Below are 55,158 nucleotides of genomic sequence, written 5' to 3'. Positions count from 1 at the left end.
TCGGACCGGGCACGCGCCCCTGACGGGCCGCGCGGCAGGCACCGCGATCAGTCCGGCCGCTCCCGGCGGAGCACGGCGTGGGCGGCGCCCAGCCGCTGGACCTCGTCGCGGTCGGAGCGGTCGCCCGACACGTCGTCCGCCCACGCGAGCAGTCGGCGCGGGTGCGCGTCAGAGCCGTCCGTGACGACGGGCGGGCTGCCGAGCGCGACCTGGCCGCCGGTGCCGTCGACGGTGACGAAGGCGCCTTCGCCGATGGTGCGGCCGCCGACGCTGATCGAGGCACCGGCGGAGTCGACGACGAGGCCGGTGACGCCGACCACGGCCGGCTTTCCCATCGACCGCGCCACGACGGCCGCGTGGCTGGCCGCCCCGCCCCTCGCGGTGACGATCCCCGCGGCCGCGGCGAGGCCGCGCATGTCGTCGGGGGACGTCTCGGGGCGCGCGAGGACGACCGGGCCGTCGGCTGCCATGCGCACCGCCGCCTCGGTCGTGGTCGCGATCCTGCCGACCGCGACACCGGGGCAGGCACCCGTTCCCCGGGCGAGGACGTCGGCCCGCGCCGGGTCCGCGATGCGCGGTGTGCGGGCGTGCCGGAGCTGCCGCGGCGAGACCCGCAGCAGCGCCTCCTCACGCGTGATCACGTGCTCGTCGGCGAGGTCGACCGCGACACGCACGGCGGCGGCCCCCACGAACCGGCCCGGGCGCGCCTGCAGCAGCCACAGCTCCCCCGCCTGGAAGGTGAACTCGACGTAGCACGCGTCCCGGTAGTGGCCCTCCACCCGGTCCAGGGCGTCGACCAGCGCGCCCCACACCACCGCTTCCCGCGAGCCGAGTTCCCGCAGGGGCAGGACCGGCGTCCGGCCCGAGACGACGTCCTCCCCCTGGCATCCGAACAGGACGTCGCCGAAGGGCGTGTCCTCCCCGGTGTTGGGGTCCCGGCTGAACGCGACCCCGGTGCCGCTGCGGTCGTCGCGGTTCCCGAACACCATCGCCTGCACGACCACGGCGGTGCCCAGATCGTGGCCGATGCCGTGGATCTCGCGGTAGGCCCGCGCGCGCGGCGTGTCCCAGGAGGAGAAGACGGCCTCGACGGCCAGCTCCAGCTGCCCGGCCGCGTCGTCCGGGACCGCGCGTCCGCCTCGCCTCCCGGCGGCCCTTTCGAACTCGGCGATCGCACCGGCCAGCCGCGCCTCCTCGTCGTCGGCGCCCCGCCCCGCGGCCGTCCCGGGGCCGGTGGACGCGTCGGCGGCACCGGTTCCGGAGAGCGCGGCGGCGAGGGTGGAGAGGAACCGCAGCCGCGAGTCCACGGCGAAGCGCGCGTCACCGGTCTCGGCCGCCAGCCCTGCGGTGGCCTCGGCCGTGAGGCCGAGGTTGAGGACCGTGCTCATCATCCCGGGCATCGACACCCTGGCTCCGGAGCGGACCGAGACGGCCAGCGGCGTGCGCGCGCCGCCGAACCTCCGCCCGGTCGCGGCCTCCAGGCCTCCCATGGCGGCCGCCAGCTCCTCGCGGAGCCCGTCGGGAAGACGGCCCCCGTCCAGGAACGCCCGGCACGCGTCGGTGGTGACCACGAACCCGGGCGGCACCGGGAGCCCGAGGCGGTGCAGGGCCACGAGCCCGTGCGCCTTGGCGCCCAGGGCCTCCTCGGTCTCGTCGAGCCGCGCCGTCAGCGGACGGACCCACCTCATCGGGGAATCCCGAGCGTGGCGAGCAGGTCCTCGTGGAGCTCGGCCCACACGGTGTGGTAGGACGCGGTGCTGTCGGCGACGTACTCCAGCTCCCCGCCCCGGGCGCGATCGAGGGCGCCGGCGAGGCGGACCCGGTACCGGCCGAAGCGGGGCAGCGCGGCGGCCAGGTCGGCGCAGACGGCCTCGGCGCGCTCGTGCAGCCCGGCGAACCGGTCGAGGACGCGGGCGTCGTAGGCGGGGTCGCCGTGGTCGTTGGCGACCGCCACACCGTCGAGGGACCGCAGCTGCCAGGCCGCGCACAGGTCGAGCAGTTCGGGGTTGAGCACGAGGAAGTCCCCGTACGCGGCCGCCACGACGGGGCGGGCGCCGGCCGAGTCCAGCTCGCGGGTGACGCGTTCGGCGTCGGCGGCGCGGCCGGCGTCCGTCAGCCCCCACCCGCCGAACGGGCCGGCCAGACGCGTGACGAGGCCGTCGACCGCGAGATCGATCAGCTCGGACTCGACCGCGGCCTCGTCCAGACCGGTGGCCGCGGCGACTCGGGCGACGCCGGCGTAGCCGCCGCAGCGCAGGGTGTGGAGCACCGGCAGGTCGTCGCCGGAGCGGGGTGCGTCTGACTGGGTCATGTAGCGGCTTCCTGTGGTCTCGTGTCGTGGGTGGTGCCGGCGGTCGCGGCCGCGTGGGCGGCGCCCCGACCGTGGCCGCGGGCGACGATCGCGCCCCCTCGGACGCGCACGGCCGCTTCGGTGTCGTCGTCGACGCCGGACAGGCCGATGGCCGAGGCCGCCGCGGCCTCGTCGTCGATGACCAGCCGAAGGCTCCGCCACGTCCCGGGCGGGAACACCTGTCGCAGGCACGCGACCAGGTCGCCGACCCTGAGCCGCACGAGACCGCCGGTCTCGGCGGGGTCTCGGGTGACGACGACGACCGTGACCTGCTCGCCGGGGCGAGGCGATCGGACGGCTTCCTCGGCGGCGGCCAGGCGCCGGGCGCCCAGCACCGCCACCAGGCCGTCGGCGCCGAGGTCGACCGGGGCGCCGGTGATCCGGTCCACCAGGCCGGCGGGCGGGGCCCAGGCGTCCTGGCACGGATCGGCGGGCCCGATGTGGGGCAGGTGCGGTGGCGCCCAGGTGTCGGCGAGCTCCAGGCCCGCCAGGTGCTCGCAGGCCCGGGCCCGGTCGAAGGGGTCGCCGAAGCCCGGCGCCATCTCGGCGAGCAGACCCGAGCCGCCCAGCAGCGTCAGCGCCAGCTCGGCCAGCCGCACCCGCCGCGCTGCGGGGCCGTCCGGCGCGCAGCTCTCCAACCCGACGGCCAGCAGCAGTGCTTCCAGCCGCGCGACCTGCGCGAGCACGGCCCTGGCCGGCTCGTCGTCGATGACGCCCACCAGGGAGCGCAGCCGCAGGCGTCCGCCCGTCGCGGTGTCCCCGGCCAGGGGCAGCCGCTCCGACCACGTCCGGGCGAACGCGCCGAGCGCGTCGCCCACGGACCCCGGCCGCCGAGCGGGCTCGACCGCTTCGGCGCTCTCGACCAGATCGACGAGCACCGACAGGTACAGTGCCCGCTTGCTCGGGAAGTTCGAGTACACCGCGCCCCGGGTCAGCTCCGCCCGCTCGGCGATCCGGTCGACCCTCGCCGACGCGTAGCCGTACTCGACGAACTCCCGCCTCGCCGCCGCCAGCACCGACGCGCGCGTACGCGCCTGCTGCTGGACCCGTGTCAGTCGGGCCACCACCACTCCTTCCGTCGCCGTCCAACGAAGATACTCTAAAAATCCAGATGTTTTCACCATCCTGATGAGCCGGCCAGCAGACAGCGCGGACCGGGCGCGACATTCGACGGGGTACGATAACGATTATCGTTTTCATAATGACGAGAGGAACCCCCTATGGGAGGGAGAGCCTGATGCGCGTGGCCGTGGTCACCGGCATGCACCGGTCGGCACGACAACAGACCGTGGACGCGCTGCTCGCCACGACGCCCCGGTCTGTGGCGGTCTTCCATGACATGGAGAAGATCAGGAAGGGAGCGGTGGACCGCGTCATCCGGGACCGCTCCGGCCGGAGCGACCGCCGTGAGGTGAACCTCGTTCACGCGTGCGCGTCCTGCACCCTGCGCGAGGACCTCGTCCCGCTGCTGCTGCGGATGGCCGAGGACCGGGCCTACGACCTGTGCGTCGTGGACGCCTGGGACGGCGTCGAACCGAGACCGGTCTGCGAGGCCATCGCCGCCGAGAAGACACTCACCCTCGCGGTCGCGGCCACCGCAGTGGACGCCGGACGCCTACTGGACGACCTCGACAGCGACGACGACCTGCGCGACCGCGGCATCGGCATCGCCCAGGACGACGAGCGCACGGTCAGCGAGGTCCTGGCCCGGCAGGTGGAGTACCCGTCAGCGGTCGTCCTGCACGGTTCCTCCGGCGCGGACCACGCGTTCGCCCTCCTCGCGCAGCTCAACCCCGGCGCCGCGATCATCCCCGCGACAGAGGACCTGTCCGCGCTCGTACGAGGCGCGTTCGACACCGAGGCCGCCTTCATCCGCACCAACCCGGCCTGGGCGCAGTACGGAGACCGCGCGGACGGCCACGTGCGGACCGTGACCTGGACACGCACACGCCCGCTGCACCCACAGCGTCTGGCCGATGCCCTGGAGGGCGTCCTGGCGCTGGCCATGCGCGGCCGAGGGCGCTTCTGGCTCGCCAGCCAGTCCGACAACCTGCTGGTCTGGGACTCCCACAACGACCTGCTCACCGTGGAGAACGGCGGCCCGTGGCTGGGGGCGCTCCCCGAAGCCGCGATGGACCTGGTCCCGGCCGCCAGACGCACCTCGGCGCTACTCGACTGGACCCCGGAAACCGGTGACCGCCGACAGCACATGGCCTTCACCGGGATCGGCCTGGACGCCGACCGCTTGGTCGCGCTCCTGGACTCGTGCCTGGTCACGGCCGGGGAAAGCGACCAGGAATTCCAAGAAGACCCCTTCGCCGAGTTCTCGGAGAGATGACCATGCCCAGCGACAACCGCCGGACCGACAGGCGTTTCCCCTCGCGCAGGTTCGCCAACCCCCTGGGGGAACTCGACTACGTCGACTACAAGGACGTCGCGCTGCTCCGCACGTTCGTCTCGGAGAAGGGCAAGATCCGCAGCCGCCGTGTCACGCGCGTGACCGCACGCCAGCAGCGGCTGATAACGGCCGCGGTCAAGAACGCCCGGGAGATGGCGCTGCTGCCCTACCCCTCCAACCTCCCCCACAGCAGGTCCTGAACAAGGATCCGACACCAGGAAAGGACAGCCGTGTCACGCGTATGCCAGGTGACGGGCAAGGCGCCCGCCTTCGGTAATGCCGTCTCCCACTCCCACCGGCGAACCAAGCGCAGGTTCGACCCCAACATCCAGTCCAAGCGGTACTGGCTGCCCAGTGAGCAGCGCTTCGTCAGGCTCAAGGTGAGCGCCAAAGGCATGAGGGTCATCGACGCGCGCGGCATCGAACGTGTGGTCGCCGACATCCGTGCTCGCGGGGGGAAGATCTGAGATGGCCAAGAAGAGCAAGATCGCACGAAACGAGCAGCGCAGGAAGGTCGTCGCCCGCTACGCCGAGCGCAGGGCCGAACTGAAACGCGTCCTCAAAAGCCCGCACTCCGCCGAGGAGGACAAGGCCGCGGCCCTGGCCGAGCTGCGACGCCAGCCCCGGGACGCCAGTGCCACGCGTGTGCGCAACCGGGACTCCGTCGACGGCCGACCGCGTGGACACCTCAGGCGCTTCGGCCTGTCCCGCATCCGCTTCCGCGAGATGGCCCACCGCGGTGAACTGCCCGGCGTCACCAAGTCCAGTTGGTGATCCCGCACTGCGGAGACCCACCGGCGGCGGCTCTTCCCCCGAGGGAGCCGCCGCCGGTGCGCGTGCCGGGCGTCGCCCCCGCCCGGCCGCGGGGCCGCACCACCTGGGGCAGGTGGCGCGGCCCTTGTCCCCGGAGCGCGCCGGGTCAGCGGCCGGCGAGCCCGTCGAAGATCTCCACCAGTTCGGGACGGCCGAACGGGCCGACATGGGGAGCGGCGACGCTTCGCACGTCGGTCGGGTTGTCCGGGGTGAGGCGGTCGGCCTCACTGATGAACCGGTCCTGCAGCGCGGGCGGAACCAACCGGTCGAGGGTGAAGCGCACATACGTCCGGGGGATCCGGCCCCAGGTCCGCGCCTCGCCCCGGGCCTCGGCCAGCGGAATACCGACGGGCTCGTCCGGTTCGAGCATGTTGAACATCCGGCTCACCCCCTCGTCGTCGAAGTCACCGGCGAGGCACTCCCGGATCCCGCGGAACGCCGACGGGTCGGCCGAGCGCCAGTTGATCCGGTTCACCCCCAGGACCGCCGGGTCGCCGACCTGCACCCGGAGCACCTCGGCGAGCAGGCTGTCGCCGTTCTCCGGCGTTTCGAGGTAGGCGGCCATGTTCGGCAGGTCCACGCAGCAGTACGCCGCGACGTAGACCACCCGCTCGAGCAGGTCGGGGACGGCGTTGCCGACCCTGCTCACGGTGACGCCGCCCTGGCTGGCGCCGACGAGGATCACCGGTCCGTGGCGGCGGGCCCGGCGCACCACGTCCACGACGCGCTCGGCGTAGTCGTCGAGGGTCACCCCGGCGAGCGGCGACGGTTCGACGGCCAGCGCCCCGAGGTCCTGCGGGGCCTGGTAGGCGCGGGGGAAGAACCCCTCGTGGCCGTGTCCCGGCAGGTCGACGGCCACACTCCGGTGTCCGCGCAGGGCGAGTTCGTTGGTCAGCCCCGTCCACGAGGACGACGAGGAGTTGGTGCCGTGCACGAACACCAGGGTCGGCTGCCGCCGGTCGCCCTCGTGGTCGACGGCGGCGGTCACGGTTTCATGGTTCATCGTCATCGATGTCCTCTTTTCTTTCCTGTCGGGTTCCGCCGGTCGAGCGGCGGTGCTTGAACGGGTGGCGCGAGACGGAAGCGGTGCCGCGCGCCGGCGGTCAACGGCGCGGCCGGCGCCGCATCGGCCACAGCGGCGGGCCGTCCGCCACACGGACCGGTGCGCCGAGGTCCTCGAACCCGTACCGCTGGTAGAGGGCGCGGCTCCGAGCCGAACTCGCCTCCAGGTACGCGGCGGTCCCGTCGGCGTCGGCCCGCTCCAGCCGGTGCCGCAGCATCGCCGAGCCGAGTCCGGCGCCCTGCCGCCGGGCGACCACTCCCATGCACGCGAGGTAGAGGTGAGGTTCGCCGTCGGGGTGCCGTCGGGCGAGTTCCCGCCCCAGAGCCCGCAACCGCGCGCCGCCCGCGCCGAAGTCCGCGGGAGGGTCCCCCTCGGGCGCCTCCGCGTACTCCCCGTGGGGCGACTGGCCGGCGGCCGGCCGCAGCCACAGCGAGGCGCCCTCGCTCCGGCCGGCCAGGTACGCCTCGCCGGCGGGATGGGTGAGAAGGGAGCGGTAGAAGTGCGGCTGGAGCCGGCTTCGTTCGTCCGCCTCGGGGAAGAGCCAGCAGGCGACGGGATCGTCCATGAACGCCTCGGTGAAGACGTCCACCACCGCCTGCCGCCCCGCGCCGTCCGCCTGCCGTACCGATGCGTACGGCGTATTCAGTGACATGTGAAAACGGTAGAGGAAATGGCCTTGAAAGTAGGAATTCAAGCCCAGGAAAGTGTATGTGACCACAACGATTGCACTAGTACACTTTCGACAGACGGCGACTCCATCGACGGACCGGAGACTTCCATGCCCCCATCGACGCGGCGACCGGACCCGCCCTATCTGCGGATCGTCGCGGAGATCCGCTCCCGGATCCTCGCCGGCGACCTGCGGCCCGGGGAGCGGGCGCCGTCCGTCCGGCAGATCGCCCAGCAGTGGGGCGTCGCGGTCGCGACCGCGACCAGGGTGATGGCGACTCTCCGCGACGAGGGGCTCGTCGAAGCGAGGGTCGGTTCCGGCACGGTGGTCAGCGCACGGGCCGGCCGGCAGCGACCGGCCGTGACGCCGGGACCGCGGCGGGCCGGCGTCCCCAGGCGGGCGCTGAACCGGAAGCAGGTGCTGCGCGCCGCGATCGCGATCGCCGACGTCGAGGGGCTCGACGCCGTGTCCATGCGGCGGCTCGCGGCCGAGTTCGGCGTCGGCCCGATGTCGCTGTACCGGCACGTGGCGAACAAGGACGAACTGGTGGCGGGGATGGTCGACGAGGCCTTCGGCGGGCTGGAGCTGCCCGACCCGGGGCCGGAGGGGTGGCGGGCCAAGCTCGAACTGATCTCCCGCGGGCACTGGGCGCTGTGCCGTCGGCACCTGTGGCTGCCCAGGGCCATCTCGTTCACGCGACCGCTCCTCGTCCCCAACCTGACCGCGCACACCGAATGGACCCTGCGTGCGATCGACGGGCTCGGGTTGGCCGGGGAGACGCTGCTCCGCGAGGCGCTCACGCTGCACGCCCTCGTCACCACCGTCGCCCTGTCCATGGCGGACGAGGTCGAGGCGGAGCAGGAGACCGGTGTGACGCTCGACGGGTGGCGGCTGGCGGAGCGGAAGCGGGTCGGCGAGCTCATGGACAGCGGACGGTTTCCACTGCTGGCGGCGGTTCCGACGGAGGCGGTGGCGGACCTGGACGGACTTTTCGAGTACGGCCTCGCCCGTCATCTCGACGGCTTCGCCGCCCTGCTGGAGGGTCGGACACGATAAGCCGGGGAGCGGCGGCGCGCGAGGTCACGGCGGACGGCGACGGCGGGCGGGGCCCCGGGCTGCGGGCAGGTGTCCGTTTCCTGGCGCTCTCCCTGGTGATCGTGACCTTTCCGGGGTCTCGGAGACGGTTGAGACCCCGGAAAGGTCACGATCACCGGGAGGATCCGGGAGCGCGTTGGGGATCCGCCGCACCGGCACCGGCCCGTGCCGAGGTCTCGGCGGTGGAGTACTACCGGCCCGACGACCGTTTCGCTCCGGGCTCCAGCGCGGCCCGGATCGCTCTCGCCCGGGACCACGCGGCCGGGCAACCCAGCGGCGCCGCGCTCGCCGAGGACTTCGACGCCACCTGGCAGCGGGTGGACCGGCCGTGCCGGGCGGAGCCGGAAGGGCGGGTGGCCTGACCCCGGAGGCCGCGTCGGTCCGGGTCCTTCGGATCCGCGCTCCCGAAGTGCTCCCCCGCCCGGCCGATGGCGGGCGCGGGCCGCTCAGCGCGCTCCCGGTCCGCGAGAGGGCGCCGGGGTCAGCGCCCGGTCGCGCCGTCGGCCAGCTCGCGGAGGATGTCGGCGTGGCCTGCGTGGCGGCCGGTCTCCTCGATCATGTGGACGAGCGCCCAGCGGACGCTGGGAGCGGGGCGTCCCGGTCGCGGCCGGGGAAGCGGGGCGCCGAGGTCGGCGCACCCGTCGAGGACTTCGTTCGCGCGTTCGACCGCCTCCCGGTAGCGGGCGACGACATCGGCCGCGCTGTCCGCCGGCGCGGCCCGGAACGTCGCCTGCCAGTCGACGTCCTCCTCTCCGAGGAAGGTCGAGCGCTCGACGAAGGCCAGGTGATTGAGCAGGCCGAGCAGGTTCGTGCCCGACGGCACTCCGGCCGTTCGGACCTGCGGTTCGGGGGCGCCGTCGACCTTCGCGGCGATCGAGGCCCGGAGGTAGTCGAGGAATCCGCGCAGGGTCTCGGCCTCGCTGCTCCCGGTCCGGGGCGGCGGGGCGTCGCCGCGGCGGTCGCGGCGGAAGGCGGTGGGCACGGTGGTTCTCCTTCGTCGGGGAGCGGTTCTCGGCACCGGGTCAGGCGGTGCGGCGGATGAGCAGGACGTGGTCGGTGACCTCGGCGGTGCGCCCGCCCGGGCCGGTCGCGGTCCGGCGGGGCGCGTCGGCCCGCTCGACCGCCCACGTCTCCGGAGGCAGGTCGATGTCCGCGGCGACCTCCTGCGGGCTCGGGTACCGGACATCGGGATCCTGGTTCCACGACCACGGAGCGGTCGAGCCGTGGTCGACGACCAGCAGCCGCCCGCCCGGGCGCAGCGCGTGCGCGGCCGCGCGCAGGACGGCCGCCCGGTCCAGGTCGAAGGAGGTGTGGAGGTAGTGGGCGCTGATCAGGTCGAACCGGCCCTGCGGGAAGGACTCGTGCAGGTCGTGCCGCTCGGCGGCGACCAGGTCGTCCAGGCCGCGTGAGCGGGCGAGGCCGGCGAGCCGCTCGACCGCCACGGCCGAGATGTCGACGGCGGTGACGTGCCACCCCCGGCGGGCGAGCCACAGCGCGTCGCCGCCACCGCCGCATCCGAGGTCCACGGCGCGACCGGGCGGCAGGCCGGTGACCGTCTCGGCGAGGCGGTCGTTCGGCCGCGGGTCGGCGGCCGCCGGTCGGGCGGCGTAGACGCCGTCCCAGAACGCGGCCGCATCGGTGGTGCTCATCCGGGCTCCTTCTGTCGGGGTGCGCCCAGTCTCGCCGGAACCCCCATGATTCGGCACGAAAACTTGCCTTTCCGGCAAGACGGTCCTGTGGGCCTCGTCAACGCGGTGGTGTCGTCCGCGGGTCAGGCGCCAGGGCTTCGTTGATGATCTCGACGTTGGCGTTCCGCAAGACGGACAGAGTGGAACGCCAACGTCGAGATCATCGAGCAGGAGGACGGGCGGGCCCTCGCCGCCGTGGCGGACGAAGACGGACGCGCCGTCCACCGGGACCTGCTCGGCGGTGAAGTCCCCGAACATCCGCCGCGCGTCCCCCGCAGTCGGAGAAGCGTGTCGGGAGGCCGCCGTTCCCGGCAGCCGGGGCGGCCCCTACCCCGGGGCGGGGGCGAAGCGCTCGCGCCGGGCCAGCGCCACGTAGACGAGCGCGACCAGGACGGGGACCTCGATCAGCGGGCCGACCACTCCGGCCAGGGCCTGGCCCGAGGTGACGCCGAAGGTCGCGACGGCCACGGCGATGGCCAGCTCGAAGTTGTTGCCCGCGGCGGTGAAGGCCAGCGTCGTCGTGCGGTCGTAGCCCAGGCCGATCGCCTTGCCCAGGGCGAAGGAGCCGAACCACATGAGGGCGAAGTAGGCCAGCAGCGGAACCGCGATGCGGGCCACGTCCAGCGGCCGGCTGGTGATGGTGTGCCCCTGCAGGGCGAACAGCAGCACGATGGTGAACAGCAGCCCGTACAGCGCCCAGGGGCCGAGGCGGGGCAGCAGCGCCGACTCGTAGCGCTCCCGGCCCATGCGCCTCTCGCCGATCCGGCGGGTCAGGAACCCCGCGGCCAGGGGCACCCCGAGGAAGACGACGACGTTGAGGGCGATCCGCCAGGCCGACACGTCGAGCCCGGAGGTGTCCAGGCCCAGCCACCCCGGCAGCAGGTCGAGGTAGAACCAGCCCAGCAGGCCGAAGACCAGCACCTGGAAGACGGAGTTGAGCGCGACCAGCACGGCGGCGGCCTCGCGGTCGCCGCAGGCCAGGTCGTTCCAGATGACGACCATGGCGATGCAGCGGGCCAGGCCCACGATGATCAGGCCGGTGCGGTACTCGGGCAGGTCGGCCAGGAAGACCCACGCCAGCGCGAACATCACCGCCGGGCCGACGAGCCAGTTGACCACCAGCGAGGAGACGAGCAGACGGGTGTCGCCGGTGACCGTGTCCAGGCGGTCGTAGCGGACCCTGGCCAGCACCGGGTACATCATGACCAGCAGGCCCAGCGCGATGGGCAGCGAGATCCCGCCCACCTCCAGGGCCGCCAGGGCCCCGTCCAGACCGGGGACCAGACGGCCCAGGCCCAGGCCCGCCGCCATCGCGAGCAGGATCCACACGGCCAGGAACCGGTCCAGGGTGGAGAGCCTCGCGGCGACCGGGACGCGCTCCCCGGTGTCCGGGGCGTCGGCGCGCGCCATCAGCAGGCCCTCCTGTTGTCGGCTGCGCCGGTGGCACGGGCGGTGGCGGCCAGCTCGGCGAGCGACGCGGAGACCGCGTCCAGGGCCTCGGGGCGCAGCCGGTAGTAGGTGAAGCGCCCGCACGGCTCGGTCTCCACCACCCCGGCCTCGCGCAGCACCTTCAGGTGGTTGGACAGGTTGGTCTGCCTCGCGCCCGTCTCGGCGACCAGGTGCGTGGTGCACAGCGTCTCGCGGGCCAGCAGGGACACGATCCGCATCCGCAGCGGATCCCCCAGCACCCTCATCAGATCAGTGCTCACTGATATCAACACGGACTGACGTTAGCACGCCGGCCAACGGTGTTCCCCCACCCCCCGCAGCTGCTCCCACCCTGTCGCGGGGTTCCTCTCCAGGGGGTCCGCTCCCCCGGCGCGGCGGACGCCGCCGCGGCCGACGGGGAGCCCGCCCGTGGGGGCACGCCCTAAGCTACGCCTGTGGACCAGGCGGAACCTCCCTCTCCGGACGGCGTCCGCCTGCCGTCCGGCACCGGGGCAGCCCTGCCCCCGGCGCACCGCCCGCCCTCACATGACGGAACGAGAAGAGGACCTCCCCGTGTCGGACAAACCCCGTGTGCTCTTCGTCTGCGTGCACAACGCGGGCCGCTCCCAGATGGCCGCCGGACTGCTCGGCCACCTGTCCGGCGGCGCCGTGGAGGTCCGCTCCGCCGGATCGGCCCCCGCCGACTCGATCAACCCGGTCGCGGTCGAGGCCATGCGCGAGATCGGCGTCGACATCACCACCGGGGCCCCCGCGGTCCTCACCGACGACGCGGTCCGGGCCAGCGACGTCGTCATCACCATGGGCTGCGGCGACGCCTGCCCCTACTTCCCCGGAAAGCGCTACCTCGACTGGGACCTGGACGACCCCGCCGGCCAGGGCCTCGAAGCCGTACGCCCCATCCGCGACGAGATCCGCAGGCGCGTCGAGGACCTCCTCACCGAACTCGGCGTCCGCCCCGCCCGCTGAACCCGCGGCCCGAAGGGCGGCGGGCGCGGGTCGAGGCCACGCCCATGATGTCCGCTCGAGGTCCGCAAACCAGTCCCCCCCCTGCGCGCCCCGGCCTTCCGTCCCCGCACGCCCTCCCGGAACGCGTCGGCGAACGGCCCGCCTCCGGGGTCACCCGTTCGGGGACCTCCGAGGACGGACCGGAGGCCCCGGAACGGTGACGCGGCCGTTCCGGCGGGGTTACGACCGCCGCGAGCCGGACCCGTCGGCGGCGAGGGCCCGGCGGACGAACCGCCGCTGCCAGGGCACCTCGACCGCGCGGGGGTGGTAGTTCCGCCGCGTCCAGGTGACGGCCTCCTCGGGGCCCATGCCCTCGAAGACGCACATCGCAGACAGCGCCGTACCGGTCCGTCCGATCCCGCCCCCGCAGCAGACCTCGACCCGTTCGCTCGCGGCGCGCTCATAGGCGAGGCGGAGCTTGCGCATCGCGTCGTCCGGGTCGGCGGGGAGCCAGAAGTCCCGCCAGGTGACCCACAGGGACTCCCAGGGCTGCTCGGACGGCCGGCTCCCCGTCAAGTGCACGGCGAGCGCGGGTGTCTGCCCCTCCGGGAGGCCGTGCCTCAGCCCCCTCCCCCGGACCAACCGCCCCGAGGGAAGCCGGACCACCCCCGGAGTGTCGGTGTTCCACCGTCCGTCCATCACGACTCCTGTTCCGGCCGGCCACGGGGAACGCGCTGCCGGCCATCGTGGCCGTTCCCTGCGGGCCCCGGAGACCATCCGCGGGGCAGGAGGCCCGTGCCGCGGCCGGACGGGCCCGCCGGACCGGACCGGCCGCGCTTTCGGGGGGCCGCTCCGACCACCCGGCACGCACGGGGAGCGCGCCCGACGCCCGGAACCCGCCGGAGAACAACCGTCGTCTCATCCGCTTCCCGAGAATAACGTGTCGGCCACGACGGCCTCGGCGCGTTCGGCCGGGGCCGTCGAGACGCCCCCTACCCGTGGTCCGGATCCGGCTCGGCGGTGCCGCCCGGGGGCGTTTCGGCTTTCGTGTGCAGGACCTCGCGGGCCTGTTCCGCGGCGCGGATGACGCTCTCGCTGACGAAGTCGACGAAGCGTGCGATGTTCTCGAGGCGGGCGGCGGCCGGGGTGCCGGGACCGAGGACGTTGACGCCCTGCCGCGCGGTCTCGACGAGCCTGGCCTCGGCCCGGGCGTTGGCGATCATCGACTGGTACCAGACGTCGTTGTCGACCACGTAGCGCTCGCGGCGGCGTCCGTCGCGCTCGCGGCGGACGAGGCCCTGGCCCTCCAGGAACGTGATCGCCTTGGAGACGGACGCCGGGCTGACCTGGAGGCGCTGGACGAGTTCGGACGCGGTGAGGCTGCCCGCGTCGGTGGTGTAGAGGCAGACCAGCACCCGGGCGGTCATCTTGGGCAGGCCCGACTGCATGAGGACGGCGGTGAACGTCTCCTCGTACTCGCGCACGGCCTCGGCGTCGCGCCCATGGGCCTGCGGGGGCGCCTGCGGTCCTCGCGGCGCGGTCTTCCCCCGGCGGCGGGCGCGGCGTTCGGCGGCCCGCTGGGCGGTGTCGGCGCGGTAGGCGGCGGGGCCGCCGTTGCGCGTCACCTCGCGGGTGATCGTCGAGGTGGGGCGGTCCAGTCGCCTGGCGATCTCCGCGTAGGCCAGGTCGTCGGCCAGTCCCAACGCGATCTGCCGGCGTTCCTGCTGGGTGAGTCTGCCTCCCGGCAACGCGGCCTCCTTCGTGGTCCGTGGGGGGCCAGCGTAACGTTCACCTTCAATTCATTGCAACGAATAAAGCGGAATCGTTGCGTTAAATTCGGAGGTGTTGCAACGATTTCGCGAACTCTACCTGCGCAAATGAACACCATCTACAACAGACTTGTTGCCAAATTTTTGAACGCAACGTAGCTTTTCCAATGTCAGAAACAACAGGCCGAAGGAGAGCACGATGCAGAAGTTCGACACCCCCGCCCCCGTCTCGACCGTCCTGGACATCCCCGCCGGGCGCCTCCGGTTCATCGCCGCCGACCGGACCGACACCACGGTCGAGGTCCTGCCCGCGGACGCCTCCAAGAGCCGCGACGTGAAGGCGGCGGAGCGGACCACGGTCGAATACGGCGACGGCGTCCTGCGGGTCGAGGCCTCACCCGCGAAGAACCGGGTCCTGGGCCCCTCCGGGTCCGTCGAGGTGACCGTCCGGCTGCCCTCCGGCTCCCGCGTCGAGGCCAAGGCGGCCGACGCCGAACTCCGGGGCGTCGGCCGGCTCGGCGACGTCGTCTTCGAGGGCCAGCAGGCCACGGTCAAGCTCGACGAGGCCGAAAGCGCCCGCCTCACCCTCCTCTCCGGCGACGTCACGGTCAACCGCCTGGGCGGCCCCGCCCGGATCAGCACCCGCAAGGGCGACGTCACCGTCACCGAGGCCGTGCGCGGCACGGTCGTGCTGCACACCGAGTCCGGCCACATCTCGGTCGGCGCCGCCCCCGGCGTCTCGGCCTCCCTCGACGCCGGCACCTCCCACGGCCGGATCCACAACGCGCTCAAGAACACCGACGGCGCCGCCGCCGGCCTGAGCATCCACGCGACCACCGCCTACGGCGACATCACCGCCCGCGGCCTCTGAAGGAGCACCACATGACCACCTCGAACCCGACCGGCCCGGCCTGGACCGGCATGGTGCCGGTCGACGACACGGCGCTGGCCGTGGCCGACACCGGCGGCCCCGGCCGTCCCGTCGTCTACCTCAACGGCGCGTACGCCGGCCGGCGGCACTGGCGGCCCGTGACCGCCGAACTCGGCACCGGCTGGCGGCACATCACCTACGACGAGCGGGCCCGCGGCCGGTCCAAGCGGTCGGCGGACTACTCCTTCGAGGCGTGCCTGCGCGACATCGACGCCGTCCTGGAGGCCAGGAGCGTGGACCGGCCGATTCTGGTCGGCTGGTCCTACGGCGCGGCGCTCGCGGTGCACTGGGCCGAGCGGAACCCGGACCGCGCCCCGGGCGTGGTGTGCGTGGACGGCGCCATCCCCTACGGGCTGACCGGTGAGGACGGCCGCGAGCGGATCCGGAAGCTGTTCCGCCGGATGCGGTTGCTGCTGCCGCTGGTGCGCCCGTTCGGCCTGGCCGCCCGGATGACCGCCGACGAGCACGCCGAGGTCAACATCGAGGCCAACGAGCTCCACGCCGCCATGGCACCGGTCCTGGACCGGGTGAGCCGCCCGGTCCGCTACGTCCTGGCCACGGGCGACAATCTCGGCAGCGAGAAGGGGGAGATGGAGCGGGTGCGCGCCGCACTCGACCCGGTGCTCGCCCGCAACCCGGACATCCGGGTGAGCGCGAAGGTCGCGAGCAACCACTCCCACATTCTGCGCAAGGACTTCCGGGCCGTCGCCGACGCCGTCCGCGAGGTCGCCGCCGCCGGCCACAGGGCCGGCTGAGCGGGCGGGGAACAGCGCCGCCACCGGCGGCGCGGCACGCGTGCGAGGGGTCCTGACGGGCCCCCACCGCGAAAGCGCTCCGTGGTTCCGTGGTGACACGGCGGGCGGCACTGCGCCGCTCCCCGTCACCGCCCGCGCCCGTTCCCACCGTTTCCCGAAGGGCGCCGACGACGCCTGCCGCCGGCCCTCTCGCTCCGGACGTGCCGATCGGGGTCGCCCGGGCCGGTGGGCACCGGCCCGGGCGACCCCGGTCACGCGCGTGCCGCGACCGTCCAGTGGTAGCCGTCGGGATCGGTGAAGTGTCCGGCGTAGTCGCCCTCACCGGTTCGCGCCGCCGCGTCGGCGACCCGTGCGCCGGCGGAGTCCGCGGTCTTGAGGAGGGCGTCGACATCGTCGCGGGAGGCGGCGGTGTGGGTGAGGCCGACGGCGGGGAAGCCGCTGCCGCCCTCGTCGACGCCGGTGTCCTTGGCGAGGGCCTTGCGTGTCATCAGGCCCAGGCGGCAGGCACCGCCGGTGACGGTGAAGTCGACGAACTTGTCCCCGTAGTCCCGGTCGACGCTCATGCCCAGCGCCTCGTAGAAGACCTTGGACTCCTTCGGCCGCGCGACGCCGAGGTAGAGCGCGGTCTCGGACGGCTTCACCGGCGTGCGCAAGGGCCCGGTGTTCTTCTTGGCGGCCGTGGCCAGCTTCCACACCGCCCCGTCCGGTGCCCGGTAGACGGCGGTGAACTCGCCGAAGAGCTGCTTCTTCGCCGGTTTGACGACCGTCGCGCCGTTGGCGGTGGCGTTGGCGAGGAGGGCCTCGACCTCGCCGGGCTGGTCGACGATGGCGGACAGGACGTAGCCGCGGAAGCCGGAGGTGGCCGGGTCCGTGCCGGCGTCGGCGGCGAGCGCGTCGATCCGGCGCAGGGCGAGGCGCCCGGTGCCGTGCAGGTCCAGCTCGTCGCCGACGACCCCGGGTGAGAACGCGGCGGTGTAGAAGGCGTGCGCGGTCTCCACCTGAGGTACGCCGAGGGTGATGGTGTCGAGTGAGAACGTCATGTGGATGATTCCTTCGTGGGGCCGGACGGGAGGGTCTCTCGTCGGGGTCTTCGCGGCCTCGTTCAGGTGAGCTGGTTGACGCGGACGAGGTTGCCGGCCGGGTCGCGGAAGGCGCAGTCGCGGACTCCGTAGTCCTGGTCGACGGGCTCCTGGACCACGTCCGCGCCGGCGGCCTCCAGGCGCTGGAAGAGGCCGTCGAGGTCGTCGGTGGCCAGGGTGATCGCGGCGTAGGAGCCCTTGGCCATCAGCTCCAGGACGGCGCGGCGCTCCTCCTCGGTGGTACCGGGGTCGACGGCCGGGGGGTGCAGCACGATGGAGGTTCCGGACTGCCCGGCCGGCCCGACGGTGATCCAGCGCATGTCCTCGTAGCCGACGTCCTTGCGGACCTCGAAGCCAAGAAGGTCGCGGTAGAAGCCCAGAGCGGCCTCGGCGTCGGTGTGCGGGAGGAAGGCGTGGTGAATGGTGATGTCCATGCCCCTCACGGTAGGCGCGACTACCGGGGGCGCGCTTCTTGATTCCTGACCGGTCTGGTCACCTGCTTGGCCAGGCACGGCGGAATCCCCGCCGCCGCCTGCGAGTGGTCGCGGCGGTAGACGCTCGGCGGCACGCCGACCAGTTCGGTGAACCTCGTGCTGAACGTGCCCAGCGAGGACGAGCCCACCGCGAAGCAGACCTCGGTGACGCTGAGGTCCCCCCGGCGCAGCAGCGTCATCGCCCGCTCGATCCGCCGGGTCATCAGGTACGAGTAGGGCGACTCGCCGTAGACGCGGCGGAACTCCCTGCTCAGGTGCCCGGCCGACATGTGCGCCCCGCGGGCCAGCGCCTCGACGTCCAACGGCTTGGCGTACTCGCGGTCGATCCGGTCACGGACCCGGCGGATGACGGCGATGTCGCGCAACCGCTGCTTCTCCGCACTCCTGTCAGCCATAGGTGCCATCGTCCCACGACCGCCCCGGCACGTCGGTCGCGCACCGGCCGGGGAGCCCGCGATGCCGGGGAGGACGGCGTCCGGCGACCGCGCCCGCGGCACCGGTCAGGAATCGAGAAGCCCCGGGCGTCCCGGCGGGGCTAGCGTGGCGAGCGCTCCACACCGACGACCACGAGCAGGAGGGTGACGACCATGAGCACGGACGCCACTGGGGAGAGCGGCGGGAAGCCGGAGGGTTTCTCCGAGCAGGAGCGCGCCGCCGTGAAGGAGCGCGCGGCGGAGCTGAGGAAGGAGTCGAGCCGCGGCCGCGCCGGCGGGGCCGCCGCCGGCGAACTCGACGTGCTGGCGAAGATCGCCGAGATGGAGGAGCCCGACCGCGCGGTCGCCGAACGCGTCCACGCCATCGTCACCGGCACCGCGCCGGAGCTGGCGCCGAAGCTGTGGTACGGGCAGCCGGCCTACGCCAGGAAGGGAAAGGTGGTCTGCTTCTTCCGCAGCGGACGGGTGGACAAGGAGCGCTACTCGTCGTTCGGGTTCACCACCGAGGCGGACCTCGACGACCCCAGCGGCCTGTGGCCCACCTCGTACGCCGTGACCGAACTGACCGGGAAGGCCGAGGAGGCGATCGCCGCCCTCGTCAAGCGGGCCGTGGGCTGAGCCCCGCGGGCCGGGCGGCGCGAAACGCGCGGCGGCCCGGCCGGCGGGTCGCCGCGCGCCGCCGCTCCGGCCCGCGGCGGGCACACCGTCCTGGGCCCGGCCGCGCCCCGGCGCGGCGGCGTACACGATCGAACGGGGCGAGGCGTCCGCCGTCGGGCGCCGGCCGTCCGGCTCAACCGTCCCGCTTCTCCAGCAGCAGAGTGATGGAGTCGACCGCGCACCGGGGCCAGTCGTGCTCCCCGCGCTCGGGGAGGTGCTCCGAGAGGGCGCGGTCCAGGCGCGCCCAGACGCGGTCCCGGCTCCACTGGACGTACCGCCGGTAGACGGTGGGCCAGCGCGGGCCGAAGACCGGCGGCAGCTGCCGCCACGTGCATCCGCTGCTGGCCACGAAGATGATCGCGGCCAGCACCTCCCGGTCATCGGCCCGGCGGCGGCCCCCGCCCTGCGGCCGCCGCACCACCGTCGGCGGCACGACCTGCCGGAACACCTTCCACAGCTCGTCCGATACCAGACGCTTCACGAGAACCGACATATTCCGCCCAACTACCCGTGTGGCCGAAGGAGAGGACGCTCAGGACCTCAGGCGGTCGGCCAGGGCCCGCGCGAACCTCAGAGCGCTGCCTTCGGCGAAGGACAGGTTCAGGGAGGGCTCGCACAGCTCCACCTCCAGCACCACCGGGCTGCGGTCGGCCCCGCGGATCAGGTCGACGCGCGCGTAGAGCAGCGGCCGCCGGAGGCCGAGGTGCGACACCGCGGCGTCGAGCGCGGCCGAGGCGACGGCACGCTCGTCCTCGGTGGCCTCCCGCGCCCTGCGGGATTCGAACGTGGGCACGTTCACCGTGCCGTCCGGCATGAGCATCGCGCTCTTGCGGATGGCGTGGCTGTAGACACCGGAGAAGTAGACCAGGTCGGTCTCGCCGTCGCGGTCGACCGACTCCACATAGGGCTGCAGCAGGACGTGGCGGCCCTTGTCGAGCAGGCGGGAGACGTGGCGGACCGCCTCGGGCTCCGACGACCGGGTGAAGCGCCGCACGTCCTTCGAGTACGCGCCGACCGTCGGTTTCACCACGAACTCCCCGGCCCCGGGGTGCTCGGCGAGGAAGCCGCGCCAGGCCGGGAACGGATCCGCCCCCGGCCCGACGAAACCGCTCGGCACGACGGGTACGCCGTGCGCGGAGAGGTCGGCCATGTAGTGCTTGTCGAGGCTCCACCGGGACACCCGCAGCGGATTGAACAACCGCGTCAGAGCGGTGACGCTCTCGCACCAGGCGAGGAAGTCCGGCAACCGCTCCACATAGCTCCAGGGGGAGCGCAGCAGCACGGCGTCGAAGCCCCGCCAGTGAACGCCGGGGTCCTCCCAGGAGCATGTCTCGGCTTTGAGGCCGGTCTCCTGGCACGCGTCGAGCAGCAGCGGCATGTCGTAGTCGATGGGGAGGCTGGCCTCGTCGGTCACCAGGGCGATTCTGTTCACAGAAGGCATCCAATGCTGGAGGGGGAGCAGGCGGTGGTCGGCCGCTCGGCGTTCTGGTTCCTGGTTCCGGCGCCCGGGGGAAGGCGGTCCTCCGGTCCGCCCGCGGCTCCGCCCCGGGGACGGAGCCGCGCCGCCTCGCCGTGGCGCCGGACGCGGGGGCGCGTCACCAGGGAATGGTCGTGTCCATGTGGACGAAGGTCCCGCTGGGCCCGTCGCTGTCGAGCAGCGCCATGCGGACGCTCGTCTCGGCGCCGGCCGACACGTCGAGATCACCCGCGCCGTCGTTCAGGTCGGTCCTGGTGTATCCCGGGTGCACGGCGTTCACCTTGATCGGCGTCCCGCGCAGCTCGTAGGCCAGGTGCACGGTCCAGGAGTTCAGCGCGCTCTTGGACGCGCTGTAGGCCGGAAGCGACTTGAACGCGGGGCTGTGGGTGTAGGACGCCGGGTCCGTGTGCGTGCCCAGCGACGCGAGGAGGCTGGAGACGTTGACGACGCGCCCCGCCTCGGACTTGTGGATCATCGGCAGGAGCGCCGTGGTCACCTCGACGACGCCGAAGAGATTGGTCTCGAACGTCTCGCGCCACTGCCTCAGCGGTTGCTCCGACGGCAGCCTGCCGTACTCCTCCACGCGGATTCCCGCGTTGTTGACCAGGATGTCGAGCCGCCCGTGCCTGCTCTCGACCTCCGTCGCGGCGGCGGAGACGCTGTCCGGGTCCGTCACGTCGAGCACGAGGGGCTCGACGTCGAGGCCGCTGCCCCGCAGCCGCGCCGCCGCGTCGGCGACCGGCCCGCGCCGGCGGCCGGTGAGGAGAACGCGCACCCCCTGCCGGGCGAGCCGGCGCGCGATCTCGAACCCGATACCGCGGTTGGCTCCGGTGACGAGGGCTGTCTTGGCGGGATCTGTGGACAAACCAGACCATCCCTTCTGGGTCGGCGGGAATCGGGGCGGCCCTTGCGCCGGCCCGCTCACAGGTTCGACAGGAACTTCGCCACCGGCAGGCCGAAGCGGGCGGTGTCGATGAGGAAGGAGTCGTGCCCCTCCTGCGAGTCCAGGGGCAGGAACCGAACGCCGGCGCCGCCGGAGGCGAGCCCCTCGGCGATCTGCCTCTGCTGGCGCAACGGGAAGAGGATGTCCGTCCGCACGCCCATCACCAGCGCCTTCTCCGGTCGCAGCCGGGCGAGGGCCTCGTCAGCGGAACCGCCGCAGGAGTCGCCCAGGTCGAACCGGTCCATACAGCGGCTCAGGTAGAGGTAGCTGTTGGGGTCGAAGGCGTTCACGAAGCGGCGGGCGTGGTGCTCCAGGTAGCTCTCCACCGCGAACTCCATGCCGAACGGCTCCTTCTCCGCCCCTTGGTCCCCGCCCAGGAGCGACCGGCCGAACCGGCGGTCCCACTCCTGGGGGGAGCGGTAGGAGAGCATGCCCAGTTTGCGGGCCGTGAGCATGCCGCGCCCCGGGTACTCCCCCTCGTCGTAGCGGCCCTGGTTCCAGTGCGGATCGGATCGGATCGCCTCCCTTTGCAGTGATCGGATCCCGATGGAGAACGGCAGCGAGTGCACCGCCGAGGAGATGTTGACGAGGCCGCGCGCCAGGCCGGTGTGGCGGGCCAGCAGCGACAGCGCGCCCATGCCGCCCATGGAGGCGCCCACCACGCAGGCCAGGCGCTCGAAGCCCAGCGCGCGCACCGTGAAGGCGGCGGCGTCGGCGATGTCCTCCATGGAGAGCTCGGGAAAACCCAGCCGGTAGGGCTCGCCCGAGCGCGGGTCGACGGACGGCGGCCCCGTCGACCCCCTGCAGCTGCCCAGCGCGTTCACGCAGACCACGTGCCAGCGGTCCGTGTCGATGGGCTTGCCCGGCCCCAGCATGGCCTCCCACCAGCCGGGGGAGGGGTCGTCCGGGTTCGAGGCGGCGTGCGCGCTGGGAGAGAGGCCCGGCATGAGGAGGATGACGTTGTCCCGTGCCGCGTTCGGCCGCCCGAACGCCTCGTAGGCGACGCGCGCGCCGTACAGCGCGCCGCCGCGTCTCATCGCGAAACCGTCGGGCAGGGGGACGAAACGGGTCGCGGGGGGGATGAGTTCCGGCATGCAGCTGACTCCCGTCGTGCGGTGGTCGTCTTTCGGGCGGGGCCGGCGCGGGCGCCCGCCCGGAAGCTCAGGGAGCCTTCGCGGACCCGCGTGCCGCGGGGGCCTCGTCCAGTGAGGCCAGCCACTCGTCGTCCGATCCCTCACTCGTCCCTTCGAGCAGGAAGGTGGAGAGGTAGCGCTCACCGGTGTCCGGCAGCATGGCGAGCAGCACCGATCCGGGCGGGGCGTCCTGCGCCACGCGAAGCGCCGTCTCCAGGGTGGCGCCCGCGGAGACGCCCGCGAATATGCCCTCCTCGGCCGCCAGGCGGCGCGCGGTGTCGCGTCCGGCGACCTCGTCCACGGTCAGGAGCTCGTCGATCACGTCCCGGTCGAGCACACCGGGGACGAAGTCGGGGGCCCAGCCCTGGATCCGGTGCACGTTCCACTCCTGGCCGGACAGGACGGCGGCGTTCTCCGGTTCGACGGCGACCACGCGCACCTCGGGCCGCGCGAGGTGCAGCATCTGCCCGACCCCGGTGAGGGTGCCGCAGGTGCCGAAGCCCGTGACGAAGTAGTCCAGGCGCCGGCCCGCGAAGTCCGCGAGGATCTCCGCCGCGGTGGTCTCACGGTGGTAGGCGGGGTTCGCCGGGTTCTCGAACTGGTTGGCCCTGAACCAGCCGTGCTTCCTGGCGAGTTCGTCCGCCCTCCGGTTGCCGCCGCTGCTGCCCTCGGCTCCGGGGAAGAGGATGACCTTCCCTCCGTAGGCCCGGATGAGTTTGCGGCGCTCCACCGAATAGGTGTCGGACATCACGGCCACGAACTCGTAGCCGCGCGCGGCGGCCACCATCGCCAAGGCGATGCCGACGTTGCCCGAGGTGCACTCCGCGATCGTGTCCCCGGGTTTCAGCAGGCCCTTCTTCTCGGCGTCGAGAACGACGGAGAGCGCGAGGCGGTCCTTGACCGAACCGCCGGGGTTGAACGACTCCACCTTGACATACACCGTGACGTGGTCGGGGGCGAGCCGCCGCAGCCTGACGATCGGGGTCCGGCCTATGGTGTCGAGGATGCTGTCGTAGAGGGGCATGAGGGGTTCTCCTTCGTAGACGGATGCGACAGGACCTGCCACGGGGATGTCTCCGCCGGTCCCCGGCCGGCTGACACGGGGTCCGCCCCCGGGCGGCCCGGCCTCGGCGCGACGGCCGACGCGCCCCTGGGGCGCGCGGGCCGGGTCCCGGCGGGCCGCCCTCGTCGGAGTCGGCGTTCCGCGCCGCCGCGGGCCGCCCCGAGGCCTGTCCCCCGGGCGGCCCGGCGGGGTGTGCCGGCGGTGCCGCGCCGCGGGGAGGGCCCTTCCCGCCGGGCGCGGCTCACCCGGCGCGCGCCGCCCCGAACACCGGCGCGATGATGTCGAGGATGACGGAGACCGCGGCTCCGCTGTCTCCGCCGTCCGGCGGGGCGTTGAACTCCGCGAGCTCGACCCCGAGGAGCCGATCCGCCGGGATCGCCTCGAACACGGCGCGGAGCTGCCCGGGGAGAACGCCGTCGGGGACCTCGTAGTCGGCCGGCACGAACCCCGGCTCCAGCACGTCCCAGTCGATGTGCACCCACACCCGGGACTCGCCGACGGCGTCCATGACGTTCTCCGGCGTCACCTCCTTCGGGGGGATGACCCGGACCCCCGACTTCCGCAGGAGCCCGCTCTCCGCCTCGTCGATGTCGCGCGCTCCGACGAGAACGGCCTGCTCCGGTCGGAGGCCGGAGCCGTGGCCGCTGTCCCAGAGGCCGCAGGCGGCGGAGAGGACCATGCCCCCGAGGTAGCCCGTGGTCGTCGTCTCCGGGGTGTTGAAGTCCCCGTGCCCGTCGATGTACAGCACCACGGCGTCGGGGTGCTCGCGCGCCACGACGGGAAGCGAGGCGAGACCGGCCGAGCACGTGTTGGCGAGCACGACGGTCAGGTTGCCGCCCCGGACGCTTTCCGTGACCGCCCGCCCCAGTTCCCGGAGTGTCTCGTCGGCCTGGGGGAGGCTGACGCTCCAGTCGTCGTCGGCCGGCGGAGCGGGGGTTCCGATGGAGCGCGGTTCGACGCCGTAGCGGCGTCCCAGTTCCCGAGCGGTGAGTGACGCGCCCTCGATCATCCCCGCCTCCCTGTCGGCCACGCGCCCCTGGGAGACGATAAGGTCGACCATCGTTCAGGTGCTCCTTTTCTCTGTCGTGGTAGTCCTGCTTCTTCCGGCGCCCCGCCCCGGAAGCGGTCCGGAGAGCCGGTCAGTTCAGGGGCTCCCGGAAAACGAAAGGGCATCTGCCCGCCTTTTCCGCGTCGCCCTCCGTGAGGCCGTACTGTCTCCATTCGAGGGCGCCGGATCCGTAGGACCCCAGTTGCGGGGAGTGCGGGGCGCCGTCGTACCGGCCGATCCGTTCGCGGATGTTCGAGCGGACCTTGCGGCCGCTGGGCGTGTCGCCGGCGAAGACGTCGAACCGCTCGCGCGGGTTGATGACGATGACGAAGTGCCCGCCCAGGTTGCGGCTCCTGCGGATCCGGTGGGCGGGGCTGCTCATGTTGCAGAACAGCGGCATCCCGTTGAAGCACATCGACCAGGAGTCGGAGTCGGGGTCCTTCCCGACCGCCCCGGGCCAGGGCGCGGGGTCGATCTCGTGCAGTTCCTGGAGGATCCTCCACCCGAAGGCGTGGTACTCCTCGACGGAGTCGGCCTCCACGGCTTTCAACGAGAACGCCGCGACCAGCGGGGCCGCCGTGTCCAGCCGGCCGTCCCATTCCCGGGACAGGCCGACGTACTCCTCGATCCCCTCCCCCAGGTGCCGCACGCCGGTTCTCCCGCCGTTCTCCACGAAGACGAACTCGATGATCTTCTTCCGGAACGCGTTCTTCGAGAAGACGCACGGGAATCCGGGGTCGGTGAGTCGGGATTCGAGATCGCCGAGGACGTCGAGGTGCCACGCCTTCCCGCTGTCCCCGATGTGCGCCTGGCGGGTCAGTCTCGTTTCCCTTCTCAGCGTGCTCACCTGGGTTCCTTTCAAGAAAGCTTTTTCTGGACCGGCTCGGCGCGGCCCCGATTGCTTTGCACACGAAAACGACGCCTCGCAAACAGGCGCGGCGGGCGGAGCCTGGCTATTTTTCGATGAGGGGTTCGCCGTACGGGATGCGGCTGCTCGGGGAGCCTTTTCGGTGACAGGCCGGGATCAGCGCGCGGGAGCGGCGGCGACGCAGACGGCGTGGACGCCGAACTCCTCCGGCGGGGATTCTTTTTGTTTCGAGTCGGACGAAGTCGTCAACGGTGGTTCGCCTGTCCTAGAAATTGATCTCCACCAGCGGGCCGAGTCGCCTCGGACCTCGCGTGTAACAGCAAAGTAATATTGTCTCCCCGCCGTTTCCGAGTCAAGACTGAGTTCCGTTTCATTTGGCGGACCGGCGGGACCCGCGACACGGCCGGCGCGGACGGCGCGGGCCCGAAGCGAGTGGCGCCCTGCTGTCTCCCCGGGGGAATAAGCCGCGTCAGGACGGCTGTCAGCGCAGGTGGGGATCACCGGCGCCGGCCCGGAGCGGCGAAAGGGGAACCCGGGCGTGCCGCCGCCCAAAGGAAACAGCTCTCACGTCGGCCGTCACACACGGCGGACGGGATTGGACGCGGTGCCGGAGATCAGCACTGAGAATAAAGTGCGCTCGTTTGGCCCGAGTGAGGAGCCTCCTGCGCGTGGGTGATTCGCGCACCGGTACTCCGGGTGGGTCTTTCGACCTCACGCCACGCGGATCGCGAGGTGACGGCAGGCAGCGACAGCGAGTGAGGATCGGGGCCGCGCCCACGATGACCGTTTTGCGCGGCTTCCATTGATGATCTTGCTGTTTTCCGCCCGAAATCAAGGTTTTCGGGCGGAAAACAGCAAGATCACCGGAGATTCGAGGGCCGGTCCCGCCCTCACCCGGAATGATCTTGGGCTTTTCGCCCTTCCCGGCCCCGAAACGGGCAGAAAGCCCAAGACCCTCGACGGAACCCTCACGCAACGGACGTCATGGGCGCGGCCCCGACCCGCACCCGCCGTCGCCGCCCGCCGTAACAGGTCCCGAGCAGGCCCTGCTCCAACAGAGCCCGAACCACCCCCGCGCCGAAAACTCCGAAGAACACCCCGACGATCCGGTCGGCGGATTCCCGACGACGAATCACCCCGCGACGGAGATTCCATGGCGCCTGTTCAAGGAAAGGAATAAGAGTTCATCCCATTCGGGTTCTCGACACCCTGGCCCGGTGTCGACGGCCTCCAAAAGGTCCGCGGTCGTCGCCGGGGATTCCCGGCACGCGCGCCACGCGCCGCTGCCGCCACGCGGAGGACGGCGTTGAACGTTCGGGACTGCGCCGCGCGGCCTTCCGCGGGACAGCGGAATCGCGCCGTGGCGCCGGTGAACCGCCGGTACGCGACGCGACCGTTCCGGAGTCTTCCGGGTGGACGCGCAGCGAGCGGAGCCGAAGCGTGAGGCCCCCTGCCCCGCCCCGGCGCACGCGGACCGCCCCGTGCGCCGGGTTCGGCGTCGGCGCGACCCGCTGACCGGCCGGCCCGTGGGCCACGGCGGTCTACAACGTGTGGCTTCCACCCCCGGATGCCGCCAACGAGGTGATGAAGCGCTCGGCCGCGGCGTCGACCTCGGCGGTCGGGGACAGCAACCTTTGCAGCAGGAGTCCTCGCAGGCACGCGGTCGCGATGATGCTCTGCCGCCTGGCGTCGGCTGCCGTAGCGCCGTCGCGGAGAGCCACCGCTTCGAGAAGGTGCGTCAGGCCGTCGATGTCGACGACGAGCTCCTGGAACGCGTCGCGTTCGTAGACCGCGAGCCCGACCAGGTGGAAGAAGGCATGGGTGCGGTCTTCGTGCGCGGGGTCCGAGTAAAAGTTCCAGACGGCTCCGCACAGGGCCGCGAACCCGAGTTCGTCGCCGGTCTCGGCGATGACGAGGTTGTCGCGGCGGCGCGCCTCCAACAGCACGGCACGCAGCAGACCCGGCCGCGACCCGAAGTGGTACGTCAGCAACGTGTGGTGCACACCGATCCGCTCCGCTACCTGGCGCATCGACAGGTGCGGGCCGGGACCGTTCTCGCCGAACTCGTCGAACAGCGCCTCCAGGAGACGCTTCTTCCCTTCCCCACCCTCACCTGCGGTCGAAGCTGCGTGTCAGCGAGTCGGGGCACGGCCTCTTCGGCTACTCCTACGGAGGTCTTTTCGCCCTCTACGCATGGCTGCGCGAGACAGGGCTCTTCGCGAGCATCGGTGCGGGCAGCCCCGGTGTGGCCAGTACGGACAGCCAGATCTTCACCCTCGTCGAAGCCCTGCCAGAACCCGGCGGGGACGCGGCCGCTCCACGGCTGCACATCACGCTGAACGAAGCCGAACTGCTGGGAGACATTCCGCTCTATCGCGGAATGGCCCGTAACGTCCTTACGACGGTGGAACAGCTGCGCGCCCGGGGGCGGTCGGAGCAGGTTTCGAACGCGTTGTTGCGGGAGACGCACGTCACCGGGCTGCAGGCGTCATTCCTCAGCTACTTGAAGACATGCCACAGGCGCTGACCGGCCGCGGCCGCGAGCGGCCCGGCAGCTCATCCGCGGCCGTGAACGGGGGTTCGGCGACCTGTCCGGCCGGCCCGTGGCGACCGCCGTGTCCGCGCCGCCCGCCGCCCTGCGGGCGGGTGGGCGCCTCGGGCGCCCACCCGCTGGAACAGTTCCCACAGCTCGTCCGGCACCAGCCGTTCCACCATCGGCACCCGGCCCGGCTGCCGAGAACCCGGACGAGATGAGCTCTGGGACCGATTGCCCGTTCTCGCGCTCGCGGCGGGCCCGGTCCGCGTCGTTCTATCCCCTCCCGGGGACCGTGGCCTGCCCCAGCCGGGCCCGGACCGCGACACCGGCGCAGAGGATGACGGCGACGCCGCCGAGGACGGTGGGCCAGGTGAGCCGCTCGCCCAGCAGCAGCGCGGCCCAGCAGATGCTCATGACGGGCTGGGTGAGCTGGATCTGGCTGACCCGCGCCATCGGGCCGATCCCGAGTCCGCGGTACCAGGCGAAGAAGCCGAGAAACATGCTCACCACGGCCAGGTAGGCGAACGCGGCCCACTCGACCGGTGTGCCGGTCGGAGGCCGCTGGACCATCGAGGCGACGGTGAGCGCGGTCATCAGCGGCGCGGAGAGCACGAGCGCCCAGGACACGGTCTGCCAGGCCCCGAGTTCACGGGCGAGGAGACCGCCCTCGGCGTAGCCGACCGCGGCCGCGACGACGGCGCCGAACAGGAGCAGGTCGGACCAGTGGAGTCCGCCGAACCCGCCTCCCTGCAACGCGGCGAACACGACGGCGGCGACCGCTCCCACGGCGGCCATGGCCCAGAACGAGGCGGGGGGCCGCTCGCGTCCGCGGACCACGGCCATCACCGCGGTCGCGGCGGGCAGGAGCCCGATCACGACGGCGCCGTGGCTGGCCGGGGTCGTGGTGAGCGCGAAGGAGGTCAGCAGGGGAAAACCGGCGACCACCCCCCCGGCGACCACCGCCAGGCGCAGCCACTGGACTCCGCCGGGCAGGCGCTGCCTCGTGAGCGCCAGCGCGGCGGCGGCGAGCAGCGCGGCGACGACCGCACGCGCGCAGCCGACGAACAACGGCGACATCCCGCCGCCCTCGACGGCGACCCGGGTGAACGGAACGGTGAAGGAGAACGCCGCGACACCGAGCAGCCCCCACCAGAGGCCCGTGCGGGCCGAGGGTAGCACTCGTGCGCTTTCGAGAGTAGCGCTACTGTTATTCCTCATGAGTAACGATAGCAGTGCGCGGATCACCGCCGGGCTCCGCGAGTGGATCGCGTCGGCGCCGCCGGGTGCGCGGCTGCCGTCGACACGGGCGCTGGTCGCGCGGTACGGGGCGAGTCCGGTCACCGTGCAGAAGGCGCTGCGCGCCCTGGCGGCGCAGGGGATGGTGGAGAGCCGGCCCGGCGTGGGAACCTTCGTCCGCGCCGTCCGCGTGGCCCGCCCGAACGACTACGCGTGGCAGACCGCCGCGCTCGGGTCCCCGCCGCACCGCGCCCCCGGTCTGTCCACGGCGCTGCGGACCGCCCCGAACGACGTGATCGCGTTGCACTCGGGCTACCCGGACCGGGAGCTGCTGCCCGAGCGCCTGGTCCGGGCCGCCTTCGCCCGGGCGGCCCGCGGCGGCACCGCCGTCAGCAGGCCCCCCGCCGCGGGGCTCCCCGAGCTGCAGGCGTGGTTCGCCGCCGAACTCGGCGCGGCGGCCCCGGTCGGGGTCACGCCCCCCGCGCCGAGCGACACCGTCGTCCTGCCCGGCAGCCAGAGCGGGCTCAGCACCGTCTTCCGCGCGCTCGTCGGCGCGGACCGGCCCCTGCTGATGGAGTCGCCCACCTACTGGGGCGCGATCCTCGCCGCGACGCAGGCGGGCGTGCGGGTGGTGCCCGTCCCCAGCGGCGTCCACGGGCCCGACCCGGAGGAGCTGGCACGGGCGTTCGAGTCCACCGGGGCGCGCGCGTTCTACGCCCAGCCGAACTTCGCCAACCCCACCGGCGCCCAATGGCCCCCCGCCCTGGTCGACCGGGTACTCGACACCGTCCGCCACCACGGGGCGTTCCTGGTCGAGGACGACTGGGCGCACGACTTCGGCATCACCGCGGACCCGCACCCGGCCGCGGCGCGGGACGACAGCGGGCACGTCGTCTACCTGCGGTCGCTGACCAAGAGCGTGTCGCCGGCCGTGCGCATCGCCGGGATCGTCGCCCGGGGCCCCGCCCGCCAGCGCATCCTCGTCGACGCCCAGGCCGAGTCCATGTACGTCAGCGGCATGCTGCAGTCCGTGGCGCTCGACGTCGTCACCCAACCCGCCTGGCGCACGCACCTGCGGGGCCTGCGCCAGCAGCTCGCCGCCCGCCGCGACCTCCTCGTCGACGCGCTGCGGGAGCACGCCCCCACCGCCTGCCCCGAGGCACTGCCCCGGGGAGGGCTGAACCTGTGGGTGCGGCTGCCGGACGCCACCGACCTGTCGCGGCTCGTCCGGGACTGCGAGGCCGCCGGAGTCGTGGTCGCCCCGGGAGACGAGTGGTTCCCCGCCGAGCCCACCGGTGCCTACCTCCGTCTCAACTACTCGGGCCCCGACCCCGGGAGCTTCCCCGACGGCGCGCGCGTCATCGGCCGGGTCCTCGCACGGCACCAGGAGGAGCGGCCGGACACGTGAGGCGCCCAGGGGGGAAACCCGCCCGCGACGTCGGAGAGGGTCCGCGATCAGCCACGGGTGTCCGGGCCGTCGCGACCGAGTTCCGCCCGGATCCGGCCGAGCCACTCCGCGCCCAGTCCGCGCCCGTTCGGAAGCTGGTCGCCCCGATCCCAGCGCCACGTCGTGATCATCGCCAGCACGAGAAGCCGGCACTCGCGCAGCACGTCGCGGTCGACCCCCGGGTAGTGCTCGCCGACCTCCTCGGGCGCGTGGGCGAGGTCGAATTCGACGGGCCCGCGGCAGCACGTCTCGAGGTCGACGAACAGCAGCCCGTTCTCCGTGGCGAGCACGTTGCCCGGATGCGGCTCGCCGTGCAGCAGCTGCTCGGCGCCGCCGCGCCCGCCGACCACTCGTCCCAGGCTTCGCAGCGTGTCGCCGAGCAGCTCCCGGTCCGCGTCGGCGAGCGCCGGAGTACGGTCGCGGTCCGCCACGAGCCGTTGGGCCTGCTCGACCCGGTCCGTGAACCGCGGCGCCGGGACGTCGAGCTCGCGCATGCCGGCATGCAGCCGCTCGAGCGCGCCGGCGTAGTCGGCCGGTGGGACCTCTCCACGGGTCACGGGTTCGTGGTAGGTCCACAGCGTGACCACGAAGCCGTCACGCTCGTAGGCGCGCGGCTCCACGCGAGGATCGAGGGCGGCCACCGGGCACCCGGACTCGGCGAGCCGCTGGGCGAGCTCGACTTCGAACCGCGCGACCTGGTGCGCCACAGGCGCCACCCGGGCCAGGACGTCACAGGGCAGCAGCCGCAGGGTGAGCTTGTTCGAGTCGTGAAGAACGACCGCGTCGTCGACCGCCAGGGCGAGCGACGAGGCGGTCGACACGGCCGCGGCCACCGCGCGCGAGACCTCTGACGGCTGCATCGTGATCCGGCCCCTCTCCCTTGGGCGCTGCCATGGCTCTCGAAGCGGTTCGACCCGCGCACCCTACCAAGCCGCCGGCCGGGGAGCCGCGATGCCACGGTGTCGTGGTGCCGGCGGACCGGGGTCTCGCCTCGCCGCCGGCGCCGGCGGTCGTCCCGGCCGTGCCCGCCCGGCGGCCCCGGCGGCGGGAAGCACGTCCACCACCGCCGGGGGTCCGGCTTGCCGGGCCGCGCTCCCGCGCGGGAGACGGCTCAGACGAGCACGACCCGGCGCCCGCGCGTGTGTCCGGCCCGGCTGTCGATGTGCGCCGCCGCGGCATCGGCGAGCGTGTACGACCTCTCGACCGGGATGTGGAGCCTTCCCCGCGAGATGAGGGCGACGGCCTCGGCGAGCGCCTCCGGCATGCTCCCGGCCGCTCCGGAGAACCGGGCGCCGAGCTCCGGCGCGCCGAGATCGGCGATGGAGACCACCTTCCGCGGGTCCCCGGTCAGCTCGACGAGCTCGCGGATCACACCCGAGCCCGCCAGGTCGAGGGCCGCGTCGACGGGGCCGAGCCGGCGCACCCGCTCGACCCAGCCCTCGCCGTACGTCGTGGCGACGGCGCCCAGGCCGCGCAGGTAGTCCTGGTTCGCGGCCCCCGCCGTGCCGATCACCGTGACGCCGCGGTCGCGGGCGATCTGCAGCACCGCCGATCCGACTCCCCCGGACGCGCCGCTGACCAGCAGCGTCTGCCCGGACCGCACACCGACCTGGCCGATGACGCGCAGCGCGGTCTCCATCACGGACGGGTACCCGGCCGCCTCCTCGAACGACAGCCCCTCGGGCATGCGGGCCCAGGCCGACAGCACGGCGAACTCGGCATAGGTGTTCGAGCCCTCGCCGAACACGTGGTCGCCGACCTCGACCCCTTCGACGCCCTCCCCCACCTCGTCCACCACCCCGGAGGCGTCCTGCCCGACTCCGGCGGGCAACTCGATCGGATCGACCTCCTGGAACTGGCCTTCGCGGATCCTCCAGTCGACGGGGTTCACGCCCGCCGCCCGCACGGCGACGCGCACCTGGCCGGGGCCCGGGTGGGGTTCCTCGGCGTCCACGAGTCGCAGGACGTCCGGACCGCCGAACTCGGCGAAGCTCACTCTCTTCATGCGGCCGACCGTAGCACTAACGGTTAGTTTTTAAAAACCGTTACGGTTTTGCATTTGATAGTGTCACGGCATGACCGCACCGCCCGGACGCCGCGAGCGCAAGAAGGCCGCGACCCGCCAGAAGATCGCCGACACCGCCCTGCGGCTCTTCCTGGAACGCGGGTACGACGCGGTGGGCATCCGCGACGTGGCCGCCGAGGCCGACGTGGCCGTCACCACGCTCTTCTCCCACTTCGCCTCGAAAGAGGCCCTGGTGTTCGAGCAGGACGAGGACTTCGAGCGGCGCCTCACGCGGGCGGTCACCGGCCGGACGCCGGACGAGCCGCTCATCCCCGCGCTGCGCCGGGAGGTCCTGGCCCTGGTGCGCCACTGCACGGCGGACAGCGCCGCCCCGATCTGGCGCATGGTCGACGAATCGCCCTCCCTGCGGAGTTACGAGGAGTCGATGAGGCTGCGCCACGCGGAGTCGCTGGCGGCGGCCATCGCCGCAGACCCCGGCCTGTCGCGGACCACGACGGCCTGCCGGGCGGTCGCGAGGTTCGCGATCGACGCCTATTCGCTGGCCCGCGAGGCGGCCGACCCCGAGGCCGCGGTGGACGACGTCTTCCGGATGATCGAGGCGGCCTGGGAGGCCGCCTCCCCCTCCCAACGCGGGTGAGGAAGCCTCCCCGCAGGCGGTGCGGGGATCGGCCGGACTACGGAGAGCCCGTCGCGGACGCGGCGGGACGCGGGCGCCGGCGCGCGGACCCGGGGCTTACGAGGCCAGCCGCTCGTCGCGACCGGGGCCGGCCGGTTCGACTCCGTGTTCGGGCTGGTTGATCTCGGCCCACACCACGTCGAGGGAGAGGCCCAGGACACCGGCGATCGCGGCGATGGTCGGGAAGGCGGGGGTCGCCACGCGGCCCGACTCGATCTTCCGGAGGGTCTCCGGCGAGACGCGCGCGTCGAGCGCGGTCTCGAGCATCGAGCGCTCCCCCCTGGCGCGACGCAGCAAGGCGCCGAGGCGCTGCCCGCGCTCGACCTCCGCGGGTGTGAGCGGCAACCTGACCATGCCCCCGATTCTAGTACCGGGATAGTATTACCGGGATAGTTATTGGATGAATGAGGAAGGCGCCGCGTGATCGAGATCCTGAAACCCGCCGAACTGGCCCGGGCGAAGGAGGCCGGCGCCCTGGTCGCCGACATCCTGCAGACGCTGAGGGAACGCAGTACGGTCGGCACCAACCTCCTGGACATCGACCGGTGGGCCGAGGCCATGATCGTCGAGGCGGGAGCGCAGTCCTGCTACGTCGACTACGAGCCGTCCTTCGGGCGCGGGCCGTTCGGCCACTACATCTGCACGGCCGTCAACGACGCCGTGCTCCACGGACTCCCGTACGACTACACGCTCGCCGACGGCGACCTGCTGACACTCGACCTCGCCGTCTCCAAGAACGGAATCGCCGCGGACTCCGCCATCAGCTTCATCGTGGGCGACACGAAGCCCCCCGAGAGCGTCGCCCTGATCAACGCGACCGAACGCGCGCTGGCCGCGGGGATCGCCGCCGCCGGTCCCGGGGCCCGCGTCGGCGACGTCTCCCACGCCATCGGCACGGTCCTCAGCGCGGCGGGCTACCCGATCAACACCGAGTTCGGCGGCCACGGCATCGGATCGACGATGCACCAGGACCCGCACGTCTCGAACACCGGCCAGCCCGGCCGCGGGTACAAGCTGCGCCCCGGGCTGCTGCTCGCACTGGAGCCGTGGGTCATGGCGGACACCGCGAAACTCGTCACCGACGCCGACGGGTGGACGCTGCGAAGCGCGACGGGCTGCCGGACGGCGCACAGCGAGCACACGATCGCCATCACCGGCGACGGAGCCGAGATCCTCACCCTGCCGAAGCGGGCGCGGCCGTGAGGGAATGAAGCGTGCTCCGACGCCGGACAAGCCGAAGAACGAGTGGCACGGCCCCGGACGGGTTACGCCTTCGCGCTCGGGGACCGGGACCTCCCTTGTCCTTCGGCGCGAGGGCGAAGGCGAGCGACTCGTCGTGGACGGCTTCGGGCCGACCCGGGTCACCGCGGCCTGGTGGCCTTGCCGTCGAGCCAGAGGGTGTCGGAGGCGTCGCGGTGGGTCCCGGTGGTTCCCACGTGCTTCGCGCTGATCCGGGGCCCCTTCTTGATCACGTGGACGAGCGCCTGGGCGTGGCCGCGGCCCAGGCCGTAGTCGTCGGCGAGCCACTGCACGATGGTCCCGGCCTTCACGGAAGGGGAGTCGAACCCCTTCTCCCTGGCGCGGTCGACGAGCGTACGCGGGGTCAGGCCGGTCTTGTCCTCGATCGCGTCGAGGTACGCCTGGAACGACACGGATACTCCCGAATGGGTCGGTTGCGGGAACACCGGAACCCTCCCACGCCCCGGTGACATTTCCGGGAAGCCGACCGCCTCACCCCCGATCGTCCGCGCGCCCGGGTCCGGCCGCGCGGGTGTGGGCGCCATCGGGCTCAGGGCCCTCGGGCGGACGCGGCGCGGCGTCGCGGAGCCCGGCCGCCGAGCGGACGAGTGACGCGACCGCCTGGGAGCGGCTGCCCGGCGGCCACGCGATCACCGTGGTGGCTTCCGGCGCGTCGACGACGGGGACCGCGACGTGCTCGGGCCACTGCCAGGCACGGCTGGAGGCGGGGATGACGAGCAGCGTCCTGCCGAGCGCCACGAGCTGGGCGAGCTGCGACTGGGTGCGCACCTCCGGTCCGGGCCCGTCCGGGTAGGTTCCGTCGAGCCGGGGCCATCGAGCGATCGGCAGGTCCGGCACGTCGCGGACCTCCGCCAGCGTGAGCTGATCGCGTGACGCGAGCGGATGCCCCGCCGGTAGGATCGCGACCTGGCCCTCGACGTGGAGCTCCTCGGTGTCGAACCCCGCGAGGTCGTCGAACGGATGATGCATGAGCGCCACGTCGGCGCGCCCGTCGCGGAGCAGCCGCGCCTGCTCGCCGACCTCGCACAGGAGGACCTCGACCGGCGCCGCGCCGGGTTCGCCCGCATGCGCGTCGAGGAGCCGCCGCAGCAGCTCGTGGGACGCCCCGGCCTTCGACGCGAGCACCAGCGGCCGCTTCGGGTCCCCGGCGCGCCGCGTCCGGCGCACGGCGGCCGCGACCGCGTCGAGGGCCGTTCTGGCCTCTCGGAGCAGCACCCTGCCGGCATCGGTGAGCGCCACGCCGCGACGGTCCCGGTCGAGAAGCTGGACGCCGAGCCGCCGCTCCAGCCGGCGGATCGCGCGGGAAAGCGGCGGCTGTGCGATTCCGAGCCGGTCGGCGGCACGTCCGAAGTGCAGCTCCTCGGCGACGGCGACGAAGTACCGGAGCTCACGGGTCTCGAGATCGTCCACGCGAGCAGCCTACCGACCGGCACCTGGCGGGTATCACAGCGCACTGATCCGGTATTGGACGGCGGGTGCGCCGCCCGCCGAGCATGGGTCGGGTGAACGACACGAAGACCGCGCTGGTCACCGGCGCGAACAAGGGAATCGGTTTCGCCGTCGCACAGGGTCTCGGGGCGATCGGCTTCACGGTCGCGGTGGGGGCTCGCGACGATGCCAGGCGCGAGGAGGCCGTCGAGCGCCTGCGCACCGCAGGCGTCGACGCGTTCGGGGTCGCCCTCGACGTCACCTCCGATGACAGCGCCGCCGCGGCGGCCGCGGCGATCGAGCAGACGACGGGGCGACTCGACGTGCTCGTCAACAACGCGGGCATCTCCGGTCGGACCGACGGTGGCGCGCAGGATCCGACGACGCTCGACCTCGACGTCGTCCGCACCGTCCTCGACACCAACGTGTTCGGGGTCGTCCGGGTGACGAACGCGATGCTCCCGCTGCTCGGCCGCGCGGACTCGCCGCGCATCGTCAACATGTCGAGCAACATGGGCTCGCTGACACTGCGGACCGGCCCGATCATGGCCGCGTACGCGCCGTCGAAGTCGATGCTCAACAGCATCACGGCACAGTACGCCCGCCGGCTCGCCGATACGAACATCATCGTGAACGCCGCCTGCCCCGGCTACGTGGCGACCGACTTCACCGGGTTCGCCGCGCCCCGGACACCCGAGCAGGGCGCGGCGATCGTGATCCGGCTCGCCACCCTGCCGGATGACGGACCGCGCGGCGGCTTCTTCGACGACGAGGGCGCCGTCCCCTGGTGACCCCGGCCGGAGGGCGGGGAGTGGCGGCACTGATCAAGAAGGCCGGCGAGCCAGGCGAGACGCGGTTCCTCGTACAAGCCGGAACCATCCTCCGCGATCTCTCACGCGTGGAGCGCGAGGCCGTGCGAGCGCTGAGCCGCCTCGAGGCGTAAGAGCACCAAGCGCCCAGAGCCCAGTGCCCAGCGCGGTCCGACCCGACAGCCCTCGAAAACCTCGGGGCTCCGAAGACGCCGGGCCGTCCCCTGCGCGCTCACCCGCCCGGCGTCGCCCTCCCCACCCCACCGGCACCATCCCCGCGTGCGCGGGGAGCACCTACGAGTGTGCCGCCAGGGAACTGGCGGAACGGGGACCATCCCCGCGTGCGCGGGGAGCACTTCGCGGCGGGCGCGTCCGAGCGCATCCCGTAGGGACCATCCCCGCGTGCGCGGGGAGCACTGCTCGCCCCCGACCGGTTCGCGACGTGGATCGGGACCATCCCCGCGTGCGCGGGGAGCACTGGCCGTTCCGGTTCGTGGCCAAGTCCTACCGGGGACCATCCCCGCGTGCGCGGGGAGCACGGGTTCGCGGTGGTGGTTTGCGCGGTGGTGGTGGGACCATCCCCGCGTGCGCGGGGAGCACGCACTCTCCGGTGTCCCCGGAGAGTGACCGTCGGGACCATCCCCGCGTGCGCGGGGAGCACCCGGCTGCGCGAGCTCGGCCATTCCACCCTCGGGGACCATCCCCGCGTGCGCGGGGAGCACGATGTCGAACGGGCGCGGAAGATCTTCGCTCAGGGACCATCCCCGCGTGCGCGGGGAGCACTTACCGGTTCCTTCCGGTTCGGTTCGGGGCTAGGGACCATCCCCGCGTGCGCGGGGAGCACCCCAGTTCCTCCGCCGCGGCCCGGAAGCGCCGGGGACCATCCCCGCGTGCGCGGGGAGCACGGGTTCGCGGTGGTGGTTTGCGCGGTGGTGGTGGGACCATCCCCGCGTGCGCGGGGAGCACGCACTCTCCGGTGTCCCCGGAGAGTGACCGTCGGGACCATCCCCGCGTGCGCGGGGAGCACGGATCTTGCGCGCTTCGATGCGGGTGAGTTTGGGGACCATCCCCGCGTGCGCGGGGAGCACAATCCCACGGTCTTCTCCTTCGGGTCGGTGTCGGGACCATCCCCGCGTGCGCGGGGAGCACTCTGAATGACCTGGGAGTTTATCAGCGGTGAGTGTTCATTTCATTTACTTCTCGAAAATCAGACAAAACACCCACAGGTTCCGTGGGCGTGTTCACCGGTTTCCGAATCGGCGGCGTTTGGATGCTTTGCTCCATCCCTGCTTCTGCGCCGCTGGGGCGCTTTCCCCCTGCTCGTTGGGGCGGCGGATAAGGGTCAGGCCCTCGTGGTCCACCGGATGCCACTTGTGGTCGTGGGTCTCGAATTCGAAGCCCTGCTCGTTGTTGGTGCTATAGGCCAGCAGTGCTCGGCCGTTGCCCGCGTACTCCTTCACCTCCGCCCAGAGCACTTCCCTGATGCGCGCGGAGGGGCCTCCGATGAAGACTCCCGGGGAGATCTCCAGCAGCCAGCGGGTGAGGAAGCCGCGCAGTCCCACAGGGCAGTGGGTCAGCACGATGACCGTCACCAGATCACCCCGTCGGCGTAGTTGCGGCCGGATTCGAGGTCCGGGCCCCGGTCGGTCTGCAGACCGACGCGGTCCGGGGCGCCGCCGTCGACATCAACGTCTGATCCCGGGGAAAGCAGCAGGCTCTTGATGTCGCGGACGCACCGGTCGAGCAGTCCGATCTCGTTGACGCGGTCGCGGACGGCCCTGCGGGTACGCGCTCCCACCTCGGCCGGGCTCTCGGCGGCGACGTCGAAGGCGATCGGAATGCCGACCTCGGTCTTGTAGAGGTCGGCCACGTCCAGGACGAACGACAGCTCGTGTCCCGAATGCACGAACCCCAGGCCGGGAACGCAGCCCAGCGCGGCGACGACCGCCTGGGAGATGCCGTAAAGGCACTGGGCCGCAGCGGTGATGCCTTGGTTGGGCGGATCACCCGAGTCGAAGTCGCCCGGGGTGAAGCGCCGCCCGTGCCAGGGCAGCCCGACCCTGGCCGCCTCCTTGCGGTAGAAGTCCTTAACCCTTCGCCCTTCCTTGCCGAGGAGCTGCTGCCGGGTGAGGCCCGCCGGATCCTCGTCGGGAAAGCGCATCGTGTACATGGCGCGGGCCACCTCAAGGCGCGTGACGCGGTTCGCCCACGCCTTGGCGTGGGCCTGGGCCAGGGCCGCCGAGCGGGTCAGGGACCGGCCGCCCGCGTAGAAGCGGACTCCGTGCTCTCCCACCCACACCACGCCCGCGCCGCTCTCCCCGAGCACGCTCATCGCCTGGTGGGTGACGCGGGTTCCGGGCCCCAGCAGCAGGGTTCCGATGGTGGCCGAGGGGATGTGCGTGGTTCCCTCGCCGTCCTCGGCGGTGATGGCGTTGGCGTCGCGGTGTACCGTGCACCGCTCCAGGTAGACGAAGGACAACCGGTCTGCCACCCGGGTGAGTTCGCGCGGGGTGGAGGCGCGGCGCTTCCCGACCGTGGCCACTGCTCAGCCCACCGGCGCCAGGGTCATCAGCCCGCATCCGTACGCCTTGGCCCGCCCCAGCCCGGTGGTGAGGACGCGGCGCAGCGCGTCAGGGTCGGTGACCTCCAACCGGCCGTCGAAGGTCGCGGTGACCAGGGAGACCGGTGCGCCGCGCCTGTCGGCCGGCCCCTTGGTGAAGGCGTGGTTCTGGCGGTTGTGCACGATCAGCTCGTACTCGCCGCCTTCGGCGAGCCTGCGCTCCTCCGGCGGCTTCTCCAGCACCCGGAAACCGGCGGTCTCCTGGCGTTTGAGGAGCCAGCCCATCTGGTGGCGCGGGGTGACGTGCGCGGTGGTCTTGGTCGGCTCGCCGTCCTTGCGGCGGATGCTGTGCACCGGGTTGGCGGTGAGCCGGAACGCCCAGGTGCCGCCCTTGGCCAATCGCGTCAGGAACGGCGTGTAGTCGTAGGTCTGCCAGGTGCCGCTGGTCGGCCAGCCTGCCTGCTCCACCAGGTGGGTGAGGTCGGGCGCGGTCGGGCTGACGACGTAGAGGAAGACCTCGGCTCTGGCGTTGCGGTCGACGCGCCACAACACGCGCGGGCCGTCGGTGTGACTGGGCAGCGCGTCAGCGAAGGAGCTCATGACGGCGGCGTGCATGCTCCGCGGCGACGACAGCAGCTTGCGCGCGCCGCCGCGCGCGGTGTTGAGGCGGAAGCGGGTGAGGTGCATCAGTCGCCTACCAGGGCGGTCGTCGGGTCGTGGTCGGGGGGCGCGGTGCGGCGCGCTCGGGGGTTGGGGATCTCGACCGTGTCCGGGCGGACGCCGCGCAGTGCGTAGCGGCGGTGCAGGGGGTCGAAGCTGAGCGGCAGGTCGCGCACGCTGTCGGTGCGGCTGTCACCGGGGGCGGCGTCGACGAAGGTGTCGAGCGCGACCGGTTGCTGGTGGCGCCGGCCTCGCTGGTACCACTCGGCGGCGTGCCACTCCTCCTCGGCCAGCACCTGTTCGATGGTCCTGTCGCGGTGGACGCCGAGGTCGATGCGGCGCGCGGGCGGGCAGGAGCGGCGCCCCAGGTAGGGCAGGTACACCGGTTCCCGCACCGCCCGGTGGAGGTCGTCGATCAGGGCGTCGTCGCCTTCGACGGCGGCGACGAAGACGGCGTCGGCCAGGTAGAAGCGTTCCGAGACCGGCATGGACTTGCCGGTGTCGAAGTGCTTGGCGGTCTGGTAGTCGCGGACGCGGGAGCCGCGCTGGTCGACGCGCACGCCGAAGCGCAGCGCGGCCAGGTCGGCGAGGTCGTCGGCGCGTTGGCGGCCCTGGGCGGCGGCGAGCAGGCCGATGACGCCGCTCTTGGTGGGCGCGTGCTGGGTGGTGCGCCGCGCGAAGCGGGCCGAGGCCCCCCACGACTGCAGGGGGCCGGCCAGCAGCAGCGCCAGGACGCTGCTCATTCGGCGGGCGCCGGGCGCCGGGCCACCGCCGCGCCGACGGCTTCGACCAGGTCGGGCAGCGACGCCTCCGTGCCGAGAGCGGAGAGCTTCCTGGTGCTCTCCCCCACGCGCAGCACCCACGTGTCCGCGTCATCGACCCCGTAGGCGCGTTCGATGTCGGGGACGTAGGCGGCCAGCCGCTCGCTGGCCTCGCGCAGGTGGCCGCCGCTCGACGCCTCCTCCTGCGGGTAGTCCTCGATGGAGGCCGCCTTGACCGGTTCCTCGAAGGCCCCGACGAAGCTGACGGGGCGGGAGGAGCGCAGCTTGACGATGACCGCGTCGGGCAGCGTGTTGTTGCCGAAGGTGTTGAGCTTGCCGCTGGGCAGCGACTCCACGAAGCCGCGTACGAACGCCTCGACGGCGCGGCGCAGCGGCTCAGTGACCGGTTCGTCCTCGCGCAGTCCCTCGCCGAGGTTCCTGCGCAGCAGGTCGACGTCGAGGGCGGCGTAGCGGTACAGGGTGGCGGAGTTGAACTCGACGGTGCCGATCATGCCCGCGCCGGGTTCGGCGTCGGTGTTGTGGTCGTCGACGGCGGTGTAGTAGTCGGACTCGTTCTCGACCGCGTGCACGCTGATGGCGTGGGCGACCTGGGCGGCGGCGTCGACGTTGATGTCGGCGCCGTCGGCGACCATGCGGCCGAACAGGGCGATGTCGACCGAGTGCCGGGTGTCGGCGGTCTCCTTGGCCCTCTTCTTGGTGTCCTTGTCCTTGAGGAACGCCTTGATGTCAGCGCGTCCCTCCACGGCGAGTGCGGCGAGGCCGTCGAGCTGGCGGGCGCTCAGGAACATCAGGTACGCGGACTCGGGGGCGGGCGCGTCCCCGCCGTTCTTCCTGGCCGCCTCGACCTTGCGTTTGGGCGGCTCGATCTTGGAGCCGGTGGCGGCCTGGACCGTTTCGGCGGCCAGTTCCCACGCCTCGCGTTCCTCGATGGAGTCGTCGATGCGCCGGATCCGCCCGGCCAGCAGCTCGGCCACGCGCTTGGTGCGGGTCCCCAGCTCCGCGGGGTCCAGCAGGGTGTCGAAGGCGAGGCGGGTGGCGCGCTTCCACGCCTGGCTGGAGACCCGGGCGCGGCGCACGCCGCCGTAGACCGCGGTCTTGGGCGCCCCGGTGTCGTCGCGGTTCAGGTTGCTGGGCGGGACGGTCTGCAGCACGTGCAGGTCGAGGATGGTGCGGCTCACGAGGCGTCCTTGTCGGTGGTGTCGGGTCCGGGGTCGGGGTTCTCGGCGGTTCTGGGCCGGTGGGCATGGAATCCGCGCCCCCAGGCGGCGCGGACCTCCTTCATCCCGCCGGGCCGCTGCGCGGTGGTGAGCTGGTCGGCGAGCAGGCCGTAGTCGAGCGGGACCGAGTCGCGGCGCAGCAGGACGACGATCTCGCGCAGCCGGTAGGCGAGGGTGCCCATGTTGGTGGCGGCGCCGACCTGCACGAAGCGCTTGCGGGTCGGCTCGTCGATATCGCCTGGCGGCATCAGGCGGCGTACGGCTCCACCCAGGTCGCGGCCGGGTTGGTGCATTCTGGCGTCGCGGCGCGACTGCTGGTGTGCGGCGTAGAGGGTGAGCGCGATGTGCGCGGCGTTCTCCGCTCCCCGGAGTGCCCGCTCGTCACCGCGCGGGGCGTTGCGGTAGAAGTCGTCGTCGATGGTGAGGCCCCACAGCTCGGGGACGTCACCCAGCGGCTTGCCCGCGCCCCGACGTAGTTTCGCCAGGGTCGCGACCGCGTCGGAGTGGTCGTTGAGGTAGCCGTGCTGGATCTTCCTGACACGCTCGTCGACGAAGGCGCCCACCCACTTCAAGGAGGTGGAACGCGAGGAAGCGGTGGTGGTCATGTTCATGCCTCCGCGGTCTGCTCGGTGGACATCGGGAGCTCCTTCTTCAGGGACGCGCGAAACCGCAGGTCGACGCTGGAAGCCGTGATCCAGAGGTGGCCGTTCTTGGTGGCGACGACGCGTCCGGCCCAGGCCGCCTCTCCTGCTTCGGCGACCAGCCGCTTGCCGAGGCGGGCGAGGACCCGGCGTACTTCGCGCTGCCAGTCGCGGCGCCGCTCGTCGCCGTCCTCGCCGGGGGCGAGGCTTCTCAGCCAGTCCCGGAAGGGGCCGTCGAGTTCGCCGAAGCCGAGGTCGCGTGCCGCGGCGCGCGGCGCTTCGGTCTCCGCTCCGGCGGCCTCGGCCAGTCCGGTGGCGAGGTCGCCCAGGACCGTGACCGCGCGCTCGGCGTCGGCCACGGCGTCGACGGCTACCTGGCCCAGGCCGCTGTCGCGCTCGTGCAGCACCACCACGGCCATGGCGACGGAGTCGTCGACGACCTCGTCGATGACCGACTGCTGGGTGCCGTAGAAAGCGCCGACGAGCCGGGCCCGGATCAGGTGGTCGTCGGGCAGGAAGCCGTCGTTGGCGAGGCCCGCGATCCAGTCGAGGACGCGCGGCCGGACGACGGCGGCGGCCTCCTGGCGCTGCTCGGCGCCGTGCACCCGGCCCGCCACCAGCGCGCCGAGGCCGCGCCACGCGCTGCGTTCGGGGTCGTGCTCGCGCGGCAGGTAGACCTGGGCCAGTCCCAGTTTCTTCTCCTGGGCCGGGCTGCGCCGCCAGGCGGTCATCGGTTCGCGGTCGTGCGTGTTGCGGGCGGGGAGCGGGTCGCCGTAGGCGAGCAGCACCCCGTACACGCCGTCGGCGTCGTGGTGCAGCCGGACGCGGCGGCTCTGCCAGGTGTAGAGGTCGCGGACGCCGTGCGGGCGGCCGGCGAGCTCCTTGGCGTCGGTGGCGGCTGCGGTGGCGGGAGCGTGCCGCCACGCGGGCCTGTCGTTCTTGTCGACCTTCAGGTTGTGGGTGTCGAAGGCGACGAGGTTGAGCAGCAGCGTCTCGCGGAGGGTGTCGCCCTCGACCAGGACACCGCCCAGGTTGCCGGCCCATCCCACGCCCAGCGGGTAGCCTTTGCCGCCTTTGACGCGGGGATCGCCCACGGCTCCGGACTTGATGCCGGAGACGTCGTAGGCGTGGGCGTGCACCACCCAGCGGGCGGCCTCGGCGAAGCCGACGCGGTCGACGCCTCGCGCCCGCATGGTGAAGAACGGCTCCCCGTTGGGGACGTCGGCGACGATCCGGTCCAGCGAGGAGAACTCGTTCTTGGCGGTGTGCAGGTCGGCGACCTGGAAGAACGGGGTCACCGGGTGCAGCAGGTCGAAGCGGTCGCGGTGCCGGTCGAGGTATCCGGCGACGGAGCCGACGGGAAGCCCCTCGTCCTGCCACAGCTCGGACCACTCGTCGGGATCCTGGGGGCCGTCGACCGCGTCGTGCAGGATCGCCAGCAGCAGCCGCACCAGCGCGAACTCCTGCGTGGGCACGTCCCCGACGAGGCGGCGCAGGTACTGGGCCTGTTCGAACACCTCCAGCAGCGACAGCTCGGTCTGGGAGCCGTCCAACCGCTGCACCGGGAGCCACACCCGGCTGGTCAGGTCGAACGAGGGAGTGGTGGGTTCAGTCGGCACGGTGCACCTCGAGGCCGTCGGACCGGGTGTAGTGGATGTCGTAACCTGCCAGGCGGGTACGACCGTTCTCGTCCAGGACCAGGACGAGCTCGCCCGCCAGCCAGTGCGATTCCTTGGCCTGCCAGGCCTGGACGCATTCGGTTTCGAGTTCCTCGATGGCCTGGTCGATCACCTTCGCGAAGGTGAACTGGTAGGGCAGGCGCAGCCCCGAGGCCGCGACGGCGCGCGCGGCCCTGGCGGGGGGAACCGCCTCGGTGGGCAGTTCCAGCCCGCCCCGGCCCTCGCCCAGCCACGGGACCGTGGTCAGGGCGCCGTCGGCGCGCCGCCGCACCACCAGGACCTCCAGGCTCTCCCTGCTGTCGCGGACCTGCGCCTTGCCGCCGCGGGTGTCGTCGGCGTCGCCCACTCCGGCCTCGACCCAGCCCACCAGGGGGCGGCCGGGTCTGGCCGCCTCGTTGAGCAGGAACGCGTCGGCCTTGACGCGCTGCTCGATCTGTTTCAGCTCGTGCTCGTCGCGGGCCTGGTCCATGGCCTCCCGCCATTGGGGCGGCCCGGCGGGGCGGGGACCGTAGGCGCTCTGCACCAGTGGGCTGATGTGGTCGGGGAGCCGCACGGTGTGCCCCGTCCCGGAGGTTCCCGCGAGGTGGGGGTCCAGCACGGCGAGGGAGCGCAGCAGCGCATGCTCCCCGTAGACCAGGCACGATCCCCGGACGGGTTCGGGCACGGCCGCCGTCCAGTCGACGCCGGTGACCAGGCATCGGGCGGTGCGCAGCCGCTGCGGGCGGTCGCCCTGGTCCTCCCCGCGCTGGTGCCGGTGCAGGCGGCCCATGCGCTGCAGCAGCAGGTCGACGGGGGCCAGGTCGGTCACCAGCAGGTCGAAGTCGACGTCCAGGGACTGCTCCACCACCTGGCTCGCGACCACGACGTGTCCGCCGTCGGGACGACTACCACCGGCGGCCGCGACCTTTTCGGGGGAGCCGAAGGCGGCGAGCAGCCCGGCGTCGTTCTCGACGCGGTCCAGGTCCAGGAACCGGGCGTGCGCGACGGTCACACGGTCGTCCCCGAACCGCTCCCGAAGGCAGGCGGCGGTCTCGTGCACCCGGGCCACCGTGTTGCGCACGACCAGGGCGCAACCGCCCTCGGAGAGGTCGTCCGCCAGCCGGTCCGCCAGGATCTCCACGTCGTCGTCCAGGCGCTCCACGCGCACATCGGTGCGGCGTCCCGAAGCGGCGGGGAGGACCGTGCGCGGCTCCGCCCCGGGAACGACCCCGGTGAGCAGCGGGTACCCGTCGGCCTCGACGGAGTCGAAACCATCGGAACCGCTCCCGGCCCCGGCGTAGGCCTCGGCGAGCTCGCGCCGCCGCCGGGCGGGCAGCGTCGCCGAGAGCACCACCACCGGCACACCGTAGGCGCCCAGCCACGACAGCACCCGGTCGAGGTAGGCGTTCATGTAGGTGTCGTAGGCGTGCGCCTCGTCGATCACCACGACCTTGCCCGCCACGGCGAGGTGGCGCAGCGCCAGGTGCCGGCTCTTCAGCCCGGCGAACAGCAGCTGGTCGATGGTGCCCACCGCGAACGAGGACAGCATGCCCTTCTTGCGGCCGCGCAGCCAGTGGTGCGCGACCAGCTCCGCCGACGTGGCCCGCTCGTCCGCGCGGGGCCGCCACACGTCGTCGGCACCGTCGCGGTCCACGTCGGCGACCCGGCCGCGTCTTCCGCGCGTCAGCCCGACGAAGTCCTCGTTCAAGGCGGCCTTGGAGTGCGCCAGGAACACCGAGTGCGCACCGGGGTCGGCCCGCTCGTCGGGCAGGCGGCCCAGCCAGTGGAGCAGGCGCGGGAACATGGCGTTGCCGGTGGCCATCGTGGGCAGCGCGACGAAGCAGCCGCCCGCTCCCGAGCGGGCGGCGAAGATCTCGGCGACGGCGAGCGCGGCCTCGGTCTTGCCCTCCCCCATCGGTGCCTCGATGACCATCAGGCCGGGCGCGGACATCGCGCGCGCCAACCGCACGGCTTCCTCCTGCACCGGCCTGATCCTCGCGCCGGGCGGCAGGTCGAAGCGGGCGGCGAAGATCTCGGCGGGCTCGCCCTCGGGCTCCACCGCCTGCCAGGGGCCCGGCAGGTCCAAGCCGCGCCAGGCCGCCTCGATCCGCTCGGGGTCGGTGGCGCGCCCGTCGGGAAAGTAGGGGAACAGGTCCGGGTTGCTGGCGATCCAGTCGGCGACGATGACCAGCGCCGTCAGCAACACCTGGACCGGTTGCGGCAGCTTCACCTGCTGCCAGACGTCCAGCCTCTCCTCGACACCGCAGACGGACGCGGCGGTGTCGAGGAGCTCGTCCTGCGCTCCGCGCCACACGTCCTCGCTGCCGGGCGTGCGCAGCAGGCCCGGGTGGCGGGCCAGTTCGTAGATGTCGGACTGGCCGGGCGGCACCCCGTGGTGGCCGCCCGCGATGATCGCGAACTGGGTGGTGGCCCGCTTGGGCCAGCCGCGCCGTTCGACCAGCCACTGCTGGAGCAGCAGCTGCCCGGCGAGGCCGTGCGGGGCGAGCCTGCGGTCGGACATCTGCTTGTGCAGCGGCATGTCCAGCCCGGCGGCGCGCATGGTGTCGGCGAGTTCCTCGACCTGGCACGCGAACGCGGGGGTGGCCTTGCCGATGTCGTGCGTCGCGGCCAGCCACACCGCCAACCAGCGGGCGTCATCGGCGCCGCCGGGGAGCGCGTCGGCGACCAGCCGCCGAACGCTGAGGGGCAGCCACTCGTCCCACAACCGCCCGGCCACAGCGGCGCTGTCTGCCATGTGCCGCCACAGCGGAAGCCAGCCCCCCATGTCGTAGTCGTGCTTGGCCCAGACCGACCGCGCGGCACCGGAAAGCCCACCCGGCCAAGACCGTGAGGGACCGTCAGAACTCATGGACGAAATCCAACAGGACAGGCCCCCGGAAAGTCCTAGGAACTGGAAAAGTTCCCCAAAAATACCTACCCCTCCCGGGAAGGGAGGAAGGGGGTGAGCCGCATCAGCAGACCCACCCCCGACTCCACACCCCCGCATGCGCGGGGAGCACGTGCGGCACCTTGCGGAAGTCCAGAAGCCACGGGGACCATCCCCGCGTGCGCGGGGAGCACAAGGAAGCCGGGGACGACCTCGACCTCGGGGCGGGACCATCCCCGCGTGCGCGGGGAGCACTCTCGCGCCCAGCTCGAAGCGCGCCGGTGGCCGGGACCATCCCCGCGTGCGCGGGGAGCACTCGCGGTCCCAGGACGGGTCCGGGATCGGGAAGGGACCATCCCCGCGTGCGCGGGGAGCACAGCTGGTCGTGCGCGAGCCGGGGTCGGGTGGGGGGACCATCCCCGCGTGCGCGGGGAGCACTCGGTGATGAATCGGCGGAGCACCGCCGGGTCGGGACCATCCCCGCGTGCGCGGGGAGCACTCGGTGATGAATCGGCGGAGCACCGCCGGGTCGGGACCATCCCCGCGTGCGCGGGGAGCACTCCACCGTCACCAGAGTCCAGTCGAGGACCCCCGGGACCATCCCCGCGTGCGCGGGGAGCACGGTTTCGGACCAGGCGCGTTCGGGTGACCGCTGGGACCATCCCCGCGTGCGCGGGGAGCACACGACTATTCGGAGGACGTCTACCTGCCCGTGGGGACCATCCCCGCGTGCGCGGGGAGCACAGGGTGGTGGTGAGGTCGAGGGGGTTCATGCGGGGACCATCCCCGCGTGCGCGGGGAGCACGTGACCGGGGTCGGGCACATCCCGGTCACCCAGGGACCATCCCCGCGTGCGCGGGGAGCACGGCCGCCTCGGCGGCCGTGTCCGTTCGGGGACGGGACCATCCCCGCGTGCGCGGGGAGCACCCTCATGATCTGCGCCGGTCGATGCGCACTTGGGGACCATCCCCGCGTGCGCGGGGAGCACCGGCCATCGCGGTTCTGCGCCGCGAAGGACTCGGGACCATCCCCGCGTGCGCGGGGAGCACCCACGATGGAGCAGGCGCAGACACAGGCCGGGGGGACCATCCCCGCGTGCGCGGGGAGCACTCCCGGAGCGCCTCCCGAGACATCCAGGTCCAGGGACCATCCCCGCGTGCGCGGGGAGCACACGGCGGGGGCGAGTACCCCGGGGGGACATTCGGGACCATCCCCGCGTGCGCGGGGAGCACGCTCACAGGTTTTTCCTGTCGCTGATCAAGTTGGGACCATCCCCGCGTGCGCGGGGAGCACGCCGTACTGCCACGGCGTCCGGTCCGGCAGGCGGGACCATCCCCGCGTGCGCGGGGAGCACCCCACACGGTGTACGTGGTGCGTCCCGCGCGGGGGACCATCCCCGCGTGCGCGGGGAGCACTCCGTGCCGTCCTCGTTGACGTGAATCGCCGCGGGACCATCCCCGCGTGCGCGGGGAGCACTGCTCGTGGGTGGCGCGGTGGCCCTCGTGGCCCTCGGGACCATCCCCGCGTGCGCGGGGAGCACGGGCATCCCCCCAGGTTAATGGGAGTTTGCTTGGGACCATCCCCGCGTGCGCGGGGAGCACCGCGCCGTCCCGCAGCGGCCACGGGGCCGAGGCGGACCATCCCCGCGTGCGCGGGGAGCACAGAATGAGGCCACACCCCCCGTAGACCTTACCGGGACCATCCCCGCGTGCGCGGGGAGCACGCGAGCGCCGCCCGCAGGGTGTGCCGCAGGCTGGGACCATCCCCGCGTGCGCGGGGAGCACTCGGACACTGCGGCCCATCCGGCGTGGGCTAGGGGACCATCCCCGCGTGCGCGGGGAGCACTCGGAGCTACTCGGGGTCTGCCTGCCAGTCGTAGGACCATCCCCGCGTGCGCGGGGAGCACCGGATCGCCGCCCTGGAGGAGCGCGCTGCCGAGGGACCATCCCCGCGTGCGCGGGGAGCACACTCAATGACCTGGGAATCTACCAGGAAGCAGTCCTTGTTTCATTCACTTCCCGAAAAACAGACAAAACACCCACACCTGATTCCGCCTAGAAAACAGCACTTCTGACACCGCCTGCCGCCTTCCCATTCGAACCTTCCAGGGCTTCCTCAACAGCGACACCCACATGGGCTGCCCCGGTGGTTCAGCGGGTCCGGGTGAACGCCTCGGCCGGTTCGATGGAGCGTCGCGCCGCATCGCCTTGCGCCAACTCTCGACAGCGCCCGATGGGGCCACACCACAAGATCTCGACTTCTACCGGGCGTTCTAGGGAAGCTCCGGCGCAGGGTGGCCCGGGCTCTGCCGGGGCGGGGTCCGCTCGGGTCCTGTTATGGCGGGTGCGGGACGAGGCCGCGCCCACAATGTCCGTTGTGCGAGGGGTGTCCGGCGTCCGTAGACAGGGTCCTGTTCGATGGACTTGGGCCTTCTGCCCGTTTCGGAGCCTGGAAGGGCGGAAAGCTCAAGATCATCTCGAATGAGGGCGGTACCGGTCCCCGGACCGCCGCGTCACGGACACCTGGCGGGTGTGCGCGGACCTCCAGCCCCACCCGCCGTCGCTGCCCGCCGTAACAGGAACCGAGCGGACCCCGCCCCGGCAGTTCCCGGGCCACCCCCGCTCGGGAGCTTCCCTACTACGACACAGGGCGGACCGACTGTGGCGAGCGAAGGCCGGCCCCGGGATCGATCCCGAGACCGGTCGGCGCGAAGCCGGGAAGGCCCGGGAACTCCGGGTCGCTGACGTCATCGCGTGACCGTGCGGCGGCCGGGGCCATGCCCCGGATCCTCGAAGGGGTGGAGACGGGATGAGCGCCCCGACTCCCCCTCTGACTCCACCGGGTACGAGAAACGGGCCCCTCGAAACCGAGAGGCCCGCTCTGCCCTGCTTTTCTCCGGTCGGGACGGCGGGATTTGAACCCACGACCCCTTGACCCCCAGTCAAGTGCGCTACCAAACTGCGCTACGTCCCGGTGTCCGCGGTTCCATCTCCGGCCCCGCCAACGGGTTTAACTCTAGCGCATGGAGAGGGCTGGTCGTGACAGGCTTTCCGTGCGGGGCCCGGCGGCCGGCCCCGGTCAGCGGGGGGCTGACTCCAGTTCGGCCAGGCGGGCCCGCGCCTGGGGGAGTTCGTTCTCGGTGAAGACGTCGATGCCGTGGTCCTGGAGCAGGAGGGTGGTGACACCCGCCCCCGGGGTCTTGGCTCCGGTGAACGTGCCGTCGTAGATCCGGTGGACCCCGCAGGAGGGGCTGCCCTCCTTGAGGAGGGCGAGGCGGACGCCGTGGTCGCGGGCCCTTCGCAGGGCCGCCCGGGCACCGGCGAGGAAGAATTCGGTGACGTCGGCGCCCTCGGGGGTGCGGATGCGCGCCTCCCCCTCCAAGACGGCGCGCGCGCCACGGGCTCCCTCGATCTCGGCCGGCGGGCGGGGGACCGGCAGCCCTCCGGCGACCTCCGGGCAGAAGGGGACCAGCCGCCCCTCCTCCCGCCAGCGCAGGAAGACCGCGTGGCCGGAGGGCTTGGCCCCGCCGTCGTAGCGCACCGCCCTGCCCATCAGGCAGGCGCTGACCAGTATCCGCTCCATCGGCCCCTCCCCCGCGCCATGGCTCACTGACCGAACAGCGCCCGGAGGACGGGGCGCGCGGCCGCCTCGGGGTCGTCGCCGATGTCGGGGGCCAGGGCCCCGCTCAACCACAGGCTGGCGAAGCCGTGCGCGATCGACCACGCGGCGAGGGCGGAGACCCGGTCGTCCTGGGCCCCTCCCCGCACCGAGTGGACCCCTTCGTGCAGGACCCCGCCCGCCCGGGCCCGGGCCGCGGCCACCTCGGGGTCCTCGTCCCGGTACAGGCCGGGCTGGAACATCACCTCGAAGTACCCCCTGCGGTCGATGGCGAACCGCAGGTACGCCGTGCCCACGTCGGCGAAGTCGCCCCCTGCGGCGGCCTCCGCCAGCGCGTCGGCGAGCAGGCCGAAGCCCTCGGCGGCGATGGCGGTGAGCAGGCCCGTCTTGTCGCCGAAGTGGTGGGCGGGCGCGGCGTGCGAGACGCCCGCGCGGCGCGCCAGTCCACGCAGGCTCCAGCCCGACGGCCCCGCCTCGGCGGTGGCCTCGACCGCCGCGTTCAGGACGGCCCTTCTCAGGTCGCCGTGGTGGTAGCTCCGACCGCTGATGCTCCTCACGTCCTTTCGCCGGACCCGTCACCGCCGCGACGGACCGCACCGGAAACAGAACTTGACATTGACAAGTCTATTGGGTGGTCGGACCCCCTGCGGGGGACGGGGCGGGGGCCGCGCCATGGCGCTTCCCGCCGCCCCGGCCGGTGGGCAACCGACGCGCGGCCCTGGGGCGGCGCCCGCCGCGGCTCCGCGGTCCCCTTCCGGTCGCGGCCCGGACCGCCGGGAGACCGCCGGACCGCGGCGGGTCCGTCAGCGCTTGCGGTCCGGGCGCACGCTCCCCTTGGAGGCGCGGCCCGTACCGCCGCCCCTGCCGCTCTTCTTCTCCCGGATGCGCATGCTCACCTTCACCGGCGTGCCCTCGAAACCGAAGTCCTCGCGCAGCCGCCGCTCGATGAACCGGCGGTAGTTGTCCTCCAGGAACCCGGTCGTGAACAGCACGATGTGCGGCGGACGCGAGTCGGCCTGGGTGGCGAACAGGATCTTGGGCTGCTTGCCGCCGCGCACCGGCGGCGGGGTGGCCGCCACCAGCTCCTTGACCCAGGTGTTGAGCCGCCCCGTGGAGATGCGGGTGTCCCAGCCGGCCAGGCCCGTCTCGATGGCCGGGACCAGCCTCTCGACGTGGCGCCCGGTGGCCGCGGAGATGTTGACGCGCGGCGCCCAGCTCACCCTGGCCAGCTGGCGGTCGATCTCCTTCTCCAGGTAGTAGCGGCGGTCCTCGTCCAGCAGGTCCCACTTGTTGAACGCCAGCACCAGCGCCCGGCCGGACTCCACGACCTGCTCCACGACCCGGATGTCCTGCTCGGCCAGCGGTTCGCTCACGTCCAGCAGCACGACGGCGACCTCGGCGCGCTCCAGCGCCGTCCCGGTGCGCATCGTGGCGTAGTAGTCCGCGCCCTGGAGCGCGCGGAAGCGCCGCCGGATGCCAGCCGTGTCGATGAACTTCCAGGTCTTGCCGCCCAGCTCGACGAGCTCGTCGACGGCGTCGCGGGTGGTGCCCGCCACCGAGTCCACGACCACGCGGTCCTCACCGGCGAGCCGGTTGAGCAGGCTGGACTTGCCGACGTTGGGCCGCCCGATCAGGGCCACCCGGCGCGGGCCGCCCTCCTCCTCCAGGGACTCGCGCGGCGCCTCCCCGGGCATCGCCTCGAGCAGGGCGTCCAGCAGGTCGCCGGTGCCGCGCCCGTGCAGCGCGCTGACCGCGAAGGGCTCGCCCACCCCGAGGTTCCACAGCTCCAGCGCGTCGGAGTCGCTCATCGGCCCGTCGACCTTGTTCGCCGCCAGCACCACGGGCCTCTTGGTGGCGCGCAGCACGCGCGTCACCGCCTCGTCGGTGTCGGTGATGCCGACGGTGGCGTCCACCACGAACAGGATCACGTCGGCGGTCTCGGCCGCGTACTCCGCCTGGCGGGCCACCATCGCGGCCAGCCCGCTGACGCTGGTCTCCCAGCCCCCGGTGTCCACGAGGGTGAACTCGCGCCCCTGCCAGGCGGCGTCGTAGGCCACCCGGTCGCGGGTGACCCCGGGAACGTCCTCCACGACCGCCTCGCGGCGGCCGATGATCCTGTTCACCAGGGAGGACTTGCCCACGTTGGGGCGTCCCACCACGGCCACCACAGGCTTGACGAGGGTCTCCTCGTCACTCGGATCGGCGTCGGTGCGCACGTCGAAGGTGTCGGTCATCAGTTACGGCTCCCGGTAGCAGTGTCCCCGCGCGCCCAGGATGCGTGCCGCGGGGAATGAATGGACCGCACCCCTTCGGGTGCGGGAACGCCGGCCCGGCGGGCCGGCGGGTCGCTCAGACGGCCTGCGCCTGGGCCTCGTCGGCGAGTTTGACGACGAGCGCGACGACCTCGTCCAGGGACAGGCCCGTGGTGTCCAGCTCGGTGGCGTCGTCGGTCCGCGTCAGCGGGGACACCGAGCGGCTGGAGTCCAGCCGGTCGCGGCGGGCCAGGGCCTCCTGGGTCGCCGCGACGTCGCTGGAGCGGACCTCCCTGCTGCGCCGCTGCGCGCGGGCCTCCGCGCTGGCGGTCAGGAAGAGCTTGACGGGGGCGTCGGGGGCGACGACGGTGGTGATGTCGCGCCCCTCGACCACGATCCCGGCCGTCGTGGCGCACGCCTCGGCGATGATCTCGCGCTGGCGGGCCACGAGCAGCTCGCGCACCTCGGGGACCGCGCTGACCGCGCTGACGCTGCCGGTGACCCCGTCGGCCCTGATCGCCCCGGCCACGTCCGCGCCGTCCACCTCGATGGTGGGGGCCGACGGGTCCGTGCCCACCGTGATGACCGGCCGCGCCGCCGCTTCCGCGACGGCCGCCGCGTCGGCGACGTCGATCCCGTTGTCCAGCATCCACCAGGTGATGGCGCGGTACATCGCGCCGGTGTCGAGGTAGCTCAGTTCGCGGGCCCGGGCGACGCCCTTGGCCGTGCTGGACTTGCCCGACCCCGAAGGACCGTCGATGGCGATGACGAGTCCCCCGCCGCGACCATGCCCGTTCACGTCAGCATCTCTCCCCGGATGTGGTTCCGTCTGGCTTTGGGGCGTGTCTTCCGATTGCTCCCGGAAACACGCCCGGACCGGTCCAGAGTACCCGCGCCCGGCCCGTCCCCGGTCCGCGCGGGTCAGGGGTGCACCGACCAGCCGCTCTCCCCCAGCGCGCGGGCCAGCCGGTCCTCCGAGCCCTGCGCCACCGACAGCTGCGCCACGCCCAGGGGCAGTCCCGGGGAGTGGTCGATGCGGACGTCCTCGACGTTGACGCCCGCGTCGGCCGCCGCGGCGAACAGCCGCCCCAGCGAGCCCGGCTCGTCGGGGATGACCACCGCCAGCACCGCGTAGTCGGGGGTCCGCTCGGCGCCGTGCTTGCCGGGGATGCGGGCGCGCCCGGCCACTCCCCGTTCGAGCAGGTCCGTGACGTCGCGGGCCTCTGCGGCGCGCAGCGCCGCGGCCGCGGCGGCCAGGTCGGCGGCGATCTCCTCCAGCACCGCGGCCACCGGCGCGGCGTTGTGGCCGAGGATCTCCAGCCACATGCCCGGGTCGCCCCCGGCGATGCGGGTGACGTCGCGTACCCCCTGGCCGGCCAGGGCCAGCGCGGCGTCGTCGCCGCCGCGCAGCCGCGCGGCCACCGCCGCCGAGGCCACGTGCGGGGCGTGCGAGACCAGCGCCACCGCCCGGTCGTGCGCCGCCGCGTCCAGGACGAGCGGGTCCGCCCCGCACATCTCGGCGAGCCTGGTGACGGTCTCCAGCGCGCCGGGGTCGGTCCTGGTGGTGGGGCACAGCGCCCAGGAGCGGCCCAGGAACAGGTCGGCGCGCGCGGCGCCGGGTCCCTGCCTCTCGCTGCCTCCCATGGGGTGGCCGGGCACGTAGGAGGACAGGTCGCAGCCGAGCGCGTCGGCCTCGGCGATCATGGACTCCTTCACGCTGGCCACGTCGGTGTAGACGTGCGCGAAGCCGTTCTTCTGGGCGTCGAGCAGCACGGCCGGGACGGCGCGCGGCGGCGCGGCGATGACCGCCACGTCGGCGGGGCCGCTCCCCGGGACCGAACCCAGCGGGCGGCCCGCGCCGAGCTCGCAGGCCAGTCGCAGCGTCGCGGGATCGCGGTCGGCCAACTCCACCTCGACCCCGCCGCGCCCCAGCGCCAGCGCGATCGACGTACCGATCAGCCCGGCCCCCACCACGACCGCGCGCTCGACCATGCTCGCCCGTTCCCCGTTCCCGCGACTCGACAGATGCCTCCCGTCCAGGGTAGGGCAAGGAGAGCAGCGGCAGGTCAGAGGCGGCGGTCACCCCGCCGGGCCGGCGTCCCCCAATCCGGTCAGGGCGCCCGTGGGGCGGACGCCCCATCGGCCGCCTCCTCAAAGGGGGCGCCCGGACGGGCGGCGCGTCCGGTCGTCCGCTCGCCCTGTTCCACGTCCTCGGGAACACCGGCGGGGGGGGGGGGGGGGGGGGCCCGCCCCCCCCCCCCCCCCGGGGGGGGGCCCCCCCCCCCGCGGGGCCCCCCCGCCCCCCCCCCCCCCCCCCCGGCCCCAGCGGGGGGGGGCCGCCGG

Annotated in this window: 56 protein-coding genes, 1 tRNA gene, 2 pseudogenes and 2 CRISPR repeat arrays (1 of these 61 only partly in view); of the genes and pseudogenes, 17 read left to right on the top strand and 42 right to left on the bottom strand. The window is 72.9% G+C overall.

The annotated features are described in order from the left end of the window. A protein-coding gene (locus tag EV190_RS07810; protein ID WP_133740811.1) for a histidine phosphatase family protein crosses the window boundary here: on the top strand, nt 1–23 show its 3' portion. 565 nt of this gene lie to the left of the window's left edge; the window shows 23 of its 588 coding nt (coding positions 566–588); its start codon lies beyond the left edge, outside the window; its stop codon occupies nt 21–23. Between the two features lie 24 nt (nt 24–47). Here the strand turns inward: EV190_RS07810 and EV190_RS07805 are convergent, their stop codons facing one another. Genes EV190_RS07805 through EV190_RS07795 form a run of 3 tightly spaced genes read right to left on the bottom strand, consistent with a single transcriptional unit; the run spans nt 48 to nt 3,414 of the window. Then, complete coding sequence (locus EV190_RS07805; RefSeq protein ID WP_133740810.1) at nt 48–1,688, bottom strand: pyruvate, phosphate dikinase; 1,641 nt, start codon at nt 1,686–1,688, stop codon at nt 48–50. Beyond that, the gene (locus tag EV190_RS07800; protein WP_133740809.1) at nt 1,685–2,311 is read right to left on the bottom strand and encodes a transcriptional regulator; all 627 of its coding nucleotides are present in this window, start codon (nt 2,309–2,311) and stop codon (nt 1,685–1,687) included. Before EV190_RS07800 ends, EV190_RS07805 begins: the two co-directional genes overlap by 4 nt. Continuing rightward, the gene (locus tag EV190_RS07795; RefSeq protein ID WP_133740808.1) at nt 2,308–3,414 is read right to left on the bottom strand and encodes a TetR/AcrR family transcriptional regulator; all 1,107 of its coding nucleotides are present in this window, start codon (nt 3,412–3,414) and stop codon (nt 2,308–2,310) included. The genes EV190_RS07800 and EV190_RS07795 overlap by 4 nt, the downstream gene beginning before the upstream one ends. Nucleotides 3,415–3,587: 173 nt before the next feature. Between EV190_RS07795 and EV190_RS07790 the strand changes: the two genes are divergently transcribed. From EV190_RS07790 to rpsN, 4 genes are read left to right on the top strand one after another with little or no spacing between them, the layout of a single operon-like run. Next, nucleotides 3,588–4,688, top strand: a complete 1,101-nt coding sequence (locus tag EV190_RS07790; protein WP_133740987.1) for a GTP-binding protein — start codon at nt 3,588–3,590, stop codon at nt 4,686–4,688. A gap of 2 nt (nt 4,689–4,690) precedes the next feature. After that, the gene (gene rpsR / locus EV190_RS07785) at nt 4,691–4,948 is read left to right on the top strand and encodes a 30S ribosomal protein S18 (RefSeq protein WP_133740807.1); all 258 of its coding nucleotides are present in this window, start codon (nt 4,691–4,693) and stop codon (nt 4,946–4,948) included. A 30-nt stretch (nt 4,949–4,978) separates the two neighbouring features. After that, the gene (gene rpmB / locus EV190_RS07780) at nt 4,979–5,215 is read left to right on the top strand and encodes a 50S ribosomal protein L28 (protein WP_133740806.1); all 237 of its coding nucleotides are present in this window, start codon (nt 4,979–4,981) and stop codon (nt 5,213–5,215) included. 1 nt (nt 5,216) lies between these two features. Then, nucleotides 5,217–5,522, top strand: a complete 306-nt coding sequence (rpsN, locus tag EV190_RS07775) for a 30S ribosomal protein S14 (RefSeq protein ID WP_133740805.1) — start codon at nt 5,217–5,219, stop codon at nt 5,520–5,522. 145 nt (nt 5,523–5,667) lie between these two features. On the opposite strand, the gene EV190_RS07770 is transcribed toward rpsN, so the two are convergent. Together EV190_RS07770 and EV190_RS07765 are read right to left on the bottom strand one after the other, a co-directional pair. After that, on the bottom strand, nt 5,668–6,564 hold the full coding sequence (locus EV190_RS07770; RefSeq protein WP_133740804.1) for an alpha/beta fold hydrolase: 897 nt from the start codon (nt 6,562–6,564) through the stop codon (nt 5,668–5,670). 100 nt (nt 6,565–6,664) lie between these two features. Further along, entirely contained in the window at nt 6,665–7,276 is a 612-nt protein-coding gene (locus tag EV190_RS07765; RefSeq protein WP_133740803.1) for a GNAT family N-acetyltransferase, read from the bottom strand. A 126-nt stretch (nt 7,277–7,402) separates the two neighbouring features. On the opposite strand from EV190_RS07765, the gene EV190_RS07760 reads away from it, so the two are divergent. Both EV190_RS07760 and EV190_RS07755 read left to right on the top strand, forming a co-directional pair. Then, nucleotides 7,403–8,350, top strand: a complete 948-nt coding sequence (locus EV190_RS07760) for a GntR family transcriptional regulator (protein ID WP_133740802.1) — start codon at nt 7,403–7,405, stop codon at nt 8,348–8,350. A gap of 221 nt (nt 8,351–8,571) precedes the next feature. Next, complete coding sequence (locus EV190_RS07755) at nt 8,572–8,751, top strand: hypothetical protein (protein WP_208113092.1); 180 nt, start codon at nt 8,572–8,574, stop codon at nt 8,749–8,751. Nucleotides 8,752–8,870: 119 nt separating this feature from the next. On the opposite strand, the gene EV190_RS07750 is transcribed toward EV190_RS07755, so the two are convergent. The 4 genes from EV190_RS07750 to EV190_RS07735 form a co-directional block, all read right to left on the bottom strand. Then, nucleotides 8,871–9,371, bottom strand: coding sequence for a DinB family protein (locus EV190_RS07750; RefSeq protein ID WP_133740801.1), 501 nt, complete (start codon nt 9,369–9,371; stop codon nt 8,871–8,873). Nucleotides 9,372–9,411: 40 nt separating this feature from the next. After that, on the bottom strand, nt 9,412–10,038 hold the full coding sequence (locus EV190_RS07745) for a class I SAM-dependent methyltransferase (RefSeq protein WP_133740800.1): 627 nt from the start codon (nt 10,036–10,038) through the stop codon (nt 9,412–9,414). 366 nt (nt 10,039–10,404) lie between these two features. After that, on the bottom strand, nt 10,405–11,487 hold the full coding sequence (arsB, locus tag EV190_RS07740) for an ACR3 family arsenite efflux transporter (protein WP_133740799.1): 1,083 nt from the start codon (nt 11,485–11,487) through the stop codon (nt 10,405–10,407). After that, nucleotides 11,487–11,771: an ArsR/SmtB family transcription factor gene (locus EV190_RS07735; protein WP_208113115.1), complete on the bottom strand. Its 285-nt coding sequence runs from the start codon at nt 11,769–11,771 to the stop codon at nt 11,487–11,489. Before EV190_RS07735 ends, arsB begins: the two co-directional genes overlap by 1 nt. A 280-nt stretch (nt 11,772–12,051) precedes the next feature. On the opposite strand from EV190_RS07735, the gene EV190_RS07730 reads away from it, so the two are divergent. Continuing rightward, nucleotides 12,052–12,492, top strand: a complete 441-nt coding sequence (locus EV190_RS07730) for an arsenate reductase ArsC (RefSeq protein WP_133740797.1) — start codon at nt 12,052–12,054, stop codon at nt 12,490–12,492. A 219-nt stretch (nt 12,493–12,711) separates the two neighbouring features. On the opposite strand, the gene EV190_RS07725 is transcribed toward EV190_RS07730, so the two are convergent. Continuing rightward, on the bottom strand, nt 12,712–13,170 hold the full coding sequence (locus EV190_RS07725; RefSeq protein WP_133740796.1) for a protein-tyrosine phosphatase family protein: 459 nt from the start codon (nt 13,168–13,170) through the stop codon (nt 12,712–12,714). A gap of 293 nt (nt 13,171–13,463) precedes the next feature. Then, complete coding sequence (locus tag EV190_RS24495; RefSeq protein ID WP_133740795.1) at nt 13,464–14,219, bottom strand: GbsR/MarR family transcriptional regulator; 756 nt, start codon at nt 14,217–14,219, stop codon at nt 13,464–13,466. Nucleotides 14,220–14,439: 220 nt separating this feature from the next. Here EV190_RS24495 and EV190_RS07715 point away from each other — a divergent pair, with 220 nt between their 5' ends. Then, nucleotides 14,440–15,111 carry a DUF4097 family beta strand repeat-containing protein gene (locus EV190_RS07715; protein ID WP_133740794.1) on the top strand — a complete coding sequence of 224 codons (672 nt, stop codon included), beginning with the start codon at nt 14,440–14,442 and terminating at the stop codon, nt 15,109–15,111. Nucleotides 15,112–15,122: 11 nt separating this feature from the next. After that, nucleotides 15,123–15,926: an alpha/beta fold hydrolase gene (locus EV190_RS07710; protein ID WP_133740793.1), complete on the top strand. Its 804-nt coding sequence runs from the start codon at nt 15,123–15,125 to the stop codon at nt 15,924–15,926. Between the two features lie 251 nt (nt 15,927–16,177). On the opposite strand, the gene EV190_RS07705 is transcribed toward EV190_RS07710, so the two are convergent. The 3 genes from EV190_RS07705 to EV190_RS07695 form a co-directional block, all read right to left on the bottom strand. Beyond that, a complete protein-coding gene (locus tag EV190_RS07705; protein ID WP_133740792.1) occupies nt 16,178–16,966 on the bottom strand; it encodes a VOC family protein in 789 nt (262 codons plus the stop codon). Nucleotides 16,967–17,028: 62 nt separating this feature from the next. Continuing rightward, nucleotides 17,029–17,439, bottom strand: coding sequence for a VOC family protein (locus EV190_RS07700; RefSeq protein WP_133740791.1), 411 nt, complete (start codon nt 17,437–17,439; stop codon nt 17,029–17,031). A 20-nt stretch (nt 17,440–17,459) separates the two neighbouring features. After that, nucleotides 17,460–17,894 carry a helix-turn-helix transcriptional regulator gene (locus tag EV190_RS07695; RefSeq protein WP_133740790.1) on the bottom strand — a complete coding sequence of 145 codons (435 nt, stop codon included), beginning with the start codon at nt 17,892–17,894 and terminating at the stop codon, nt 17,460–17,462. Nucleotides 17,895–18,086: 192 nt separating this feature from the next. Between EV190_RS07695 and EV190_RS07690 the strand changes: the two genes are divergently transcribed. Then, nucleotides 18,087–18,551, top strand: coding sequence for a DUF1801 domain-containing protein (locus EV190_RS07690; RefSeq protein WP_133740789.1), 465 nt, complete (start codon nt 18,087–18,089; stop codon nt 18,549–18,551). Between the two features lie 196 nt (nt 18,552–18,747). Here the strand turns inward: EV190_RS07690 and EV190_RS07685 are convergent. The 8 genes and pseudogenes from EV190_RS07685 to EV190_RS07650 form a co-directional block, all read right to left on the bottom strand. Further along, nucleotides 18,748–19,083 (bottom strand): annotated as a pseudogene (locus tag EV190_RS07685) (transposase); the annotation flags it as partial. Nucleotides 19,084–19,122: 39 nt separating this feature from the next. Then, nucleotides 19,123–20,022, bottom strand: a complete 900-nt coding sequence (locus tag EV190_RS07680; RefSeq protein ID WP_133740787.1) for an ATP-grasp domain-containing protein — start codon at nt 20,020–20,022, stop codon at nt 19,123–19,125. 163 nt (nt 20,023–20,185) lie between these two features. Then, the gene (locus tag EV190_RS07675; RefSeq protein ID WP_133740786.1) at nt 20,186–20,932 is read right to left on the bottom strand and encodes an SDR family oxidoreductase; all 747 of its coding nucleotides are present in this window, start codon (nt 20,930–20,932) and stop codon (nt 20,186–20,188) included. A gap of 56 nt (nt 20,933–20,988) precedes the next feature. Further along, the gene (gene metX, locus EV190_RS07670; protein ID WP_133740785.1) at nt 20,989–22,104 is read right to left on the bottom strand and encodes a homoserine O-acetyltransferase MetX; all 1,116 of its coding nucleotides are present in this window, start codon (nt 22,102–22,104) and stop codon (nt 20,989–20,991) included. Between the two features lie 67 nt (nt 22,105–22,171). Then, complete coding sequence (gene cysK / locus EV190_RS07665) at nt 22,172–23,167, bottom strand: cysteine synthase A (RefSeq protein WP_133740784.1); 996 nt, start codon at nt 23,165–23,167, stop codon at nt 22,172–22,174. Between the two features lie 280 nt (nt 23,168–23,447). Then, on the bottom strand, nt 23,448–24,266 hold the full coding sequence (locus EV190_RS07660) for an arginase family protein (RefSeq protein WP_133740783.1): 819 nt from the start codon (nt 24,264–24,266) through the stop codon (nt 23,448–23,450). 79 nt (nt 24,267–24,345) lie between these two features. Continuing rightward, nucleotides 24,346–25,101 carry a YqcI/YcgG family protein gene (locus EV190_RS07655; protein WP_133740782.1) on the bottom strand — a complete coding sequence of 252 codons (756 nt, stop codon included), beginning with the start codon at nt 25,099–25,101 and terminating at the stop codon, nt 24,346–24,348. 1,562 nt (nt 25,102–26,663) lie between these two features. After that, on the bottom strand, nt 26,664–27,197 hold the full coding sequence (locus EV190_RS07650; protein WP_243742449.1) for a TetR/AcrR family transcriptional regulator: 534 nt from the start codon (nt 27,195–27,197) through the stop codon (nt 26,664–26,666). A gap of 38 nt (nt 27,198–27,235) precedes the next feature. Between EV190_RS07650 and EV190_RS24280 the strand changes: the two are divergent. Next, nucleotides 27,236–27,367: pseudogene (locus EV190_RS24280) on the top strand (alpha/beta hydrolase-fold protein); the annotation flags it as partial. Beyond that, complete coding sequence (locus tag EV190_RS07645; RefSeq protein WP_243742428.1) at nt 27,368–27,649, top strand: hypothetical protein; 282 nt, start codon at nt 27,368–27,370, stop codon at nt 27,647–27,649. 282 nt (nt 27,650–27,931) lie between these two features. Here the strand turns inward: EV190_RS07645 and EV190_RS07640 are convergent, their stop codons facing one another. Beyond that, nucleotides 27,932–28,837, bottom strand: a complete 906-nt coding sequence (locus EV190_RS07640) for a DMT family transporter (RefSeq protein ID WP_243742427.1) — start codon at nt 28,835–28,837, stop codon at nt 27,932–27,934. A 37-nt stretch (nt 28,838–28,874) separates the two neighbouring features. Here EV190_RS07640 and EV190_RS07635 point away from each other — a divergent pair, with 37 nt between their 5' ends. Continuing rightward, on the top strand, nt 28,875–30,302 hold the full coding sequence (locus EV190_RS07635) for an aminotransferase-like domain-containing protein (protein ID WP_133740779.1): 1,428 nt from the start codon (nt 28,875–28,877) through the stop codon (nt 30,300–30,302). A gap of 47 nt (nt 30,303–30,349) precedes the next feature. Here the strand turns inward: EV190_RS07635 and EV190_RS07630 are convergent, their stop codons facing one another. Further along, complete coding sequence (locus tag EV190_RS07630) at nt 30,350–31,201, bottom strand: phosphotransferase enzyme family protein (RefSeq protein ID WP_133740778.1); 852 nt, start codon at nt 31,199–31,201, stop codon at nt 30,350–30,352. A 251-nt stretch (nt 31,202–31,452) separates the two neighbouring features. After that, the gene (locus tag EV190_RS07625) at nt 31,453–32,346 is read right to left on the bottom strand and encodes an NADP-dependent oxidoreductase (RefSeq protein ID WP_133740777.1); all 894 of its coding nucleotides are present in this window, start codon (nt 32,344–32,346) and stop codon (nt 31,453–31,455) included. A 70-nt stretch (nt 32,347–32,416) separates the two neighbouring features. Here EV190_RS07625 and EV190_RS07620 point away from each other — a divergent pair, with 70 nt between their 5' ends. Next, complete coding sequence (locus EV190_RS07620; RefSeq protein ID WP_133740776.1) at nt 32,417–33,004, top strand: TetR/AcrR family transcriptional regulator; 588 nt, start codon at nt 32,417–32,419, stop codon at nt 33,002–33,004. Between the two features lie 96 nt (nt 33,005–33,100). On the opposite strand, the gene EV190_RS07615 is transcribed toward EV190_RS07620, so the two are convergent. Beyond that, nucleotides 33,101–33,397: a helix-turn-helix domain-containing protein gene (locus tag EV190_RS07615; protein ID WP_133740775.1), complete on the bottom strand. Its 297-nt coding sequence runs from the start codon at nt 33,395–33,397 to the stop codon at nt 33,101–33,103. Nucleotides 33,398–33,463: 66 nt separating this feature from the next. Here EV190_RS07615 and map point away from each other — a divergent pair, with 66 nt between their 5' ends. Next, on the top strand, nt 33,464–34,246 hold the full coding sequence (map, locus tag EV190_RS07610; RefSeq protein WP_133740774.1) for a type I methionyl aminopeptidase: 783 nt from the start codon (nt 33,464–33,466) through the stop codon (nt 34,244–34,246). A gap of 158 nt (nt 34,247–34,404) precedes the next feature. Here map and EV190_RS07605 read toward each other — a convergent pair whose 3' ends face one another. Then, nucleotides 34,405–34,695, bottom strand: coding sequence for a DUF4287 domain-containing protein (locus tag EV190_RS07605; RefSeq protein ID WP_133740773.1), 291 nt, complete (start codon nt 34,693–34,695; stop codon nt 34,405–34,407). A gap of 79 nt (nt 34,696–34,774) precedes the next feature. Continuing rightward, on the bottom strand, nt 34,775–35,713 hold the full coding sequence (locus EV190_RS07600) for a LysR family transcriptional regulator (RefSeq protein WP_243742426.1): 939 nt from the start codon (nt 35,711–35,713) through the stop codon (nt 34,775–34,777). 83 nt (nt 35,714–35,796) lie between these two features. Between EV190_RS07600 and EV190_RS07595 the strand changes: the two genes are divergently transcribed. After that, nucleotides 35,797–36,522 carry an SDR family oxidoreductase gene (locus tag EV190_RS07595; protein ID WP_133740772.1) on the top strand — a complete coding sequence of 242 codons (726 nt, stop codon included), beginning with the start codon at nt 35,797–35,799 and terminating at the stop codon, nt 36,520–36,522. A 283-nt stretch (nt 36,523–36,805) separates the two neighbouring features. Then, nucleotides 36,806–37,689: a CRISPR direct-repeat array (repeat unit 29 nt; unit sequence GGGACCATCCCCGCGTGCGCGGGGAGCAC). 92 nt (nt 37,690–37,781) lie between these two features. On the opposite strand, the gene cas2e is transcribed toward EV190_RS07595, so the two are convergent. From cas2e to EV190_RS07520, 14 genes are all read right to left on the bottom strand, one after another. After that, nucleotides 37,782–38,132 carry a type I-E CRISPR-associated endoribonuclease Cas2e gene (gene cas2e, locus EV190_RS07585; RefSeq protein WP_133740771.1) on the bottom strand — a complete coding sequence of 117 codons (351 nt, stop codon included), beginning with the start codon at nt 38,130–38,132 and terminating at the stop codon, nt 37,782–37,784. Continuing rightward, nucleotides 38,129–39,082, bottom strand: a complete 954-nt coding sequence (cas1e, locus tag EV190_RS07580) for a type I-E CRISPR-associated endonuclease Cas1e (RefSeq protein ID WP_133740770.1) — start codon at nt 39,080–39,082, stop codon at nt 38,129–38,131. The genes cas2e and cas1e overlap by 4 nt, the downstream gene beginning before the upstream one ends. Nucleotides 39,083–39,085: 3 nt before the next feature. Continuing rightward, entirely contained in the window at nt 39,086–39,787 is a 702-nt protein-coding gene (gene cas6e / locus EV190_RS07575; protein ID WP_133740769.1) for a type I-E CRISPR-associated protein Cas6/Cse3/CasE, read from the bottom strand. Then, on the bottom strand, nt 39,787–40,503 hold the full coding sequence (gene cas5e / locus EV190_RS07570; protein ID WP_133740768.1) for a type I-E CRISPR-associated protein Cas5/CasD: 717 nt from the start codon (nt 40,501–40,503) through the stop codon (nt 39,787–39,789). The genes cas6e and cas5e overlap by 1 nt, the downstream gene beginning before the upstream one ends. After that, the gene (gene cas7e, locus EV190_RS07565; protein ID WP_133740767.1) at nt 40,500–41,720 is read right to left on the bottom strand and encodes a type I-E CRISPR-associated protein Cas7/Cse4/CasC; all 1,221 of its coding nucleotides are present in this window, start codon (nt 41,718–41,720) and stop codon (nt 40,500–40,502) included. Before cas7e ends, cas5e begins: the two co-directional genes overlap by 4 nt. Further along, complete coding sequence (casB, locus tag EV190_RS07560) at nt 41,717–42,364, bottom strand: type I-E CRISPR-associated protein Cse2/CasB (RefSeq protein ID WP_133740766.1); 648 nt, start codon at nt 42,362–42,364, stop codon at nt 41,717–41,719. The genes cas7e and casB overlap by 4 nt, the downstream gene beginning before the upstream one ends. Nucleotides 42,365–42,366: 2 nt before the next feature. After that, the gene (casA, locus tag EV190_RS07555) at nt 42,367–44,019 is read right to left on the bottom strand and encodes a type I-E CRISPR-associated protein Cse1/CasA (protein ID WP_133740765.1); all 1,653 of its coding nucleotides are present in this window, start codon (nt 44,017–44,019) and stop codon (nt 42,367–42,369) included. Beyond that, nucleotides 44,009–46,927 carry a CRISPR-associated helicase Cas3' gene (gene cas3, locus EV190_RS07550; RefSeq protein ID WP_133740764.1) on the bottom strand — a complete coding sequence of 973 codons (2,919 nt, stop codon included), beginning with the start codon at nt 46,925–46,927 and terminating at the stop codon, nt 44,009–44,011. Before cas3 ends, casA begins: the two co-directional genes overlap by 11 nt. 183 nt (nt 46,928–47,110) lie before the next feature. After that, a CRISPR array of direct repeats spans nt 47,111–48,912; the repeat unit is 29 nt; unit sequence GGGACCATCCCCGCGTGCGCGGGGAGCAC. 932 nt (nt 48,913–49,844) lie between these two features. Further along, nucleotides 49,845–49,918 (bottom strand) — tRNA-Pro (locus EV190_RS07545). A gap of 105 nt (nt 49,919–50,023) precedes the next feature. Then, nucleotides 50,024–50,527, bottom strand: coding sequence for a DUF523 domain-containing protein (locus EV190_RS07540; RefSeq protein WP_133740763.1), 504 nt, complete (start codon nt 50,525–50,527; stop codon nt 50,024–50,026). 23 nt (nt 50,528–50,550) lie between these two features. Further along, nucleotides 50,551–51,120 carry a TetR/AcrR family transcriptional regulator gene (locus tag EV190_RS07535; RefSeq protein ID WP_243742425.1) on the bottom strand — a complete coding sequence of 190 codons (570 nt, stop codon included), beginning with the start codon at nt 51,118–51,120 and terminating at the stop codon, nt 50,551–50,553. A gap of 246 nt (nt 51,121–51,366) precedes the next feature. Next, the gene (gene der / locus EV190_RS07530; RefSeq protein ID WP_133740762.1) at nt 51,367–52,797 is read right to left on the bottom strand and encodes a ribosome biogenesis GTPase Der; all 1,431 of its coding nucleotides are present in this window, start codon (nt 52,795–52,797) and stop codon (nt 51,367–51,369) included. A gap of 115 nt (nt 52,798–52,912) precedes the next feature. Continuing rightward, nucleotides 52,913–53,614: a (d)CMP kinase gene (gene cmk, locus EV190_RS07525; RefSeq protein WP_133740761.1), complete on the bottom strand. Its 702-nt coding sequence runs from the start codon at nt 53,612–53,614 to the stop codon at nt 52,913–52,915. 122 nt (nt 53,615–53,736) lie between these two features. Further along, nucleotides 53,737–54,807 carry a prephenate dehydrogenase gene (locus tag EV190_RS07520; RefSeq protein ID WP_133740760.1) on the bottom strand — a complete coding sequence of 357 codons (1,071 nt, stop codon included), beginning with the start codon at nt 54,805–54,807 and terminating at the stop codon, nt 53,737–53,739. Nucleotides 54,808–55,158 lie beyond the last annotated feature (351 nt).

The organism is Actinorugispora endophytica (genome assembly GCF_004363075.1).
GTDB lineage: Bacteria > Actinomycetota > Actinomycetes > Streptosporangiales > Streptosporangiaceae > Actinorugispora > Actinorugispora endophytica.
The sequence above is the reverse complement of the archived record's forward strand: the minus strand, read 5'-3'. Positions and strand labels throughout refer to the sequence as shown.

Coding starts and splice junctions, on each gene's coding strand:
- EV190_RS07805 (WP_133740810.1), bottom strand. CDS start 1,688: ATGAGGTGGGTCCGTCCGCTGACGGCGCGGCTCGACGAGACCGAGGAG.
- EV190_RS07800 (WP_133740809.1), bottom strand. CDS start 2,311: ATGACCCAGTCAGACGCACCCCGCTCCGGCGACGACCTGCCGGTGCTC.
- EV190_RS07790 (WP_133740987.1), top strand. CDS start 3,588: ATGCGCGTGGCCGTGGTCACCGGCATGCACCGGTCGGCACGACAACAG.
- rpsR (WP_133740807.1), top strand. CDS start 4,691: ATGCCCAGCGACAACCGCCGGACCGACAGGCGTTTCCCCTCGCGCAGG.
- rpsN (WP_133740805.1), top strand. CDS start 5,217: ATGGCCAAGAAGAGCAAGATCGCACGAAACGAGCAGCGCAGGAAGGTC.
- EV190_RS07770 (WP_133740804.1), bottom strand. CDS start 6,564: ATGAACCATGAAACCGTGACCGCCGCCGTCGACCACGAGGGCGACCGG.
- EV190_RS07765 (WP_133740803.1), bottom strand. CDS start 7,276: ATGTCACTGAATACGCCGTACGCATCGGTACGGCAGGCGGACGGCGCG.
- EV190_RS07760 (WP_133740802.1), top strand. CDS start 7,403: ATGCCCCCATCGACGCGGCGACCGGACCCGCCCTATCTGCGGATCGTC.
- EV190_RS07745 (WP_133740800.1), bottom strand. CDS start 10,038: ATGAGCACCACCGATGCGGCCGCGTTCTGGGACGGCGTCTACGCCGCC.
- arsB (WP_133740799.1), bottom strand. CDS start 11,487: ATGGCGCGCGCCGACGCCCCGGACACCGGGGAGCGCGTCCCGGTCGCC.
- EV190_RS07735 (WP_208113115.1), bottom strand. CDS start 11,771: ATGAGGGTGCTGGGGGATCCGCTGCGGATGCGGATCGTGTCCCTGCTG.
- EV190_RS07730 (WP_133740797.1), top strand. CDS start 12,052: ATGACGGAACGAGAAGAGGACCTCCCCGTGTCGGACAAACCCCGTGTG.
- EV190_RS07725 (WP_133740796.1), bottom strand. CDS start 13,170: ATGGACGGACGGTGGAACACCGACACTCCGGGGGTGGTCCGGCTTCCC.
- EV190_RS07715 (WP_133740794.1), top strand. CDS start 14,440: ATGCAGAAGTTCGACACCCCCGCCCCCGTCTCGACCGTCCTGGACATC.
- EV190_RS07710 (WP_133740793.1), top strand. CDS start 15,123: ATGACCACCTCGAACCCGACCGGCCCGGCCTGGACCGGCATGGTGCCG.
- EV190_RS07705 (WP_133740792.1), bottom strand. CDS start 16,966: ATGACGTTCTCACTCGACACCATCACCCTCGGCGTACCTCAGGTGGAG.
- EV190_RS07700 (WP_133740791.1), bottom strand. CDS start 17,439: ATGGACATCACCATTCACCACGCCTTCCTCCCGCACACCGACGCCGAG.
- EV190_RS07695 (WP_133740790.1), bottom strand. CDS start 17,894: ATGGCTGACAGGAGTGCGGAGAAGCAGCGGTTGCGCGACATCGCCGTC.
- EV190_RS07690 (WP_133740789.1), top strand. CDS start 18,087: ATGAGCACGGACGCCACTGGGGAGAGCGGCGGGAAGCCGGAGGGTTTC.
- metX (WP_133740785.1), bottom strand. CDS start 22,104: ATGCCGGAACTCATCCCCCCCGCGACCCGTTTCGTCCCCCTGCCCGAC.
- cysK (WP_133740784.1), bottom strand. CDS start 23,167: ATGCCCCTCTACGACAGCATCCTCGACACCATAGGCCGGACCCCGATC.
- EV190_RS07660 (WP_133740783.1), bottom strand. CDS start 24,266: ATGGTCGACCTTATCGTCTCCCAGGGGCGCGTGGCCGACAGGGAGGCG.
- EV190_RS07635 (WP_133740779.1), top strand. CDS start 28,875: ATGAGTAACGATAGCAGTGCGCGGATCACCGCCGGGCTCCGCGAGTGG.
- EV190_RS07630 (WP_133740778.1), bottom strand. CDS start 31,201: ATGCAGCCGTCAGAGGTCTCGCGCGCGGTGGCCGCGGCCGTGTCGACC.
- EV190_RS07625 (WP_133740777.1), bottom strand. CDS start 32,346: ATGAAGAGAGTGAGCTTCGCCGAGTTCGGCGGTCCGGACGTCCTGCGA.
- EV190_RS07620 (WP_133740776.1), top strand. CDS start 32,417: ATGACCGCACCGCCCGGACGCCGCGAGCGCAAGAAGGCCGCGACCCGC.
- EV190_RS07615 (WP_133740775.1), bottom strand. CDS start 33,397: ATGGTCAGGTTGCCGCTCACACCCGCGGAGGTCGAGCGCGGGCAGCGC.
- EV190_RS07595 (WP_133740772.1), top strand. CDS start 35,797: ATGGGTCGGGTGAACGACACGAAGACCGCGCTGGTCACCGGCGCGAAC.
- cas6e (WP_133740769.1), bottom strand. CDS start 39,787: ATGCACCTCACCCGCTTCCGCCTCAACACCGCGCGCGGCGGCGCGCGC.
- cas5e (WP_133740768.1), bottom strand. CDS start 40,503: ATGAGCAGCGTCCTGGCGCTGCTGCTGGCCGGCCCCCTGCAGTCGTGG.
- casB (WP_133740766.1), bottom strand. CDS start 42,364: ATGACCACCACCGCTTCCTCGCGTTCCACCTCCTTGAAGTGGGTGGGC.
- cas3 (WP_133740764.1), bottom strand. CDS start 46,927: ATGAGTTCTGACGGTCCCTCACGGTCTTGGCCGGGTGGGCTTTCCGGT.
- EV190_RS07540 (WP_133740763.1), bottom strand. CDS start 50,527: ATGGAGCGGATACTGGTCAGCGCCTGCCTGATGGGCAGGGCGGTGCGC.
- der (WP_133740762.1), bottom strand. CDS start 52,797: ATGACCGACACCTTCGACGTGCGCACCGACGCCGATCCGAGTGACGAG.
- EV190_RS07520 (WP_133740760.1), bottom strand. CDS start 54,807: ATGGTCGAGCGCGCGGTCGTGGTGGGGGCCGGGCTGATCGGTACGTCG.